This window comes from Microcoleus sp. T3_A4, from assembly GCF_036700465.1.
Classification (GTDB): domain Bacteria; phylum Cyanobacteriota; class Cyanobacteriia; order Cyanobacteriales; family Microcoleaceae; genus Microcoleus.
This window is the reverse complement of record NZ_JAUBOY010000012.1, coordinates 64,672-122,342: the sequence shown is the minus strand read 5'-3', so window position 1 is coordinate 122,342 and position 57,671 is coordinate 64,672. Positions and strand designations below refer to the sequence as shown.

Annotated in this window: 45 protein-coding genes (1 of these 45 running past the window's edge); 18 read left to right on the top strand and 27 right to left on the bottom strand. The window is 46.6% G+C overall.

Annotation, left to right across the window (positions count from 1 at the left end):
* On the bottom strand, positions 1-1,277 hold the 5' portion of the coding sequence (locus tag QUA07_RS09295) for an MFS transporter (RefSeq protein WP_333324346.1). Its footprint begins 22 nt before the window's first position; only the first 1,277 of its 1,299 coding nucleotides appear in the window; the start codon lies at positions 1,275-1,277; its stop codon lies beyond the left edge, outside the window.
* A 354-nt stretch (positions 1,278-1,631) separates the two neighbouring features.
* On the opposite strand from QUA07_RS09295, the gene QUA07_RS09290 reads away from it, so the two are divergent.
* Positions 1,632-1,970, top strand: a complete 339-nt coding sequence (locus tag QUA07_RS09290) for a P-II family nitrogen regulator (protein WP_006633346.1) — start codon at positions 1,632-1,634, stop codon at positions 1,968-1,970.
* Between the two features lie 154 nt (positions 1,971-2,124).
* Here the strand turns inward: QUA07_RS09290 and rdgB are convergent, their stop codons facing one another.
* The 5 genes from rdgB to accA form a co-directional block, all read right to left on the bottom strand.
* On the bottom strand, positions 2,125-2,712 hold the full coding sequence (gene rdgB, locus QUA07_RS09285) for an RdgB/HAM1 family non-canonical purine NTP pyrophosphatase (protein ID WP_333324344.1): 588 nt from the start codon (positions 2,710-2,712) through the stop codon (positions 2,125-2,127).
* A 210-nt stretch (positions 2,713-2,922) separates the two neighbouring features.
* Positions 2,923-4,347, bottom strand: a complete 1,425-nt coding sequence (locus tag QUA07_RS09280) for a phosphoglucomutase/phosphomannomutase family protein (RefSeq protein WP_333324342.1) — start codon at positions 4,345-4,347, stop codon at positions 2,923-2,925.
* A gap of 177 nt (positions 4,348-4,524) precedes the next feature.
* Positions 4,525-5,259: a GTP cyclohydrolase I FolE gene (gene folE, locus QUA07_RS09275; RefSeq protein WP_333324340.1), complete on the bottom strand. Its 735-nt coding sequence runs from the start codon at positions 5,257-5,259 to the stop codon at positions 4,525-4,527.
* A 103-nt stretch (positions 5,260-5,362) separates the two neighbouring features.
* Entirely contained in the window at positions 5,363-6,088 is a 726-nt protein-coding gene (locus QUA07_RS09270) for an SDR family oxidoreductase (RefSeq protein WP_333324338.1), read from the bottom strand.
* Positions 6,089-6,330: 242 nt separating this feature from the next.
* Positions 6,331-7,311, bottom strand: a complete 981-nt coding sequence (gene accA, locus QUA07_RS09265) for an acetyl-CoA carboxylase carboxyl transferase subunit alpha (protein WP_333324336.1) — start codon at positions 7,309-7,311, stop codon at positions 6,331-6,333.
* A gap of 178 nt (positions 7,312-7,489) precedes the next feature.
* Between accA and QUA07_RS09260 the strand changes: the two genes are divergently transcribed.
* On the top strand, positions 7,490-7,705 hold the full coding sequence (locus QUA07_RS09260; RefSeq protein ID WP_333324334.1) for a hypothetical protein: 216 nt from the start codon (positions 7,490-7,492) through the stop codon (positions 7,703-7,705).
* A gap of 158 nt (positions 7,706-7,863) precedes the next feature.
* Here QUA07_RS09260 and QUA07_RS09255 read toward each other — a convergent pair whose 3' ends face one another.
* On the bottom strand, positions 7,864-8,886 hold the full coding sequence (locus QUA07_RS09255) for a long-chain acyl-[acyl-carrier-protein] reductase (RefSeq protein ID WP_333035377.1): 1,023 nt from the start codon (positions 8,884-8,886) through the stop codon (positions 7,864-7,866).
* A gap of 156 nt (positions 8,887-9,042) precedes the next feature.
* Positions 9,043-9,735: an aldehyde oxygenase (deformylating) gene (locus QUA07_RS09250; RefSeq protein ID WP_333073769.1), complete on the bottom strand. Its 693-nt coding sequence runs from the start codon at positions 9,733-9,735 to the stop codon at positions 9,043-9,045.
* Between the two features lie 64 nt (positions 9,736-9,799).
* On the opposite strand from QUA07_RS09250, the gene QUA07_RS09245 reads away from it, so the two are divergent.
* From QUA07_RS09245 to QUA07_RS09235, 3 genes are all read left to right on the top strand, one after another.
* Positions 9,800-9,967, top strand: coding sequence for a hypothetical protein (locus tag QUA07_RS09245; protein ID WP_333214383.1), 168 nt, complete (start codon positions 9,800-9,802; stop codon positions 9,965-9,967).
* Positions 9,968-10,230: 263 nt separating this feature from the next.
* Positions 10,231-11,049: a carbohydrate ABC transporter permease gene (locus QUA07_RS09240; RefSeq protein ID WP_333324331.1), complete on the top strand. Its 819-nt coding sequence runs from the start codon at positions 10,231-10,233 to the stop codon at positions 11,047-11,049.
* 242 nt (positions 11,050-11,291) lie between these two features.
* A complete protein-coding gene (locus tag QUA07_RS09235) occupies positions 11,292-11,540 on the top strand; it encodes a transporter suffix domain-containing protein (RefSeq protein ID WP_333324329.1) in 249 nt (82 codons plus the stop codon).
* 60 nt (positions 11,541-11,600) lie between these two features.
* Here QUA07_RS09235 and QUA07_RS09230 read toward each other — a convergent pair whose 3' ends face one another.
* On the bottom strand, positions 11,601-12,629 hold the full coding sequence (locus QUA07_RS09230; protein ID WP_172191012.1) for a hypothetical protein: 1,029 nt from the start codon (positions 12,627-12,629) through the stop codon (positions 11,601-11,603).
* A 349-nt stretch (positions 12,630-12,978) separates the two neighbouring features.
* Between QUA07_RS09230 and QUA07_RS09225 the strand changes: the two genes are divergently transcribed.
* The 4 genes from QUA07_RS09225 to QUA07_RS09210 all read left to right on the top strand — a co-directional run bounded on the left by QUA07_RS09225 (position 12,979) and on the right by QUA07_RS09210 (position 16,342).
* Positions 12,979-13,176: a DUF433 domain-containing protein gene (locus QUA07_RS09225; protein WP_333324327.1), complete on the top strand. Its 198-nt coding sequence runs from the start codon at positions 12,979-12,981 to the stop codon at positions 13,174-13,176.
* Positions 13,177-13,309: 133 nt separating this feature from the next.
* Complete coding sequence (locus QUA07_RS09220; RefSeq protein WP_333324325.1) at positions 13,310-15,079, top strand: pentapeptide repeat-containing protein; 1,770 nt, start codon at positions 13,310-13,312, stop codon at positions 15,077-15,079.
* Between the two features lie 60 nt (positions 15,080-15,139).
* Positions 15,140-15,679, top strand: a complete 540-nt coding sequence (locus QUA07_RS09215; protein ID WP_333324321.1) for a hypothetical protein — start codon at positions 15,140-15,142, stop codon at positions 15,677-15,679.
* A gap of 21 nt (positions 15,680-15,700) precedes the next feature.
* On the top strand, positions 15,701-16,342 hold the full coding sequence (locus QUA07_RS09210) for a hypothetical protein (RefSeq protein WP_333324319.1): 642 nt from the start codon (positions 15,701-15,703) through the stop codon (positions 16,340-16,342).
* A 98-nt stretch (positions 16,343-16,440) separates the two neighbouring features.
* Here the strand turns inward: QUA07_RS09210 and QUA07_RS09205 are convergent, their stop codons facing one another.
* From QUA07_RS09205 to treZ, 9 genes are all read right to left on the bottom strand, one after another.
* Positions 16,441-16,710: a hypothetical protein gene (locus QUA07_RS09205; protein ID WP_333324318.1), complete on the bottom strand. Its 270-nt coding sequence runs from the start codon at positions 16,708-16,710 to the stop codon at positions 16,441-16,443.
* Between the two features lie 91 nt (positions 16,711-16,801).
* The gene (locus QUA07_RS09200; RefSeq protein ID WP_333324317.1) at positions 16,802-16,930 is read right to left on the bottom strand and encodes a hypothetical protein; all 129 of its coding nucleotides are present in this window, start codon (positions 16,928-16,930) and stop codon (positions 16,802-16,804) included.
* A gap of 201 nt (positions 16,931-17,131) precedes the next feature.
* Positions 17,132-20,335, bottom strand: coding sequence for an efflux RND transporter permease subunit (locus QUA07_RS09195; protein WP_333324314.1), 3,204 nt, complete (start codon positions 20,333-20,335; stop codon positions 17,132-17,134).
* Between the two features lie 184 nt (positions 20,336-20,519).
* Positions 20,520-22,385, bottom strand: coding sequence for an efflux RND transporter periplasmic adaptor subunit (locus QUA07_RS09190; RefSeq protein ID WP_333324312.1), 1,866 nt, complete (start codon positions 22,383-22,385; stop codon positions 20,520-20,522).
* Positions 22,386-22,650: 265 nt separating this feature from the next.
* Positions 22,651-23,259 carry a PadR family transcriptional regulator gene (locus tag QUA07_RS09185; protein ID WP_333324311.1) on the bottom strand — a complete coding sequence of 203 codons (609 nt, stop codon included), beginning with the start codon at positions 23,257-23,259 and terminating at the stop codon, positions 22,651-22,653.
* A 609-nt stretch (positions 23,260-23,868) separates the two neighbouring features.
* Positions 23,869-24,381 (bottom strand): DUF4112 domain-containing protein, encoded by a 513-nt coding sequence (locus QUA07_RS09180; RefSeq protein ID WP_333324309.1) that lies wholly within the window; start codon positions 24,379-24,381, stop codon positions 23,869-23,871.
* A 197-nt stretch (positions 24,382-24,578) separates the two neighbouring features.
* The gene (dnaK, locus tag QUA07_RS09175; protein ID WP_333324307.1) at positions 24,579-26,483 is read right to left on the bottom strand and encodes a molecular chaperone DnaK; all 1,905 of its coding nucleotides are present in this window, start codon (positions 26,481-26,483) and stop codon (positions 24,579-24,581) included.
* A gap of 664 nt (positions 26,484-27,147) precedes the next feature.
* Positions 27,148-29,943 carry a malto-oligosyltrehalose synthase gene (gene treY, locus QUA07_RS09170; protein WP_333324375.1) on the bottom strand — a complete coding sequence of 932 codons (2,796 nt, stop codon included), beginning with the start codon at positions 29,941-29,943 and terminating at the stop codon, positions 27,148-27,150.
* A gap of 243 nt (positions 29,944-30,186) precedes the next feature.
* A complete protein-coding gene (treZ, locus tag QUA07_RS09165; RefSeq protein WP_333324305.1) occupies positions 30,187-32,010 on the bottom strand; it encodes a malto-oligosyltrehalose trehalohydrolase in 1,824 nt (607 codons plus the stop codon).
* Positions 32,011-32,323: 313 nt separating this feature from the next.
* On the opposite strand from treZ, the gene QUA07_RS09160 reads away from it, so the two are divergent.
* Positions 32,324-34,384 carry an amylo-alpha-1,6-glucosidase gene (locus QUA07_RS09160; protein WP_333324303.1) on the top strand — a complete coding sequence of 687 codons (2,061 nt, stop codon included), beginning with the start codon at positions 32,324-32,326 and terminating at the stop codon, positions 34,382-34,384.
* Positions 34,385-34,419: 35 nt separating this feature from the next.
* A complete protein-coding gene (locus QUA07_RS09155; protein WP_333324302.1) occupies positions 34,420-35,460 on the top strand; it encodes a glucokinase in 1,041 nt (346 codons plus the stop codon).
* Between the two features lie 84 nt (positions 35,461-35,544).
* On the opposite strand, the gene QUA07_RS09150 is transcribed toward QUA07_RS09155, so the two are convergent.
* From QUA07_RS09150 to QUA07_RS09125, 6 genes are all read right to left on the bottom strand, one after another.
* The gene (locus QUA07_RS09150) at positions 35,545-35,994 is read right to left on the bottom strand and encodes an EVE domain-containing protein (protein ID WP_333324300.1); all 450 of its coding nucleotides are present in this window, start codon (positions 35,992-35,994) and stop codon (positions 35,545-35,547) included.
* Positions 35,991-36,482 carry an SRPBCC family protein gene (locus QUA07_RS09145; RefSeq protein ID WP_333324298.1) on the bottom strand — a complete coding sequence of 164 codons (492 nt, stop codon included), beginning with the start codon at positions 36,480-36,482 and terminating at the stop codon, positions 35,991-35,993. Before QUA07_RS09145 ends, QUA07_RS09150 begins: the two co-directional genes overlap by 4 nt.
* A 55-nt stretch (positions 36,483-36,537) precedes the next feature.
* The gene (locus tag QUA07_RS09140) at positions 36,538-38,898 is read right to left on the bottom strand and encodes an ATP-binding cassette domain-containing protein (protein ID WP_333324296.1); all 2,361 of its coding nucleotides are present in this window, start codon (positions 38,896-38,898) and stop codon (positions 36,538-36,540) included.
* 82 nt (positions 38,899-38,980) lie between these two features.
* The gene (locus QUA07_RS09135; RefSeq protein WP_333324294.1) at positions 38,981-40,753 is read right to left on the bottom strand and encodes an ABC-ATPase domain-containing protein; all 1,773 of its coding nucleotides are present in this window, start codon (positions 40,751-40,753) and stop codon (positions 38,981-38,983) included.
* 129 nt (positions 40,754-40,882) lie between these two features.
* The gene (locus QUA07_RS09130) at positions 40,883-41,923 is read right to left on the bottom strand and encodes a M28 family peptidase (protein ID WP_333324292.1); all 1,041 of its coding nucleotides are present in this window, start codon (positions 41,921-41,923) and stop codon (positions 40,883-40,885) included.
* Positions 41,924-42,262: 339 nt separating this feature from the next.
* Positions 42,263-42,853: a hypothetical protein gene (locus QUA07_RS09125; protein ID WP_333210803.1), complete on the bottom strand. Its 591-nt coding sequence runs from the start codon at positions 42,851-42,853 to the stop codon at positions 42,263-42,265.
* Positions 42,854-43,647: 794 nt separating this feature from the next.
* On the opposite strand from QUA07_RS09125, the gene QUA07_RS09120 reads away from it, so the two are divergent.
* Complete coding sequence (locus tag QUA07_RS09120) at positions 43,648-46,545, top strand: EAL domain-containing protein (protein WP_333210805.1); 2,898 nt, start codon at positions 43,648-43,650, stop codon at positions 46,543-46,545.
* A gap of 58 nt (positions 46,546-46,603) precedes the next feature.
* Here the strand turns inward: QUA07_RS09120 and QUA07_RS09115 are convergent, their stop codons facing one another.
* Positions 46,604-46,840: a hypothetical protein gene (locus tag QUA07_RS09115; protein WP_333324290.1), complete on the bottom strand. Its 237-nt coding sequence runs from the start codon at positions 46,838-46,840 to the stop codon at positions 46,604-46,606.
* Positions 46,841-46,933: 93 nt separating this feature from the next.
* Here QUA07_RS09115 and glgP point away from each other — a divergent pair, with 93 nt between their 5' ends.
* Positions 46,934-49,492, top strand: coding sequence for an alpha-glucan family phosphorylase (glgP, locus tag QUA07_RS09110; RefSeq protein ID WP_333324373.1), 2,559 nt, complete (start codon positions 46,934-46,936; stop codon positions 49,490-49,492).
* Positions 49,493-50,225: 733 nt separating this feature from the next.
* On the opposite strand, the gene mnmG is transcribed toward glgP, so the two are convergent.
* Together mnmG and QUA07_RS09100 are read right to left on the bottom strand one after the other, a co-directional pair.
* Positions 50,226-52,142, bottom strand: a complete 1,917-nt coding sequence (mnmG, locus tag QUA07_RS09105; protein ID WP_333324288.1) for a tRNA uridine-5-carboxymethylaminomethyl(34) synthesis enzyme MnmG — start codon at positions 52,140-52,142, stop codon at positions 50,226-50,228.
* Positions 52,143-52,232: 90 nt separating this feature from the next.
* Entirely contained in the window at positions 52,233-52,586 is a 354-nt protein-coding gene (locus QUA07_RS09100) for a transcriptional regulator (protein WP_333324286.1), read from the bottom strand.
* 189 nt (positions 52,587-52,775) lie between these two features.
* Between QUA07_RS09100 and QUA07_RS09095 the strand changes: the two genes are divergently transcribed.
* From QUA07_RS09095 to QUA07_RS09075, 5 genes are all read left to right on the top strand, one after another.
* On the top strand, positions 52,776-53,105 hold the full coding sequence (locus tag QUA07_RS09095; RefSeq protein WP_333037185.1) for a hypothetical protein: 330 nt from the start codon (positions 52,776-52,778) through the stop codon (positions 53,103-53,105).
* A 199-nt stretch (positions 53,106-53,304) separates the two neighbouring features.
* Positions 53,305-54,834 (top strand): photosystem II chlorophyll-binding protein CP47, encoded by a 1,530-nt coding sequence (gene psbB, locus QUA07_RS09090; RefSeq protein ID WP_333080405.1) that lies wholly within the window; start codon positions 53,305-53,307, stop codon positions 54,832-54,834.
* 143 nt (positions 54,835-54,977) lie between these two features.
* Entirely contained in the window at positions 54,978-55,073 is a 96-nt protein-coding gene (locus QUA07_RS09085; RefSeq protein ID WP_006635641.1) for a photosystem II reaction center protein T, read from the top strand.
* Between the two features lie 195 nt (positions 55,074-55,268).
* Entirely contained in the window at positions 55,269-55,826 is a 558-nt protein-coding gene (nrdR, locus tag QUA07_RS09080) for a transcriptional regulator NrdR (protein WP_333324284.1), read from the top strand.
* A gap of 639 nt (positions 55,827-56,465) precedes the next feature.
* Positions 56,466-57,614: a 30S ribosomal protein S1 gene (locus QUA07_RS09075; protein WP_333324282.1), complete on the top strand. Its 1,149-nt coding sequence runs from the start codon at positions 56,466-56,468 to the stop codon at positions 57,612-57,614.
* Positions 57,615-57,671 lie beyond the last annotated feature (57 nt).

The following is a 57,671-nucleotide window of genomic DNA, read 5'->3' as shown; positions in this document are numbered from 1 at the left end:
TTGCGAGTATGTTTCCAAGCTGCCATTCCCATCACCGAAACCAAAAAGCCCAAACTCAGCAACACGATCCGCAAGCCGAGGTCATCCGAGCCGACTGCTTTGCTGACAGCATCCGTCAGAGGGCCAGTAATCGCTAAAGGCAGGCTCAGAGCAATATTAATCGCATTGTTCTCAAATCCAAAGACTTTGCCCCGCATAGATTCTGGAGTTTTTTCTTGAATCAGAGCTTGCATCGGGCCGTTAATTAAGGAAGCACCAAAACCGAACAGAGCGCTCAATCCGAATCCCACCCATAACTGTCGAGTAAAGGCAAACATTGCCAATACAAAACCCATCATCAAGAAACCGATTAAAGGCAGAGGTTTGTGGTGCATTCGATGACCCCAGTGTCCTAAAAAGGCTGCACCGAAGACCATTCCAATTCCCGCAGCAGCGAGCAAAAAGCCAAATTGAGTTTCTTTGAGACCTATTTTGCCTGAAAGCGCGATCGCCAGCACCTGAAGCGCCGCAAACACCGAATACAAAATGGTCAACTGCACCATCGCGTTGCTGACAAGGTGATTGTGTTTCACATACCGCAAACCTTCCTTGAGGTCTTGCCAAGGATGAACGTTTTTGCCACTGCTGCCGGCATGACCTTCTTTGATCTGCATAGCATATATCAAACCTGCTGAGATCAGGTACAACCCGCCCAGCAAAAACTCTTGAGAAGCTGATCCGAAGCTGTGTTTGACCCAACTAAACAGCGGTTCGCCGATCGTCATCCCGATAATAATCCCGCCCATGGTGGACGAGGCGAACAGAGCATTTGCCGACATCAGTCCCTCTCGCCCCACGGCTAGGGGGACGGCTGCCGCTTCTGCAGGAGCAAAAAATTGCGTTACGGTAGAGATCAAAAACGTCATCGTCAACAAAACCACAAAAGCTTTGGGCAAAAACGGCAAAGCTACAATCAACGCGGCTCGAATCACGTTGCAGGCGACCAGCATTTGCTTTTTGGAAAAGCGGTCTACCACGATACCGGCTACGGAACCAAAGACGATCGCTGGCACGGTGTAGGCGATCATCACCGCTGACAGCATAGAATTTTCCGAATGTTGCCAAGAAACCGGCCAGGGTCGGTAGTCGCCGGTTTTCAGCAGAATAATCAGCAATACGTAAAAGATTTTATCCGCCACTTGGGCCAATAACTGGCCCGTCCACAAGGCGAGGAAGGGGCGATTTCTCAGTAGGGCATCAAGCCCGCTGCGGTCAGGGGGAGGGCTGGCTGGGTGCATAGGAATAGTTTAACTGACCGCCTCTGGCAATTATAGTTTTCAGCAATATGTGCAAATCTGACATAGCAAAGCGGAAACTCGGAAAACTCCTGTCTCCTGCGTTCTTTTTCTGTTTTAGCAGATCGGCGGGGGACGCCTGTTGCTGTCTTTCTTAACTCTACCGCGATCGGCCGGAGCCGAGAACCCGCGCCGCCGGAAAATCCGAGAAGATTGTTAAAGGTTGGCGTGCATTTCATCGCGAGTACAAGATACGGTAATATACTTGACAAAATACTTGCTGCTGGCAGTGATATTAAAAGATGTCACGCCGATTAAGTAATATAACGAAGGTACTAACTGTTAGGAGTGAGAAACTTGAAAAAGGTTGAAGCTATTATTCGCCCCTTTAAACTAGACGAAGTGAAAATCGCACTCGTCAATGCTGGTATTGTGGGGATGACTGTTTCTGAAGTTAGAGGTTTTGGCCGTCAGAAGGGTATGACAGAACGCTATCGTGGTTCTGAGTACACCGTTGAGTTCTTGCAAAAGCTCAAGGTGGAGATTGTTGTGGAAAACGATCAGGTTGACATGGTGGTTGATAAAATTATCGCGGCTTCCCGCACGGGCGAGATTGGCGACGGCAAGATTTTCATCTCTCCTGTAGAACAAATTATTCGGATTCGGACTGGGGAAAAGAACTTGGAGGCAATCTAAGATACTGGGGCATTGGGCATTGGGCATTGGCCAAACAGGGCATTGGGCATTGGTAACTGTCATTGCCAACGAAAAACCTCTTTCCTGTTTAGTTTTGATACCTAAGTGTCAATATCCAATGCCACAGTAACCCCATTTTTTAGCTTTTTTCTCATTATTGGTTGACAACGTTGGCCAATTGTGGTATGAGAGCATGGAAGGCTCGGCCGCGGTGAGAGTGCGATCGCTTGATATCCGCTGTCATTTCTGCAAAAGTCTGTTGCTGTGCGGGTACGTAGAAAATGGGGTCATATCCGAAACCTCCCTTACCGCGAGGAGTGTGCAGGATTTCGCCGCGGCAAATTCCTTCTAGTTGCAAGGCAATTGTACCGTCGGGACGGGCGATCGCGATCGCGCAAACAAATTGTGCTTCCCGGTTTTGTTCGCTACCCAATTCTTTGAGAAGTCGAGATATCCTGTCAGCATCGGTTTTCCCGTAGCGTGCGGAGTAAATCCCAGGTTGGCCGTCGAGTGCATCTACCATTAAACCAGAATCATCGGCGATCGACCATTTGCCCGTTGCTTTTGCCACTTCAGACGCCTTCAAGCAAGCATTAGCAATAAAAGTTTCGCCTGTTTCCTCAATTTCCAACTCTTCCGGTTTTAGTTCCAATTCCCATCCCAAATCCTGAAGATAAACTTGCATTTCCTTGAGTTTACCCGGATTGCCCGTAGCTGCAACTAGCAATTTGCGATCGATCATTATTTCAATTAAAACTTACGGCTTGATATTAACAAAAAAAACGTCGCACGATCGCAAATAAGTTATATTGTTTCTGGTTGGGAGTCGGTTACTTGTAGGCTGGGAAATAATGGGATTTTTTGACCGCAGATATCGGCGGATGAACACTGATTAACGCTGATAGTATTTGAGCTATTTTTATCTGCGTTTATCTGCGGTTGAAAACTCCGATTAATTATGCGCCCAACTCTTCGCCCAGTTTAAGTTTTGCATAACTTCTTTCAATGTCGCTGCTTCTGAGTACAGCCGCAACACGGGTTCTGTTCCGCTAAACCGAATTAACAGCCAACTTCCGTCGGCTAAACGGAATTTATATCCGTCAACTTTGTTGCAATCTACAACTGCTTTGCCGGCGATTTCTGTTAAGGGTTGATTTTGCAGCAGGGACAGCAAACGCGACCTTTCTTCCATGTTTGCTAGGTGCAAGTCGATTCTGTCATACGCTGAAGTAAAGCTGGTTTCTTGTTGCAGTCGGCTGTAAATTTCGCTTAAGTCTTCCCCGGATTTGACAACTGCTTCTAACAAGTACAGCGCTGACAGTAAAGCATCTCGTTCGGGGATGTGTGTACCGTAGCCAATTCCTCCCGATTCTTCGCCGCCGACTAAGACTTGAGTGGTTAACATTCGATCGGCTATATACTTGTAACCGATCGGCGTTTCAAATAATGGCAAGTTGTACAGCTTGGCAATTTTGGGAATTATGTCTGAACCGCTGACTGTTTTGATGACTTCCCCGGTCAAGCCGCGCCGTTTTGCTAAATGTTCGATTAATATGGGAACTAGGATTTGTGAACTGAGGAAGTTGCCGCTAGAGTCAACTGCTGCAATTCGATCGCTATCTCCGTCAAATACAAATCCGATTGACAAACCAGAACTTTTTCGCTGGTGAGTACGCATCACCCGAAATAACTGCGACAGGTAGCGCGGCAAAGGTTCCGGTGCACCGCCGCCAAACAGCGGATCTCGATCGCTGTTGACTTCATGTACCGTTTCTTCTAAAATTTGACCTAATCCTCCGGCGGCGGCACCGTGCATTACATCTACAAATACTGTAATTTTGCCGCTGGCGATCGCTTCTTTAATCGCATCAATATCTACCATTTCCCGCAAGGTTTTGCAGTAAGCCGGCCAAGGATTGAAATTCTCTAATTTGCCCGGAGTTGCTGAAATGGCCGCCGGATTTTCGAGTTTTGCTTCTATCTGTTGAGTAACTTCGGGCGAAACTGAACCGCCAAATCCGCCCTTGACTTTTAACCCTAAATATGCGCCGGGATTGTGGCTGGCTGTCAGGACGATCGCACCCAAAGCATTTAATTGTTTGGCAGCTAAACTGAAAGCTGGAGTGGGGGCGTAGGATTCGCTAAGTAGCACGTCAAATCCTGCGTTTTGGATGGCAATAGCCGCTGTTTGGGCAAATTCTTCAGCCAGAAATCGACGGTCGTGACCGACAATTACGGTACCGCTGCTGCCATCGCTACCACCAGTTTGTGCGAGAACTTGTGCCGCTAGGGGAGCGACTAACGCTACGCGATCGAATGTAAAATCGTCAGCAATGATACCGCGCCAGCCATCTGTACCGAATTTAATAGGATTCATTTAGTCACAAGTCATGAGTCACCCGTCTATTTTATGGGTTTATCAGTCGATCGTCATCTGATTTTAGATTTTAGATTTTAGATTGCGACTGCGGATGAATCTGGGGGCTAGTGACCAAATTGCTTAATTGCTAGCCACCACCCAAAAAGTGATTGACTAATGACTAATGACTAATGACTAAAAGAAAGCCGGTTGGTGGCGGATCAAATTCAGGAATTCTTCGCGAGTTTTCTGTTCTTCTTGAAACACGCCCAACATGGCACTCGTAACCGTCCAAGCACCGGGTTTTTGCACACCCCGCATCGTCATGCACATATGGCTGGCTTCCATTACTACAGCTACTCCCTGCGGTTCCAATATTGTCTCAACTGCTTCGGCAATTTGGCGCGTCAAACGTTCTTGTACCTGCAATCGGCGGCTGTACATCTCGGCAATTCGGGCTAATTTGCTCAGTCCCACTACTTTTTGGTTGGGAATGTAAGCGATGTGAACTCGGCCCATAAACGGCAGCATATGGTGTTCGCACATACTGAATACGCTGATGTCTCGCACCAGTACCATTTCGTTGTGACCTTCGTCAAAGATAGCGCCGTTAAGAAGTTCTTCGAGGGATTGACTGTAGCCGCTGGTGAGAAACCGCATTGCTTCTGCTACCCGCTTCGGGGTTTTGAGCAATCCTTCCCGTTCAGGATCTTCTCCTACTCCCAGCAGAATTGTCCGAACGGCGGCCATCATTTCTTCTTGGCCTACTTCTGAGGGTACGGGTATGTGAGATTCTTGACCGTGCGAGGAATTGCGATCGGGTCGAGTGGGGATGCGTGGGGAGTTGTTCTCTGCGGTTTGTAACAGTTTCATGCTGTCAGTCGAGAGTGAGTTCGAGCCATTGGAATCGGCGGAAGATGCAATTGTCATAACAAGTTGGTGTGAGGGTGAATCAATTTTCGATTGGGGGATATAGCTAGAGATTCAAAGATTGTTGAATTCGAGAAAAATCCAGCAGTCTAAAATCTCAAGTTCACAAAACTCCTGCGTTGGACATGAGGGTGATTTCTTCAACTACTGCACTTGCTGGCAACTGAACTGCGTGCAGAATTGATTGGGCGACGATTTCTGGGGTTAACATGGCGGTGCGATCGAAGTCGGCGTCTACGGTGTCTGTGTCCCACAGGGGAGTGTTGACAGAACCCGGACAGATTGCTGTTACGCGAATTCCGTGAGCTCGTTCTTCGGCGGCTAAGGTTTTAGACAAAGCCATGAGACCGAATTTGCTAACGCAGTAGGCTCCCCAGTTAGGGAAGGCTTGGGTGCCGGCGATCGAGGAAACGTTGATGATGATTCCCGATCGGCGATCGCGCATGGACGGCAAAACTCCTAGAATGCACTGCCAAACGCTAGTAAGATTGAGGTCTAGAACGTTCTGCCAGTCGGCTAGGGACGTTTCCGTTAAGGAGCCGGTGTAGCCCATACCAGCGCTGTTGACCAGGATATCTACGGAACCCAATTGAGCTGCGATCGCGCTGATGCTGCTTTGCACTTGCTCAATTTTTGCCAAGTCTAAGGGATAAGCTTCTGCTTTCACTCCGACTTCTCGGGCTGCTGCGGCAACGGCTTCTAAGTTTTCCGACTCTCGACTAACTAAGGCTAGATTTATGCCCTCGGCGGCGAACGCTAGAGCCGTCGCTTTGCCAATACCGCTGCTGGCTCCGGTAATCAGAGCCTGCTTTGTTGTTGGATGGTTCATTCAGTGTCCTAATACTTTCGCTCGGCCACTCCCTACAGCGTTGCAGCCTTCTGAGGCAAATTAGACAACTGTCTGCTGCGGGTGATAACAGTTAATTATGAGATGAACATTAAGAACTGTTAAGCCGGTGTCACCTGAGAAATTATAACACTGCTGACAGATCCGCAGAATAATGAGCTGTGAGTTATGAGTTTAAAGTTAAGAATTTTTAACTCATAACTGATAACTCTGAATCGATCGGCTCAAGCAGAAATTTCAGTGAATACACCGATGTGGCGAAACTTTTGATACCGGAGATCGCGTCGCTGTTGACCAGTAAGCTGTGTTAGTTCTGCTAAGTTTTCTAACAAAGCTTGTTTGAGTATGGACGCAGCTTTGAGGGGATTCGAGTGAGCGCCGCCGATCGGCTCTGGTACTATTTGATCGAGAACGCCGAGGTTTTTCAAATCCCAGGAAGTGATTTTCAGGGCTTCTGCGGCCAAGTTCGCTTTGCCAGAGTCTTTCCAGAGAATGGCCGCGCAAGCTTCGGGGGTGGCGACGGTGTAGACGGAATGTTCCAGCATCAACAGCCGCTCGCCGACACCGATACCCAATGCGCCCCCGGAACCGCCTTCGCCGATGACGGTGCAAATAATGGGAACGTCGAGGCGAAACATTTCTCGGAGGTTACAGGCGATCGCCTCTCCCTGTCCGAGCTGTTCTGCTTCTAAGCCCGCCCAAGCTCCCGGAGTGTCGATAAACGTGAAAATGGGCATTCCGAAGCGATCGGCGTGTTCCATCAACCGCAGGGCTTTGCGGTAGCCACCGGGAGCAGCCATGCCGAAGTTGCGGGCGATATTGTCTTTTGTGTCGCGCCCTTTTTGATGGCCGATGATGACGGTGGGAAGCCCGTCTATGCGGGCAATTCCGCCGACGAGGGCCGGGTCGTCTCCGCCGCGCCGATCGCCGTGAAGCTCGATCCACTCGTCGCTAATTGCCTGAATGTAATCGAGGGTGCTGGGGCGGCGCGGGTGACGGGCCAGTTGCAGCCGCTGCATGGGGGACAAGCTGCTGAAGATTTCTTGTCGCAGTTGGGCTGAGCGAGCTTCGAGTTTGCGAATTTCGTCGGTGACATCGACGCTGTTTTCTGCGGCGAGTTCGCGAATCTGGTGAATTCGGGTTTCGAGTTCGGCCAGGGGCTTTTCAAAATCTAAGAGTAAGGGTTTACGGTCTGGGTTTGGCACGCTGATAATTTCTATAAGGTTTTGTCAGGTTTTGTCGATCGACTATTTCCAGATCCTACCCTGTCAGGGGATGCTGAAAAAGAGGGGAAATTTGGAAGTTTTAAATTTTGAATTATGCTTGGCTTACTAAGCTTGTTGAAAACCAGAGGCTGGAGCCTCGTTTTTTGCTACACTATTTTTGCTTGCTGCTGATTTTTACGCCCCTCTTTCCCCGCGCCCCTGGGTTCCCCACCGCCACAAAAGGCCTAACCCTGCTGAACTGTTCCCCAGTCCAAAAAGCGACACCAGCGCGATCGAACTCACCCATTCGGAAGCTGTAACAGCCCTGTCTATATTACCTTTTGTCGCCCAAATTCAAATATCAGAAGAATTCAAGACAAACTATTGCCACTAATCACATCCGCTGGTTCCGAACTACAAACTACTTTTCTTCGGGTTGTGCGATCGGAGATAATGTTAATAGTTAACTATTAACCATTAACTGTACAAAAAAAGTTACTGGTTATTATTAGAAAAATTTTCCTCAATAACCAATAACCACAACAAATCACATCAAAATGACATTAAAGGTCTGAAACCGTGTTTGACAGAAATATGACCGATTTGCTCCATCTTTTCCACTGTAATTTGATTCCGTCCCCAAGAAAAATTGGTATACATTTTTTCAAATTCCAGCAGCATTGATTCAGCAAAACAGGCAAACAACTGTCGGCCCGGTACATCCATATTGACAATCTTCATAATTTTCCACTCAATATCGAGGGAATGTTCCACAATGCCGCCATTGAGTACGTAAATTTCTGGATGCTGAACCTGAGTTGCAAGATTTTTCGGATAGCCACCGTCAATCAATAAACATGGTTGCTTCAATGTCTTAGGGTCAATTTCTACTCCCTTAGGCATACTGGCTACCCACACTACAATATCCGCTTGGGGGAGGGCTTCTTCCAAGTCCATAATTTTGCCTCGCCCCAATTCCGATTGCAAATCTTGTAATCGTTCTTTGTCGCGGGCAATGAGCAACAATTCTGCTACATTTGTTTTAACATTGAGCCAGCGACACACAGCACTGCCAATATCGCCAGTAGCACCACAAACGGCTACCGTGGCTTTTGAAAGTTCAATCCCCAATTTAGGGGCTGCTTCTTCTACTTGGCGGCAGAGGATGTAAGCCGTATGAGTGTTACCGGTGGTGAAGCGTTCAAACTCCAACTTGAGATTGCGAATTTGCTTAATTTGCTGCAAGTTGAAAGTCTCAAAAATTATCGAAGAAAAGCCGCCTAAAGCAGTGATGTTAATCCCGTTTTTTTGAGCGTGTGCCATCGCATTAAGGATTTTGCGAGTGGCTGCTTTAATCCGGCGAGTGGCTAGCATTTCTGGCAGAAAACAGGACTCCACATAGCGGCCTTCTATTTTTTGTCCAGTGATGCTTGTTACCGTGATCTGATCAACTATTTGGGGCGGTGCGCTGCACCAAAAATCGAGACCTTGATCGGCATATTCTGGATAGCCCAGCTCGTTAGCTACTGATTGGGCGTGTTCTAAGCTGGTTAAGTGACCGATTAGACCAAACATTAAGTTGTCAAATGAAGGAAGATTGAAAATGGAGGAGAGAAGATGGAAGGTGGAAGATGGAAGATGGGAAGATTAAAAATTTATATTTTAAAATGAGGTATCCCATTTTTAATTTTTAATTTTTAATTTTTTTCCCATTCCTTATTTCCAAATTAACTAGGCTGCGAGGCCTTGTGCTGACATCCGCATGATATCACGGTTGTTAAAGCCTATGTTACCTAGGGCTTCGCCGTAGGCAATCATAAAGTCTTCGATTAAAGCGTCTTTTTCCATTCCCAAAACGCGGGCATCGTCTGCAACAGAGTTGAGCAGTCTCCAGATGATGGGCAGGTTTTGGCGGTTGGCAGCTTCGAGTTCGGCTTTGGATTCCTCAAAGTGAGCTTGCAGCCAGACTTCCCCAAAGTTGAGGTGGCTGTATTCTTCTTTGACGACGCCTTCGGTGATTTTGCGAGCAAAGTCATCGGCGACGGGGATGTAGATGTTGTAAGCTGCGATCGCAAAACACTCGATAATTAGCGATTGAATCAACAAGCAAGTTACAATCTGACCTTGGGCCGCGGCCGTCTGGAAGTTTTTGTGCAATTCCGAAAAGAACTGCTTGGCAAATGCCATGTCCGGCGTGACTTTAAGATTCCGGCCACAAGCTTGGAAGCCTTTCATGTGGCGGTTCTCCATCTTGGACAAGCCAACTAACTCTGCTTTTTTGTCAGCCAACAGTTCGGCCAGTGTCAGGTAATTGTCGTGAGCTTCTTGTTCGCCTTCAATCACAATGGCGTTGATGCGGCTGTAAGCATCTTTGTAAGTTTCGGTTTGAAAGTCAATTGTTGGGCTGGCCTCAAGCTGGGGCATAGATATGTAGTCTCCTTATATAAGCTTCCGGGATGTTTGGAAACCCCTTTAAAATGGGGGGTCAGTGACAGTACACTTTACCTATTTTGAACGCACCCCATCTAAATCACAGATTATAGCTGAGGATGCTTTCGACAAAGAACTTTTCTTTGACGTTCCGGGAAAAACTGGCGTCAAGCGTGCGTGTTTGGCGGACTTCTGCCGTCGAACACTCCAGAAAGACTATCGCTAGAATGCTATCTATTTACTAATTACTTGAATTAGTCGTTAGTCGATCTTTTGCCCGGAAATAGATGATAGAAATACGGTCTATGTCTCCACCTTTCAGGGTTTTACAGTACCAACTCTATCTATAACATTATATCCTAATCACAACTTCCTCCCTAGGTACTCCTTCTTTCCTTCTACGACTATTATGTTGTTGTATGGGAATCGGGGATGCGATCGGGTTGGAGAACCTCACAGGCTTATTATTTTAGGTTAATTCACAAATTTATGGGTAAATCCTTTGACAGGTCTCAAGCGCTGGAACTGCTGAGTTTTATTTTGTTGCTGGCGGGTGCTGCGCTGGTGCTGCTGCCACTGGCTGCTGTATTCTTGGTTTCAATATCACCATCGGGTGTCGGTGTCAAGGCCACAGGCCTGACTTTTGCGAACTATCAGGAGGCTTGGCGACGGGGCAATTTTTTGTTGGCATTCCTTAATTCTACTCTAGTGGCGATCGCAGTGACGGGTTTTCAGGTTGTGACTTCTGCTTTGGCCGGTTATGCTTTGGCCAGGCTGAAGTTTCGGGGGCGACAGGCCCTAGTTTTGGGGGTTTTGGCGACACTGGTAATTCCATTTCAGCTTTTGGTGATTCCCATTTTCTTGGTTTTGAAGTGGGGCCATCTGCTGAATACTTACGGGGCGCTGATTTTGCCTACGGCGGCTAACGGTTTTGGGATTTTTCTGCTGCGCCAGTATTTTATGACTATTCCGGTGGAGTTGGAGGAGGCGGCAATGCTGGATGGGGCTAACCGCTGGCAGGTTTTGTGGCAGGTGATGTTACCTTTGGCCCGCCCTGCTTTGGTGACGCTGTTTTTGTTTACGTTTATCGGGGAGTGGAACGATTTGTTTAAGCCGCTGGTGTTTACGACGCGGCCGGAGTTGCGGACTGTGCAGTTGGTTTTGGCCGAATTTCAGGAACAGTTTACTAGCAGTTGGCAGTTGTTGATGGCGGCGGTGGTAATTGGCACAGTGCCGGTGGTGTTGCTGTTTTTGGCCGGTCAGCGGCAGTTTATTCGGGGGATTGCGGCGACGGGGATTAAGAATTGAGTTGGAGAGGCTTGGCAATTATGTTTGTAGTCATAGGTTGAACCATTCTCAAGAACAGGCAAGATGCTTGTTCCACAAATACTAAATGTTCTTGTGGAACAGGCCGGAAAGCCTGTTGCTGACATTGGTGCAAGATGGGAGTTTGTAGTCACTCGGCGATTGAAATCGCTACTATACAAACGAAATCCACTTTAAGTGGACTAATAGATAAAGGGCATATCAAAGCTGTATTATGTGAATCTATGCGAAAGCTCGGTTTGTTCTTATTTATCGTATCTTTTCTACCGTGGTTAGCCGTCTTGTTTGTGGTGCCCTTCCTGCCGCTGGACATTACCCAAAAAGCAACTTTATCTGTCGTTCTGGCTGTTGGGGCCGAGGTTTGTTTTTGGATTAGCGTAGTGCTGTTGGGGAAAGAAGTAGTTACCAAATATCGGCGTTATTTGCATCCCCGATATCTTTGGAAAAAAATCAGAAATTTTAACCGCAGATGAACAGGGTTCGACGCCGATAATGAGCCGGGAGATTGGCGTTTATCTGCGGTCAAGGTTGAGCTATTCGCTGAAAATTTGCAAGCGAATAGAGCGTTCTCCGTCTCCAAAATCCACTTCAATCTTTTCTCCCGAAAGACTGTCCAAGCATCCCAAAAGCAACCGCAAATTGGGTGTGCTTGCTCCTGTATCCACATACAATCTATCTGCCAAACTGCCTAAACGCTTCCAAATTGTGTAGAGTTTGACTACTGTTTGTTCTAGCTGTGCCGCTTGTTTTACAACGTCGGCGGTGGTTCCCAAACAGCCGACTCGCAAAGATTCTTCTAAGGCCATTTCCATGTCTAAGTGAGACTGATTGAGAGCTTGCACTTGGGCGGCGGCGTCGAGATATTTTGATAAGTTCTTGGCGTCGGATGTTAGCTGTTTGACCGTATCTACGTCGGGATTTTCTGCTACTTCTTTTTGAATTTCGCTTTGGTGAGATGGGGAGAGTTTCTCCATTTCTTTGACTAAAGGAGCGAGGTAGCGGGAAGGTAGAGAACCGGTAGATGCTTTTTCTTTGACTTCTTCGGGCAATAAATCTGAGTTCATTGCCATCCATTCGTCGGAGAGTTGTTTGACTTCGCGGCGGGTGATGCGATCGCCACTTGCTGCGGCATCTGTTACCATTTGCTGCACTTCGGGAGATGCTTTGGCAGTTTCTACAAAGGCTCTTTTGCTGAAGTTTCTAATGGAATTTGGGTCTAAATCTCCTTGCTGGATCAGAGTATCGGCACTATTAGCTAATTCTATCAAAGAATAGGCTTGACTTTTGCCAATTTCTCTTTCTTTGAGCCAGTTCAAAAAGCCTGTTCCGCGTCCTTCGCCGCCTTTTTTTTCTCTGTCTCGGACTGTTCGGAGAATGCGTCCCCGCCAAATGTCGGTTTGCAAGTCGAAGCGATCGCACACTTTCCAGGCATTGTCAACCTGATTTTCAAAGTCAAAGTCTGGTAGTTGTTCGTCTTCGGGGTCTGGTAATTGGAAGTTAATGTCGGTAAAGCCGTTGAGGGCTTCTGCAAGTTCTGCGGGATTTAGGGGGACTTCAGCCATTAGGAAAAATTTGTGTAGTGCAACAGCCGGTTTAATTGGTAACTTGCACGGGTTGACAGTTGAGACGCTATATGTAGCGGTAAGGTAGGCAAGATTTACCTACTAATAGAGTTTTTGTGCAAGTCATATCATTATTGCACGATGAGGTGCGATCGGCGAAAAGATACCCAAAAAGACTCCGAGCACGCCCCTGATGGGACTTGAGGCGAGTGCTGGCTGTGGGGGGATTGAGTTAAAGTGAATTAGGAAATTAAAGGAAGTAATAAAAGGCTGGAAACTACCAAACGTTACGAGCGCTCTATCCCTTTGTTAGCCTAGAACTGAGAAAATAAGCTAAAGGAAAAGTGCCATGTCAAAACAAGACATCGCTAATATCCTTACGATCGAACCGGGAAAGCGTGGTGGTAAACCCTGTATTCGGGGCATAAAAATTACGGTTGATGACGTGTTGGAATATCTCGCTTCGGGGATGAGTTATGAAGAAATTTTAGATGATTTTCCCTATCTTACCCAAGAGGATATTTGGGCTTGTTTGAGTTGTTATTAAATAGTTATCATATTATATTTCGGTAATCGCTAATAATGATTCTGTAGTAAGAGCGTAAGGCTCGCGAGCTAGAAGCTCGCACTGTAGTCGTCATTAATTGACCGGACATAATATTATATCCCTGCGTGAAATCATGCCCAAAGACTTCTCCGGTAAAAATCTCCGAGGCCGCAATTTCAAAGGTCAAAACCTCACAGGTGCAAAATTCATCGGTGCAGACATCCGAGGCGCAAATTTTACAAATGCGATCCTCAGAGAAGCTGACTTCACCCGTGCCACGGCAGGACTGCAACGCCACTGGACTATTTTTATAGTAACTATCTCGCTATTTCTATCGGCAATATCGGGATTAATGTCAGGCTTGACTACTGGTTGGGTAACATTGTTTTTCACTGCAGATAACATCAAACTGTACACCTTGATTCCAGGTGTCTTATTGCTGATTGTTTTGGCAATCTTCTTTATTGTTACCTGGCGCCAAGGTTTGGTGGCAGGTTTAGTGGCAGGGGCAGTGGCAGGGTCAGTGGCAGCGGTAGTTGCAGTGGCAGTTGCAGGGGCAGGGGCAGGGGCAGGGGCAGGGGCAGTTGCAGGGGCAGGGGCAGGGGCAGGGGTAGTTGCAGTGGCAGGGGCAGTTGCAGGTTTAGTTGCAGGGGCAGGGACATGGGCAGTTGCAGGGGCAGTTGCAGTTGCAGGGGCAGTTGCAGGGGCAGGGGCAGTGGCAGGGGCAGGGGCAGTTGCAGGGGCAGGGGCAGGGGCAGTTGCAGGACTAGGTATTTACAGTGCTTGGCGAGTTCTGGCTGGGGATGAGAAAGAGGCCTTGATTCGCACCATTGTCATTGCCTTTGCCGCTACAGGCGGCACAAGTTTTCGCAATGCCGATTTAACTGATGCCAATTTCACTGAGGCAACTCTCAAAAGTACAGATTTTAGAACAGCCAATCTCACTCGCACTTGCTTCCACAAAACAGAAAAGCTCGATCGCGCGCGAGTTGGTAATTCGATATTAGCTGATACCCGCATCCGAGAATTACTCATCACTCGCAATGGCTACAAAAAATCCTATGTTGGTGCGAATCTCCAAGGAGGAAACCTGACAGGCGTTAATCTAAACGAGGCTAATCTCAAGCAGGCTAATCTCAACGAAGCAACTTTGCATCAAGCTAATTTGGAATCGGCAAACCTCACTGACACTCAAGCCTTGGCAACAGATTTTACAGAAGCTTGTTTTACAGGTGCTTGTTTGGAAGCTTGGAACATTGACGCTAATACAAAGCTCGATCGCGTAGACTGTCGGTTTGTCTATCTTCTAGAATATCCCAAACCGGCAACTGACGATCGTGAACGTCGCCCCAGCAGTGGCGAATTTGCACCGAGAGAATTTACCAAACTGTTTGAGGAGGTTTTGAACACCATCGATCTAATTTTTCGTAACGGTATTGAGTGGAAAGCTTTTGTTGCTGCCTTCAAAAAAGTGCAAGTGGAAAATGAAGGAACGGAACTTACTATTCAGAGTATTGAAAATAAAGGCGATGGAGTCATTGTTGTCAAAGTTAGCGTACCACCTGATGCTAATAAGGAGCATATTCATCAAAATTTCACACAAATTTATGAACTAATGGTGGCACGATTGAAAGATAAAGACAAGCATATAACATTTCTGGAAGGAGTCGTTAATCAACTGGCTGCTAAACCTGTTACCATAGAAGTTAAAGCTACAGCAGAGAATAAAATCGGAAGCGACAACATCGACCAAAGTCGCAAAGTTGAAATTTCAGGAGGAACGATTAGCGCTACCGGTGCCGGCTCATTAAGTTTAGGAGATAATGGCGGTACAACAGCCAACACGATCGAGCAGTTGCCTGATTCTGCCGTTAGCGCAGCCCTCGAAGAGGATCGTCCTTAATCACAAAGTGAGTAATGCTATAATTTTAGTCAAACTCTGGTAACAGCGGAAATCAAAGCTATGAGCGTATCAGTAGGTTCAGAGAAACCGGAATTTAAAGAATTACTGCTGCAATTGCAAGCTGCCATTGCGAATGAAAATACAGAATTGTCAATCCAGAGTATAGAAAATTCCGAAAAGGGAGTAATTGCCATCTTTGTCAATGCTCTGAGAGATGATAAGCAAGCTATAATTTATCACGAGTTAAAGCAAAACTACGAACTACTGTTAAAGGCTATTGAAGATAAATATCAAGCTGAATTGCGAGCCAAAGATTGCGAGATTGCCATGTACCGTCAAGAGATAGCTATTTCCGAAGCAGTTTCTAAAAGTTTAACACAGCTTGAAACCGATGCTCATTCCAGTCAGGAAGATGAGTCGATCGCCGAATCAGAGGATGTGGAGTCACTAAGGGCGATCGCCCAAAAATACAAGGCAGAAGTAAATTATAAAGATGAGGAAATCGCTTTATATCGCCAGCAAATAGCTGAAATGAGAGAACTAACAGAGATGTTAGCTAAACAACCACTCTCGATTAATATTATTCAGGAGGATAAGTAAGCATAAACTCTGAGCCAAATCATGCAAAATGACGAAAGTCTTACTCGAATCATCCAGGCCTATGAGCAAATTATCAAAGATTTAGAAACCAAGCACAAATATGAACTGCAAGCTAAAGAGAGAGAAATAGCATTTTACCGTCAAAAAAGTTTTGAGCTGAATGAACTTCTAAAATTGTTGGCTACGCGACCTGTTAATGTTAAGATTACTAATAAACCTAAATCTACATCAGAGAGTAAAGCTATGAGTGACCAAATCGACCAAAGTCGTAAGATTGAAATTACAGGCGGAACCGTTAACGCTAGCGGCGCAGGAGCCTTAAGTTTAGGTGATATCAGCGGTACTGTTGCCAATACAATTAATCAATTATCTGATTCTGCTAAACCAGATGAACCTGGAATCAAAGAATTACTGACTGAGTTACAAACAGCGATCGAGGCTGAAACTGATTTATCTGATGATGATAAAGCAGAAGCTTTGGAACAGGTAAAAACTTTGGCAGAAGTAGGGAAAAATCCCCAAGAAAGTACAATGCAAAAGGCGGGGAAAACGGCAATGAAGATTTTGAAAGGGACTATTGCTGGTTTACCTAGTGCGGCGACATTGGTGGAAGCTTGCAGTAAATTGTTGCCCGCGATCGCAAGTCTCTTACTTTTACCCTGAAATCCAATATCAACGCCCAGTAAGTAATTGTATTTTTAGGGCGGGCGAGACGCCCACCCCACGAATATTCTTCGCTTCAATCAAAATGACAGCGCAGCTTACCGTCCAGATTTTCTCGGCGGTGTACCGTTAGCCCGCTTCCGGCGGATCAGCACGCTCATCACCTGCTTCGGATTAGCTGCACGTTGTACGGGGCTCCAATCGCCGACTTCGGCAAATCCCAGTCGGTACAAAGTGAGTATGGTTTCCCTGACACCCGATCGCGAACCGACAACCGTTAACAGCACGACTTCCTGTTCCGATACTGCTGCTGAGTCGTCATTTGGGCGATCGGACTTGTTGTCGTCAGGCACGAATTCCTGTGACATATTATGTTCTCCTGGTTTTGGGTTTTCTAGAAAAACCCAAAAACCCAGCCGCCCCGCAGTTCAACACATAGCAGGGCGGCTACAGAGGATGTTAAGATACTCCGTTAGCCTCCAGACTGCTCGTACCAGTTTGGCGGTTAGCTGTCCATTGCTGTTCGTAGCAGCTTTGGGCAGTGCAACTAGATTTTTGGGCGACGCGGGCTGCCTCCTCTACAAGCAAGCAACCTCTCACTTCAAAGCGTAGCCGCAGATGGGGGCCGCCGTCAATCGATTTTGGATTTTCGATTTTGGATTTTGGATTGAAGAATTGAGCCCCGGACTAATCTGGGGGCTTTGGGGGTTTTGATGCGGGATTGGCGGGTTTGGGGCGATCGCACCAATCCTACTCACAAAACGAATGCTGGTATTTTCAACTTACCAACTACAACGGCGATACTTTGTCGCGTTCCATCTCCTCGTGGGGAGTCGTTTTGCCGTTCAAAATTGTGCCATCATCGGGCAAATTTTCTAATCGATCGCGCTTCTTAAAGCGATCGCGAGCCGAGACAACCACCACATACAGAACCGGCACCATAAACAAACTCAAGACAGTAGAAACAACCATCCCCCCCGCGATCGCATTCCCTAGCGATCGGCGGCTCGCTGCACCCGCACCTTCTGGGTTAATCAGAGGAGAAATACCCAAAACGAAAGCCAGAGAAGTCATCAAAATCGGTCGTAAACGCTCTTGAGAAGCCTCAACTGCCGCCTTAGCAATTGAATATCCCTGCTCCCGTAACTGGTTCGCAAACTCCACGATTAAAATCGCATTTTTACTAGCCAATCCAATCAACATCACCAAACCAATCTGGCAATAAACATCATTCGCCAAACCCCGCAACGACTGAGCTAAAAGAGCACCTAAAATCGCCAGAGGCACCGATAGCAAAATAATGAAAGGATCCACATAATTTTCGTACTGAGCCGCCAACACCAAAAACACAAAAATCAGCCCCAAACCGAAAATAATCGGTGCTTGACCGCCCGATTCAATTTCTTCTAAAGAACTCCCCGACCATTCATAGCCAAAACCCGAGGGCAAAACTTGAGCCGACACCTTTTCCATCGATTTTAGCGCCTGTCCAGAACTCGCTCCCGGCGCAGGAGAGCCAGTAATTTCTATTGACCTATACAAATTGTAGTGGTTAACAGTTTGTGCTCCGACCACCGGAGTAATCTTCACCAAATTGCTCAAAGAAATCATTTCATTCTTTCCAGAGCGCACATACAATTTCCCAATATCTTCAGGGTTATCACGAAACTGTTTATCCGCCTGAACATACACCCGATAATTACGCTGCTGGAGGTTAAAATCGTTCACATACTGAGCACCCAGAGCCGTTTGTAACGTACTGAAAACATCATTAATGGGAATATCTAGAGCCTTAGCTCGATTGCGGTCAACCTCCACAATTAACTGAGGTGTATTCGCTGCAAACGTACTAAATACCGCTTGCAATCCCGGTGTCTGATTTGCCTGCTTCAAAATCCCGCCCATAGTCTGGACTAAGCCATCTAAACCGCTGTTACCTTTGCGGTCTTGCAATTGAAATTGGAAACCCCCAAATTGACCTAAACCTTGAATGGCAGGCGGATTGACTGGGAAAATTCTAGCTTCGGGAATCGAGAAAAACTTACCCCGCAACTTACCAATAATCGCTTGTACAGTTTGATCTTCTCCGTGACGTTCTTCCCAGGCTTTCAGCGTAGTAAATATAATCCCTTGATTAGAAGTGCTACCGCTAAAACCAAATCCACCCACTGAAAAAGTCCCGACAACTTCAGGAAGTTTGAGGATTTCTTGTTCTACTTGATCCATTACTTTCTGAGTGTATTGCAGCGAAACACCCTGGGGGCCTTGAATAATTGTCATAAAATAGCCCTGGTCTTCTTCCGGGATAAATGCTGTGGGGACTGATAAATAAAGCCAAGCTGTTACTCCCAGAGAAGCGATGAATACGAGGGTGACAATAGTCTTAATTCCTGTGAGAAATATTAAGGATTTGCGATATTGCCGCTGTACCCAATCGAGAACTGCATTAAACTTGTCAAAAACCCAACCCACCGGACCCCCAAACTTCGGACTTCGACGCAGTAATATTGCTGAAAGTGAGGGCGTAAGAGTAATAGCAATAAAGGTAGACAGCAATACTGAAAAAGCAATTGTCAGCGCAAATTGTTTATAAAGCGCTCCTGTAGTTCCGGGGAAAAATGCCACTGGTACGAACACTGCCATCAACACTAAAGAAGTCGCAATTACAGCGCTAAAAAGCTCCCGCATTGACTCAAAAGCCGCTTGGCGGGCATTCATACCTTGGCGGATCAGGCGGTCAATATTTTCTACTACAATGATAGCGTCATCAACCACTAATCCCGTTGCTAATGTCAGACCAAACAGTGATAAACTGTTAATCGTAAATCCGAAAACTTTGATAAAGGCAAACGTTCCAATCAAAGAAATTGGAATTGTGATGGTAGGAATAATAGTTGTGCGCCAGTCTTGCAAGAAAACAAAAATCACTATCACCACTAGCAAGACTGATTCAAATAAGGTCTTGACTACTTCTGCCATCGACTCTTCTACAAACAAAGTCGTGTCCAGCGCTACTCTATGTATCAACCCCGGCGGGAAAGCAACCGCTAGTTTTTCCATTTCTGTTTTGACGGCATGGGCAACATTCAAAGCATTACTTCCAGGCAGTTGGTAAATCCCTAAACCTACTGCATCATTGCCTCGAAATCGCAGAAATGAGCTGTAATTCTCTGCCCCTAGTTCTGCTCTCCCCACATCTTTTAATTTAACTAACGTTCCATTTGTCTCTGTTTTGAGGACGATATCTTCAAATTCTGCTGGTTCTTTGAGGCGACTTTCAGCACGCAAGTCAATTTGATACATTTGTCCCTGTGGAGCAGGTTCTTGGCCAACTCTCCCAGCACCAACTTGCAAGTTTTGTTCGTTGAGAGCCCTCGTTACATCTTGCATTGTGAGACGGCGAGCTGCTAGTTTATTGGGATCTATCCATAAACGCATTGCATAACGTCTTTCCCCAAAAATTCGCACGTCGCCCACACCTTTTACCCGTTTTAAAGCATCTGCTAAATATAGGTCAGCGTAGTTGCTTAAAAATATGGTGTCGTATTCTTTATTTTCTGTAAATAAGCCGATCGCTAATAGGAGACTGGTAGATTGTTTGGTAACTGTAACTCCTGTGCGTTGTACGGCATCTGGTAGCTGGGGTTGAGCAACTGCAACTCGATTTTGAACATCGACGCCGGCAATGTCTTTGTTGCGCGAGGAGTCAAAGGTAGCTGTAATGGTGCTAGTGCCATCGTTACTACTACTGGAAGTTAGATATTTTAGTCCTTCAACGCCGTTGATTTGCCTTTCTAGGATGTTGGTAACTGCATTTTCGACAATTTCAGCACTCGCCCCGCTATAGTTAGCTGTGACGTTGATTTGGGTAGGGCTGATGTCGGGGAAGCGCTCGATCGGCAATGTGGGAATGCTGATTGCGCCTACCAAAACAATAATTAAGGCGCAGACGCTAGCAAATACTGGTCGTTTAATAAAGAAATCTGCAAACATTATTTGGGTAATGGGTAGTTGTTAGTTGATAATTGCTAATTCCTAATTGCAGGCACTTCAGTCAAAAATTAAAATAGCCCCCTTTTTTATAGCGGAGCAATCAATTAGTTTCACGTAAGGTACATAGTTGCGCTTGAGCGCTCTTAATTACCATCTTAAGAGCGCTCAAGCGCAACAACATACCTTATTTTTTGCTTTCTACTGGTAATTTTTCTCCTGAGCCTTTTCCTTCCTCTTGAGCCATAATCGGAACACCGTCTGTCAGGTTAAGGATGCCTGCGGTAACAATTTTTTCCCCGGCTTTCAAACCTTCGATAACTTGATAATTATTCCCCTCAATGGCTCCCAATTTCACGGATTTTTGCCGCGCTACTAAAGGTGGCATTCCAGGTTTTGCCTGTTCCGGCTTTTGAGCTGTGAAGACAAATGTTTCCCCACCTAAGCGAGTGACTGCTGTGACTGGAACTAAAATTCCGGGGTTCTGTTTCCAGATGACTTTAGCTTTTACAAACTGGAGATTAAGCAGTTCGCCGGTGGGGTTGGGAAAGGTGGCTTTAGCTAAAATTGTTTGGGAATTGGCGCTGACGTTGGGGGAGATAAAACTGATTTGACCTTGGGCGATCGCCTTACCTTGAGCGTCGAGCATTTGTACTGGCAGCCCTAAGCGTAATTGAGGCTGCCGTTCCAAAGGAATTGATAACCGCAAGTCTAGCAATTGGTTCTCAGTCAGGGTGGCAATGGCATCACCTTTTTGCAAGAAATCACCTACTTTCACTGGTATGTCGCCGATGACTCCTGCGAAGGGCGCGATGACCGCAGTTTCTTGTAGTTGTACTTCAAAGCCGCGCACTTGAGCGGCGGCCTCGGCAACTTGCGCTTCAGCTTGATCGAGCTGTTCTTGGCGAGTGCCGTTGGCTAACTGCGCTAATCTGCTCTTGGCTTGTGCGACTTCTGCTTCGGCTTTGGCTATTTCCTCTGGGCGCGAACCGTTTTGCAGTTGCCGCAAAGCTTGCCGCTGTTGTTGCAAGGCGGCTGTCCGGCGCTCGATCTCGGCTTGTCTGTTCTTTTGTCGCTGCTCAAACCGCCTTTGAGCTTCTCTGAGGTTGGCTTTGGCGCTGCCTTCTTTTTGGGTGTATTGCTCAAGGGTGTTGGCGGATTCTGCACCTTCTTTTGCCAATGCCTGATATCTGGCAAGCTGCTGGCTGGCTAACTTTGCTTCGGCTGTGCTTGCTTCTATTTGCGCTCTGGCTTGAGCGATGTCTTCTAAGAGGCTACCTGTTTGGGCGTCGGCGAGGTCGGCTTCAGCTTGGGAAACGCGGGCTTGGGCTTGACCAATTTCTTCTGGCCGAGAGCCCGATCGCAGTTGGGCGAGGTTGGCTTGGGCTTGGGCGACTTGGGCTTGAGCTTGGGCGATTTCTTCGGGCCTGGCTCCTGCTTGCAATTCGGCTAAATGGGATTGAGCGCGGATCAGGTTGGCTTGGGATTGCCTCAAGTCAGCTTGGGCGCTCTCGCTTTTCATGCGGGCGATGGCTTGCCCTTTGTTTATGAAGTCCCCGGATTTGACAAAAATCTCCGTGACTAGCCCTTCTACTTCGGGTTTGATTTCTACCGAACGCTTGGCTTCTAAGCTGCTGACAAATTCCGAGGAATCTTGGACTGAGCTGGTTTGTACGGCTGCCAGCTTGACTGGTATGCCTGGGGGTTGGGCTGCTGCTGCCGGTTGCTGTGCGCGATTCTGACCCGATTGCCACGAGTACCAGCCGAAACCTGCTGCGCCTGTGGCGATCGCGATCACGGCAATTAGGGGCCAGCGCGATCGTGATTTAGCAACAGGTTGGGGGCGATCGAGAACGGTTGCAGAATCCTGCAGTTGATCGCTGTCTGCATCGGTTGGGTGCTGTTCGGGTTTAGCAACAGGTTCGGGGCGATCGGCAACGGCTGCCAAATCCTGCGGTCGATCACTGTCGGCATCGGTTGGGTGCAGTTCCGGTGTGGGAGATTTTTGCTTTTCAGCTTCAACGACGGATTCTGGGGATTTAGAATAACTCATTGGCAGCACCACTTAGATTTTTTTTAACTTCTGACTGAGACTTGGGCGAAATCTTTGATTTTCCGGCGTTCCTCTCAAACATGGGGGAATAAGGACAAGGGATTTTAAACAGGATGGAATCGGGAAAGTCTCTTTTTAATGGGGTTGGGGTTTGTGCAGGGCTTTAGTCCCATCGCAGTTAGCAAAGCCAGGGAGTGATTATTTTTAGGAAAGCTTCTTGTTATCTCTCAAAAGTTACGATGGCAGGCAAGATTACACATCCTTCTTATGACTCACCTGAGTGGGTGAGTTGGAAGGATTTTTCCTTGGAGTCGGCGGATTCAGCGAAGGTTGGGGAGTCACGCACTCCGGCGATCGCCCTTTTTTCCTTGGCTAGTTGCTCGGTTAACCACTCTATCTCTGACGCCAGCACTGACTTGCAGCGATCGCGAGAGGCAAATTGATAGTCGTCGGTTAGTGGATATTCGCTCTTGAGGCTTTCGATGTAGTCTTGCCGGGTGTAACAGGCTCGCAAGCGGTGTTCCAATAGCTTCAGCCGTTCTGCTGGTTCTAAGTCGCCAAAAAAGAAAAACTTGATTTGGAACCGGGAACCACTGTTAACCCAGCTTTCTTGAGGGTGTTCGAGCATTTTTTGCCGCCAGAGTTCGCGCCCTTGGGCGGTAATTCCGTAGATTTTGCGCGGACAACCTGCATCTCCGGCTTCTTCGGCAATTACCGAAATCTCCCCTCGCTCTTCCAAGCGCTTCAACAGCGGGTAAATCGCTCCGTAGTTGACGCTGATGCAACTGCTCATAAACAGCTCCAGTTTTTGCTTTAACCGATAGCCGTGCAGGGGTTGCAACTGTAGCAGCCCAAGGGCTGATAATTCAAGCATTTATATCAATTTGATATTATAGTCTGGATTATATCACTATATCGGACTCAAGGGCGATCGGGTCAATAGCTAGTTTCCAAGAAAATCGAGATTTAAGTACACATTTAATGAGTTTTGTCAATACCCTTAAGATATACTTTTCAGAACCCAGAGTGAATTTTTTTGTGGAACAGGCATCTGGCCTGTTCTTGAGAATGGTGCAAGATCTCAGATTTCTGCCACATATCTCTTCTTGGCAAGAGAATCAGAACTTTTATTGGTAGGAGTTGGTTGAATTTTTCAACCCTGACACACTTTAGTATTTATTGAAGATTGATTGCAGCCACTGTTTTTTTTGTAGCTAATACTCGTATTATTTTTCTCAAGTATTGCAGTAAAAAAAGTGTTGGGTTTGTTTCCACTCGCCCTGTTTGTAATGTACGGATCTGTGAGATTTTAGCTCTTTGTTGAGGCATAAAAAAAAGCAACGCACCATACGGGTCGTTAAAGCCAGATGTTTTTCCATGCCCGTAATCATCCTCAAGGATGATTTTTTAGGAAAACTTTCCCCGATTATCTGCTATTAATATGACACAAAGAGAGTGATTTATCTTGCTCATCAAACCCCAATTAACGCCCTGTAATTACTTGAAAGAGCCATCCAAAAAGCATCACACTCAAGAAAATCACGCCTCCGACAATTAATATCAAACCCAACAGCAACGCCGCCACAAATAGCCAATCGGCTTTTTTGCCTTGTTCAGGGGAACCTAAATGAGCATCCAGCAATTCTATATTTTTGACATTAGCTTTCCAAGCAACATCCACCAAATCTCCGGCTACCGGTACAGTACCAGCCACTGTATCAAATACGATATTAGCTGCCATTTTTACTAAGGTCTCTTGAGGCACTCCCATTTGAGCGGATTTGAAGACAACATATCCTGCAAAAATTGAACTGATTACATCGCCGCCGCCCGGTATCAGTCCCAATATCGGATCGAGTCCGATGCGGTACTTTGTGCCGGGAATCGGAATTGCATTGTCTAGTAAATGGCTGATCCGGCGCAGTCGGCGCAAGGATGCTACATGAGATGGGCTGGGGTTATTTGGGGAGGAATTTTGTATAGGAGAACGTGACATTTAATGGCTCTCGATTGCGATATTACTGCTAGTTTATGATATTTATTGAAGCATATTCAATTTTTTTCACTATGCCTCAAGCAGATTTTTACTGATTTTGGGCGATCGCCTTTTGTTTGTTTTTGAATGCACAGAAACCCGGTTTCTGTTCAAAACCGGGTTTCTTGCTTCTAGCTGGGGGCTTTTAATTTAGCCTGTTATTTGTTGCCTTCAGTGAAGTCGGCGTCAATCACGTCGTCGCCGCCTGTCGGGCCACCGTCTCCGTAGCCGCCGGGGCCACCAGGGCCGTCAGTTGGGCCGCCTGCTTGCTGGTACAGGTTGCTGCTGACAGCGTAGAATGCTTGCTGCAACTCTGTTGTTAGGGTTTTGATGCGATCGTCATCTTCGCTCTCGATCGCGGATCGCAAGTCTTTAAGCAACCCTTCAATCTTAGTTTTGTCATCAGCGGGAACTTTATCGCCCAATTCTGCTAACTGCTTCTCGATTTGATAGGCTTGAGAATCAGCTTGGTTTTTGCGATCGATCCTTTCGCGACGTTCCTTGTCAGCAGCCGCATTCGCCTCGGCTTCCTTGACCATTTTCTCGACTTCATTGCTGGGCAAAGTAGAAGCACCAGTAATGCTAATCGATTGCTCCTTGCCAGTACCTTTATCCTTAGCAGCTACATTCAAAATACCGTTAGCGTCGATATCGAAAGTAACTTCAATTTGAGGTACGCCACGGGGGGCTGGAGGAACTCCATCTAAGCGGAAGGTTCCCAAATCCTTGTTATCATTCGCCATTTCCCGTTCGCCTTGCAAAACGTGAATTTCCACGTTTGTTTGGCCGTCTACAGCAGTCGAGAAAGTTTCCGACTTCTTGGTAGGAATAGTGGTGTTGCGGGGAATGATTTTGGTCATCACGCCACCCAAGGTTTCGACGCCGAGAGACAGCGGAGTAACGTCGAGCAACAGAATGTCTTTGACTTCGCCGGAAAGTACGCCGGCTTGAATTGCTGCACCGACTGCGACCACTTCGTCCGGGTTTACCGTTTGGTTGGGGTCTTTGCCAAGGAGTTTTTTAACCAGTTCTTGCACCGCAGGAATGCGCGTAGAACCACCAACTAAGACGACTTCATTAATTGCAGATTTGTCTAATTTGGCGTCGCGGATCGCATTTTCTACGGGGATGCGGGAGCGATCGATCAAATCCGAGCACAGTTCTTCAAACTTGCCCCGCGTCAAAGTCGTGTCCAAGTGTTTTGGCCCGTCTTGAGTCGCGGTAATAAACGGCAGGTTGATTTCTGCTTGGGTAACGCTTGAAAGCTCAATCTTGGCTTTTTCTGCTGCTTCCGTCAGGCGTTGCAGTGCTTGTTTGTCTTTGCGAAGGTCAATGCCTTCGGCTCTTTGGAATTCATTAGCGATGAAATCAACAATTTTTTTATCGAAATCGTCACCGCCGAGGTGAGTGTCTCCAGAAGTTGCTAACACTTCAAACACGCCGTCGCCTACTTCGAGAATAGATACGTCGAAAGTACCGCCACCTAAGTCAAATACGAGGATGGTTTCGTTGCTCTTTTTATCTAACCCGTAAGCTAAAGCTGCTGCTGTAGGTTCGTTAATAATCCGCAGCACTTCTATACCGGCAATTTTTCCCGCGTCTTTCGTAGCTTGGCGCTGGGAGTCGTTAAAGTAAGCGGGAACAGTAATTACCGCTTGGGTAACAGTTTCGCCGAGGTATTTGCTGGCGTCTTCTACGAGTTTGCGGAGAACTTGTGCAGAAATTTCTTCTGGGGCAAATTGCTTGCCACGGGCGGGACAGTCTAGTTTGAGGCTGTTGCCGACTTTGAGAACTTTGTAGGAAACTTCAGTGGTTTCGTGGGTTACTTCATCAACCCGACGCCCGATAAACCGTTTTACTGAGTAAAAGGTGTTTTCGGCATTCATCACGGCTTGACGCTTGGCGATTTGTCCGACAAGTTGATCCCCATTTTTAGCGTATGCTACTACAGAAGGTGTGGTGCGACCCCCTTCGGCGTTGGCTATGACGGTGGGTTTGCCGCCTTCCATAACTGCGACGCAGGAGTTTGTCGTACCTAAGTCAATTCCAACTACTTTTCCCATAGGGGTGTTCCGGCTCCAATCTCTACAAAATTTTGGTTTTCTATCTGTGTGATAGTCTGGTTATTCAGGACTGCGATTTCACCTGTGGGGGGTGTACGGATAGTGAGTCCTGCTTTAATACAGTCTTAGATAGGTGCTTATCTCTATACTGCGGGTGGTTAGACCAGGCGATGAAGGCGTGTTTACCGAACCTTTTGGGGGACGGTTGCATTCATGAGGTTTGCACCGCTACAGTTGTTGACTGCTTTTCTTTACTCTTCCTAATGTACGGGGTTGGAGCGATTCGGGTATTGTGGCAAACCGTATACGTTGTGTTGTATTTGCCGTCTTTGTTGTATAAATTTTGTTTGGTTGGTAGGGGCGATCCGTTTTTTGGCTTCAAATCAGGTTTAATATCATTTCCGGTTACACTCATACATGATGTTGACGGTTGACGGTTGACAGTGGACAGTGAACAGTCAACAGTGAACAGCGAACTTGAATTTACTATTCCGATGCTAACGGATTTGATATAACATCAATTCTAAAAAGGGATAGGGCAATGCCGTGTCCCTAGCCGTTTACTTCCAGGCTGTGCCGGGGAAGGAATATTTTATTGAGGGAGAGCCTCAAGTCCGCCTCCTGGGAATCTCGGAAAATTAGTGAATTTTCCAGCTTTTCATTGCTATTTTTTACCGATCAGCAGAGCTGCCGGAAAGTAACTGAGAGCGTCACCAATTGCCAACGTACCGTTACTTTCTACCGCCTGATTTGTAATTGCATCTTTCCAAACCGACGGCATTTGCTCGGATAATTTCAAATTAGTATCTTTCCAGACTTGTTTGCCGATCGGCATTTCTTCCGGTTTGACAATTCCCGTCAAAAACCGGGGAGCAATGACAATAACTGTAGTCTCTCCAAAGCTTCTGGCAAAGGCAACAACATTATCTTTAAACGTGCCAACTGCTTCCAGGGGCAGATAATCGCCAGATTGAAAAACTTGCAAGTATTTTTTTCTCGCTTCTAGCGCTCTTGCCGTCAAAAACAACTTAATTCTCGCGTCTTCTCGCGTCGCAATCAAATCTTCAACCAGTTGCAAAATATCCGTCTGAGCTTGCTCTTTAATTTCCCCCAAAACCTCGATTCTGCGCTCAAAATCCACGGGACGGCGGTTATCCGGATCGACGTGGCTTAAATCCCAGAATTCCGTCCCTTGATAAATGTCGGGAACGCCCGGGGACGTGATTTTCAGCAGCGTTTGAGATAAAGAATTGAAAATTCCGTAATTAGCTACTTTTTTACAGAAAGGTGTAAATTTGTTGAGAAACTGATTTTGTTCCGAAGGTTCGAGAACGGTATCGACAAAGGTCATAAAACCAGCTTCGTAATCGTTATCCGGTCTCAGCCAAGCCGTATAAACTTTGGCTTCACGGACAGCTTTAATCACATAATCTTTCAGGCGATGGACATAATCAGTGTTTTCAATTCCCTCAAAGGGAAAACTGCCGAGCAGAGTTTGGTACAGGAAGTATTCGTCATTAGTATCGGGAACCATTCGATTCGCAAAGTTGACTTTCTTAGAAGAGTTTACCTCTCTCCAAGACCTGACTTGCTGTTCCCATTCATCGGGAATTTCTGACAAAACGTTTATTCTGGCTCGCACATCTTCGCCACGTTTGGTATCGTGGGTAGCTGTAGCATTCATTTTGTGCGGCCAAGCGACTTGCTGTTGTTTGTTGAACTCGTGAAAATCTCCCAGCGACACGCCGAACTGACTGGGATTTCCTCCCACTTCGTTGAGGGATAAAAGCCGATAGTAGACGTATAAAAGCGTGTCTTCAACGCCTTTTGCCATTAATGGGCCCGTCAACTGCTGGAGTTTCATTACAAAGTGCCGACGCTGCTCTTTTTGTTCTGGTGTTAGAGTTTCTTCTTCTTCCAGTAACAGCACCGTTTCGATAAATTTAAGTTCCTTGAGGAGTCTGGGTGCTTGTTGTTTGGCATGGGCGATCGCATATTGTACGTAAGTGCGATCGGACTCTCTCAAACCGTCTTGATTGATGTAAGTTCGGTAGACTGGAAAAATCGTCAAAACCGCCGCCAATGCTTTTTCCAAACCGGGACGAGTAAAGTCGTTTCCCTGTCTGGATTGACCCGAGATATTCTTCAAAAGTTGAGCTAGATTGTCTACATCTCCCGCCAAGTTTTTCTCAACAATCAGCCCTTTTTTATCTAAAAACAACTGTTCATAGGGAACATTCAAGCGAGTAAATCTCTGATATATTTCGCTAAATTGCTGTTCGCGATCGCAACGACAAAAAACGCCGTTTACGTAATTCAAAAAGTCGTAGCCGCTCGTTCCCTCAATCGGCCAATATGACGGCAAATCTTCTTCGTGTTCCAGAATTTTTTCAACAGTAATGTAAGTATCTCCGACTTTCTCCCGGAGTCGTTTCAAATATTCTGTGGGGTCGTAAAGTCCGTCGATGTGGTCGATTCTCAATCCGGTAAACTTTCCCTCATCAACCATGTCGAATATCAGAGCATGGTTTTTGTGAAAAACTTTAATCTCTTCAACTTTTACCGAAATAAGTTCGTTGACCGTAAAAAACCTTCGGTAGTTAATTTCTTCTGCCCCCACTTTCCAGAAAGACAGACGGTAAAACTGCTCGGAAAGCAAATCGTCTAGCAGATTAAAGCTTTCGGCATTTCCCTTTTCTCCGTTAAAAACTTTGATATTTTCATCAATGAATTCCTGTACAAGGGGATTTTGGTTGTAGAGTTCCCACAGCAGTCCTTTAACAAAAGCTATCTGATCGTATCGGGTTTTACCTTTAGTTTCTGAAGGTGTATTTTTAATCAAATAAAGAATTCCTAAAAACTTGATAAAATCTGGATGGCGTCTGCCTAATTCTCTGGCTAAATGCCCCAAATTATGACTAATAAATTTAGCATAAGATTCAATTCTTACGGGCAATTGTAAGCTATAATAATTGATGCTCAGCCCATTTTCGCTGTATTTGAGTTGAATCTCGCCATTTTCCAAACACTCTCCATAAAAATTGCCCAGCAGCGGAGCCAGCACTCGACCTCTGAGATGTTCGTAAGCATGATTCCATTCAATATCAAAGTAATCGAAATAGTCGGAATCGGGCCCGTGTTCCAATACGTCTAACAGCAGCAAATTTTGAGTGTCGTAAGCCATGTGATTCGGGACAATATCTTGCAGCCATCCCATGTTCCGTTTCTTGATTTCGTATGTGAGGGCTTCAAAATTTTCTGAGGTTCCCAATTCGGGATTGAGCTGATTTGAGTCAACGACATCGTATCCGTGAGAGCTGCCTTTTCTGGCTTTAAATATCGGTGAAGCGTAAAGGTCAGTAATTCCTAAATCTTCTAGATAGCTAAGGATTTGTTTGGCGGCTTCAAAGTTAAAACCTCCATGAAATTGAATCCGATAAGTTGTTGTGGGAATTCTCATCATGTTAATTTTACTCCTGCTTGTTTAGGGTTTTCTTTTTTAATATTATGAGGCAGAGCCTCCTCTACTGCATTCCCCGGCAGAGGCTGGGAACGAGAGAGGATCTGCCTCCCGTTTATTGTGGGACTCGATTCTGCGGCATAGCCTGAGAACAAACGAGAGAGGTTCTGTCTCCTGTTTCTTCTTCCTGGGTTCTGCCTGGGAACGCCTGTATTGGAGGCTTTGCTTCCCGTTTTAATTACTTTACTTTAATTCATAGAGTGCGAAACTCTGCGGTTTAACGGTCAATTTTTGCTCTGAATTTATCTTTTCAGGCAAGCTAGAACCTGAACCCATCCATTTTTCATCAGCAGAGTCTAAAATTTTGTGACCTTTGCCCTGGGGAAGTGCAGCCGTAAAAGCTACCTCTTGCCTGTTGAAGTTTAGAATGCAGAATATCTGGCTGTCATCTGTCCATCGACGTAGAAATAAGATTTTTTCCGCTTCAATGCTGGACACTTCTAAACTGTTTTTGTCTAGTTTTTTAAGGGCTGGTATTGTCCGCCGCAGTTGAATCAAATGTTGGTGCCATTCCCAAAGGATTTTGTGTTTGCCTTGGGTTTGTTTTTCCCAGTTTAACTTACACTTATCGAAAGTCTCAGGACTCTGGGGATCGTGAAACTCGCCTCGGCTTTCAAAGATTTTAAATTCTTGTTGTTTGTCTTTGCGGATAGCTTCAATTAAGTTTTCATCCGAGTGGGAAACGAAGTAAAAAAACGGTGCTTCTTCTCCGTATTCTTCTCCCATAAAAAAGAAGGGAATGTAGGGAGAAATTAAGACTGTGCCGGCTGCAAGTTTTAATCCTTCCAAGTCAACTATTTTGGATAGTCTGTCTCCCAAAATGCGGTTGCCGATTTGGTCGTGGGTTTGGGCAAACACCAAAAATTTATGACCCGGTTCATCCTTAACAGAATTGCCGTGTTTCCGCTTTCTGTGGGGGGCGTACTGGCCGGAGTAAACAAAGCTTTCTTTGAATGCTTTTTCTAAGTGTTCGCACTTGCCGAAATCTTGGTAGTATCGGTCGTTTTCTCCGGTGAGCAAGGCGTGCAGTGCGTGGTGGAAATCATCGCACCATTGGGCGTCTAATCCGAAGCCACCAAGTTCTTTAGGACGTATAGTGCGGACATCATTTAAGTCACTTTCGGCTATTAAGTAAAGTTGCCGTCCTAGTTCTTGGGAAATATCGGCTGTGGCATCGGATAGTTCTTGTAAAAAAGGTCTGGCACCTACTTCAAATATTGCTTGAATTGCATCTAATCTCAGGGCATCGATGTGATAGTCTCGAAACCAGTAGAGGGCGTTTTCAATAAAGTAGTTGCGTACGCCGTCGCTGTAGGCATCGTCGAAGTTGAGGGGGTCTCCCCAAATTGAGCCGTATTTTGAGGTAAAGTAGGGGCCGAAGTCCCTGAGATAATTTCCTTCGGGGCCGAGGTGGTTGTAAACTACATCGAGAATTACTGAAATGCCGTGTTTGTGGCAGGCGTTGACGAGTGTTTTGAAGCCTTCGGGGCCGCCGTAGGAGTTTTGAACGGCGTAGGGATATACGCCGTCATATCCCCAGTTGCGCTCGCCAGGAAATTGGGCTACTGGCATTATTTCGATGGCGTTGATTCCCAATTCTTTAAGTTGTTTTAGCTGGGGAATTATTGCTTCAAATGTTCCGGCTTGGGTGAATGTGCCGACGTGCAGTTCGTAAATAATCATTTCGGCTAGCGGCACGCCTTGCCAATTTGTGTCTGTCCAAGTAAAAATATTTTCATCTATTACTTGCGACGGAGCGTGTACGCCTTGGGGTTGATATTTTGAGGCTGGGTCTGGTCGCTCAGTTTTTCCTTCGATTTGGTAAGTGTAAAGGGTTCCTGGTTCGATGTCTGTAGCTGTGGTTTGCCAATAACCTTCTGCCGATTGTTGCAGGGGTATCAGGCGTTGTTTTGGGGAAACAATTTGGACTGCCATTTGTTTGAGGGTGGGCGCCCAAACGGTAAATTCACATTGGTTATTGCCGAGGTAATTTGCTCCTATCTTCACTTTGAGCTGTTCTCCTTATAAAATAGGTTTGTAGTTCGATCGCCCGACGCGCTATCAAATGCTTGCCCTTAACGTTCAGCGCCTGTTTAGACGGTAATATTACTTAATATAACAAACAACTAACTTTAGACAGAGGCATCAAAAGCTAAAATCGTGTAAGGGGCAGTAGCAGTTAGTTATGTCTAAATTAGAGCATGAATCCGCACGGGGGCGATCGCCAAATTAACGGTCTGGAAGCGTTAATATTTCTGGTTGATATCATGTCGAAAATCTACCTAAAGATAGGTCAAAAATCAGCGCGAGTGTGGATTTTATGGTTATGGCTTTTGGACGGGAAATCTGCTGCAATCTCGACTCGGCGGAGTCTCGCGAGTGGTTGGTCACAAACGGGATCGGCGGTTACGCTAGCGGGACGATCGCAAATCTCCTCACCCGCCGCTATCACGGCTTGCTGGTAGCCGCCCTCAAACCCCCGCTGGGACGCACTTTGATGCTCGCCAAGCTGGACGAGACGGCTGTGTATCACGATCGCGCATATCCGCTTTATACAAACCGCTGGGCCGACGCGACGATGGAACCCCACGGCTACAAATACATCGAAAGCTTTCACCTCGAAGGCACGACGCCTGTTTGGAGGTTTGCTCTCGCCGACGCTATCCTGGAAAAGCGGATTTGGATGCAGCAAGGTGCTAACACAACATATATTCAATACCGCTTGCACCGCGCCTCACAACCGATCGCCCTCGCTGTCAAAGCCCTAGTCAACTATCGCGACTACCACCACACAACGAGCGCCGGCGACTGGCAGATGAGCCTAGAAACCTTGGAAAGCGGTGTTTGCGTGACGGCATTTCCCAAGGCGGCACCCCTGTACCTGCTGACAGATGCCGCACCAGAGGCCAACTTTCGAGTCTCTGCGCCCTTATACAATTGGCATTACGGATTGGATCTAGCAGCGGAAAAGCGGCGCGGATTGGATTACTGCGAGGATCACTTGCACGGGGCGACTTTTCACATGACGATCGCACCGGGAAGTTCTCTCACATTGATAGCCAGCACCGAGAAAAATACCGAACTCAACGGCGGTACAGCTTTAGAAGTGCGTCGCACTTATGACCAACAACTGCTGCAAAACTGGTCAAAAGTGAGCGAATCTCCCGACTGGATCAATCACTTAGTGCTAGCCGCCGACCAATTTATCGTCAGCCGCTCGCTACCGGAGGAACCCGAAGGCAAAACGATTATCGCCGGATATCCCTGGTTCAGCGACTGGGGGCGCGATACGACGATCGCCCTGCCAGGCCTCACAATCTGTACCGGGCGATGGGAAATTGCGCGATCGATTTTGCGGACATTTGCGCGGTATGTCGATCGAGGAATGCTGCCGAACCGCTTCCCGGATGCGGGCGGCGAACCGGAATACAACACCGCAGACGCCACCCTGTGGTACTTTGAGGCAATTCGCGCTTATATTGATGCCACGGGAGACGACGAACTTTTGACCGAACTCTGGCCGGTGTTATGTGAGATTGTTGACTGGCACTTGCAGGGTACTCGGTATAACATCCGCGTCGATCCCGATGACGGTTTAATCTACGCGGGCGAGAAGGGTGTGCAACTGACTTGGATGGACGCGAAAATCGGGGATTGGGTGGTGACACCCCGGATTGGTAAGCCGATCGAACTCAGCGCGCTTTGGTACAATGCTATACAAGCTATGGCAAGTTTTGCTCGAAAACTGGGCAAGCCTCACAATGAATACCAGCAATTGGGCGATCGAACAGCCGCCGGATTTCCTCGCTTCTGGAACGCCTCAACCGGTTACTGTTACGACGTTCTCGACGGTTTAGACGGACACGATGCCTCGCTGCGGCCCAACCAAATATTCGCCGTATCCTTGCCCCTAGACTCGATTCCTCCTCACTCCGCCAACTCCTTGTCAGCGGGGATGCGCCAGGAAACCCGCTATACACCGTTACTGACGCCCATCCAGCAGCGTGGCGTGGTGGACGCCTGCGCTCAACAGCTTCTAACTTCTGTCGGCCTCCGCAGCCTCTCGCCGCAGCACCCGCAATATCGCGGCACATACGGAGGCGACCAATTGCAGCGCGACAGCGCCTACCACCAGGGCACAGTTTGGGGCTGGCTGATTGGCCCCTTTGTCTTAGCGCACTTACACGTATACAAAGATCCAGCACAAGCGAGCGAATTCCTCGAACCGATGGCACATCATATAAGGGGCGGCGGAGTTGGCAGTCTGGGCGAAATTTTTGAGGGCGATGCCCCTCACTCGCCGCGAGGCTGCACGGCTCAAGCTTGGACTGTGGCTGAGGTGCTGCGGGCTTGGTTGGCAATTAATACTGTGGGTGTTTAAATGGGGAATGTTATCTTTGGTGGAAAAAGAGATTTATGGCATTATTATTAGCGGGCGATATTGGCGGAACTAAGACAATTTTGCGGTTAGTGGAAAGGACTGTTAACGGTGAAATGAACGCTCTTTACGAGTTTCGATATCCGAGCGGGGAGTTTCCCGATTTAGTGCCGATGGTGCAGCAGTTTTTGACGGAAGCTGCTACGAAATTGGATTTTGCGCCATTGCCTGAAAAAGCTTGTTTTGCGATCGCAGGCCCGGTGGTTAACAACACTGCAAAACTGACTAATTTGCCTTGGAGGCTAGATGCGAAGCGTCTGGAACAAGAATTAGGAATATCCCGCGTCACTTTAATTAATGATTTTGTTGCGGTTGGCTACGGGGTGTGGGGTTTGGATGCTAAAGATTTGCACATTTTGCAAGTCGGAAAACCCCGCCAACACGATCCAATTGCTGTTATTGGTGCGGGGACTGGTTTGGGAAATTGTTTTGCCGTTCCCGATGCAAATGGCATCAAGGTTTTTTCTTCGGAAGGGGGACACGGTGACTTTGCTCCTCGTTCGGAGTTGGAGTTTGAATTGCTGAAATATTTGTTAGCAAAACACGACATTCAAAGAATATCGATCGAGCGTGTAGTTTCGGGACAAGGGATTGTTTCAATTTACCAGTTTTTGCGGGACAGAAAGTTTGCTCCTGAATCGCCGGAGGTAGGGGAAGTTATCAAAAAATGGGAGTCAGAAATAGGGAAAACTGAAAAAACTGTCGATCCGGGGGCGACAATTGCACAGGCGGCACTCAAAAAGTGCGATCGGCTTTCGGAACAAACTATGCAAATGTTTGTAGAAGCTTACGGTGCAGTGGCGGGAAATCTGGCTGTGACACTGTTACCTTACGGCGGTTTGTACGTAGCTGGCGGCATCGCTGCTAAGATTTTGCCGCTGATTCTAGAAGGGGGTTTTATGCGAGCGTTTACGCACAAAGGCCGGATGGATTCGCTGTTAGAAATGATGCCAGTTCGATTGGTTTTGAATCCCAATGTAGGGTTAATTGGTGCGGCTGTTTGTGCGGCCGGTCTTTAGTTAATAATTGTAGGGTGCGTCAGCTTTAAGCTTATAAATCTTTGAAAAAATAATGCTCTGCTGACGCACCCTACTTAGCTATAGTTATGTCATCTTCAAAATCTTCTCAGCAGCACCTTCAGACACCGGCATCACCGATAACCGATTGCCTTTCCTCACCAGCAAAATCTCATCAGCGCTAAACTTTTGTTTCAGTTCCTCCAAGGATATTAACTTAGCAAATTCCTCAACAAACTCAACTCTCACAGTTTGCCAGCGAGGTGCATCAAACTGCGATTTAGCATCATAATATTCGCTATTTATATCGAACTGAGTCGGGTCAGCAATTCCAGTTTCAACGACGCGCACTAAGCCAACAATTCCCGGTATTTTAGTATTAGAATGGTAAAAAAATACTAAATCTCCCCGACTCATTTCTCGCATAAAATTGCGGGCTTGATAGTTGCGAACGCCATCCCAAATGGAAGTGCGATCGTGCTTCAAATTCGCAATACTATAAACATCCGGTTCCGACTTCATTAGCCAATAATTCATACAATCTCTTCGCTGGGGTTAGCCAAATATTCTTGAATTTTATCTAAACACTGCTGCATAGCTTTTTGCATAAAAACCTGAACTATCAACAACCCAACGGGATAGAATACCGGAGAAGTCAGCATAAAATAAAACTCCCAATCAATCCGAGTTCCCTTTGCTGTAGCAGTGAAATTCCAATCTCCGCCACCAGACTCAATGAGTAGAGAAATCGGAAACTTAAACCCTCTAACCAGTCGGTAGGTTTGTCTTTCTGGCTTTTTGAAAGTAATGATTTCTTCATCAATCACCGAAGTGTCGGAATTTTCTATCCACCGCACGCCGCCTTCACGCATTTCTCCACCATCTGCCATCTCAGCTTTAATAATTGCTGGAATTGGGCCGTATCCGCGAAAGACTTTGGGCAGATTTGACAGGGATGTAACAAAATCAAAGACTACTTCAGGCGATGCAGCAATTTCTACTAATGCGTTGGTTTTAACTAACATTTATTCCCCCATCTGATTTCATAATGAACTGTGAGTTAAAAGTGCGTAATTTAAATTATAAAATATCCTTCCGCTTCTGTAACCACAGAGTCAACATCAAATAAACGAAAATATGCACGCACAAAATACCCCAATTTAAACTCAAATTCTCCCAGGTTGGAGCGTAAACAGGAGTAGGCTCAAACGGCTGAGGAAGCGTACTCCCGTCCGGTAATGTAGTAGGCGCGGGAACCATCCCATTCACATTAACTAAAGAGCCGTAAGCACCCACAGACCAGCGGCTTAACATCAGCCAAGAAAACTTGCTCGCCGCACCTTCCATCTTAAACAAAACGCCAGAAAAAATAATCTGAGGCAGCAATAATAGAGGTAAAGCGCTATTAGCTTGAGAGCTATTTTTAACAATCGCGGAAACCACTAATCCGAGACTTATGCAGCTCATCAAAGTTAGGAATGTGGTAATACTTGCCCCCATCGCCCAGGAAATCAAACTCGGTTCGGGGGATTTAAAAGCAATCAGAATAACTCCTACCATTAACAGTGTTTGCAATACTGCCAAACCAGAAAGTATAAAAAGTTTTGAACCTAAATAAGCAAACAATCCTAAATTTACCAAACGTTCTCGCAAATAAATAGCAGATTCTTTGACAATTTCTTGCAGAGAAGTTGCCAGTCCTACCCAAATAGCCGCGCAGGTAAATACAAATAAAACTCTGAGCGCTAAAGGTGCTAAAGTTGCCTCCGGTGCGCCAATTAATGGGTCTTTATCTCTGACGGCTAGCCGCAGCAAACTAATGCCGATCGGAGCCGTTAAAAGAGCTAAACTCAAGTTAACTAAGTCGCGGGAAACGAGTTGAAAATAGCGCTGCGCGAGCAAAACGAGTTGTTTTACAAAAGATTGAGATTTTGGTGCAGAAGGTGCAGAAGGTATTTTTGCATTAGCCTTACCTGTGCTGAAGTGGTTGACAATATAGCGCTGATAGTAGGGAGATTTATTAAACTTTTCTGCCCAGCTTTGAACGTTATTTTCTCCTGTTTCTAATTCGTTGTAAATGTCAGCAAAGTCGCCCGTTTTGACATCGAAAAAATCGAGCGCTTCCCTAGGTGGGCCGAAGTAACAAAGGCGTCCGCCGCGACCCATAAACACAATACGATCGCACATCGTGATATTTGCCGTCGCGTGAGTCACCAGAATCACCGTCCGGCCTTGATTTGCCAACTTTCGCAGCAGTTGCATCATCTTCTTATCCAAACCCGGATCGAGTCCTGAAGTCGGTTCGTCTAAAAAGAAAAGTTTCGGGTCTGCTAACAGTTCAACTCCGATGCTGACCCGCTTCCGCTGTCCGCCGCTAAGCTGTTTTACCAAAGCCTTGCGGCGGTGAGTCATTTCAATATCTTCTAAAGTTTTTGCGACTACCTGCTTGACATCTGTATCGGGAGGTAAGCGCAATTTAGCTGCATAACTCAAGACTTCTTCTACAGTCAAATCTGCGTGCACAATATCATCTTGAGGCACGTAACCGATTTGATTGCGGTAAATATTGAAGTTTTGGCGCAGGTTGTCACCGTTGAGAAACACAGCGCCGTTAGTAGTTTTTTCAATGCCTAAAAGCGTCCGCATTAAAGTAGATTTACCCGCACCGCTACCGCCGACTAAAGCCACAAACTGGCCCGGTTCGATCGCCAAAGTGATGTTATCCAAACGCTTCGGAATCACCAGACTGTCAGCATCCAAACGAATTTGATGGCCGGAGTCTTGCATCTGCAACTCACCGCTGCGGTAAGTTAGAGTAAACGGACCGATCCGAATGGCATCTCCCTCGGACAATTGTATAGAATTTGTGACTCGCTGACCGTTAACAAAAACCCCATTAACGCTGTAGTCTCGCAAAATATAATTGCCGCGACTGTCTTGGTCGATTGTGGCGTGGCGTCTAGAAACAAGCGGCGCATCTAATTGCAGCGAAGCGTTTGGATCGCGGCCCAACAAAACCGACCGATTTTTAAGAAGAATTGACTGCTGGCTAGGGACAGCAACCTGATTCGCCAGCGGATTAAAATAACTCAGCAAAACTTGATTTTGAGGATCGAGACCGATTTTAATTTCTGTGCCGTTTTTCAGACAATAACCGTCATGGGGAGTGATGCGAGTGCGATCGACAAATAAGCCATTAGTGCTAGGCCGCTGCCCGTCACCGTCGTAAATCCAGTAATTATCCCCAATTTGGCGCAAAACACCGTGAACGCCAGAAACTGCGCGCCAGGGTTCGGGAATGACTAAATCAGCACGAGTGCGATCGCGCCCCAATACGTGCTGCTGCTGTTTTAACTCTAACTGTAAAACCTCGCCTTGATTGCTTAATACTATATAAGGTCGATCGCTTAAAGCAGTCAGTTGTCCTATATTGCCTGTCATACTTCAATCGCGGTTTTTGCACTCACTTTTGTCAGCATATCAAAAAGTCATTAGTCATTAGTCAACAGTCATTAGTCATTAGTCAACAGTCAATAGTCATTTTGGCAACAACGGACAAACTGCGAAGCCGATTAATTGCTGCCGCTAATTCAAACCGCCGAAACATGGCAAAATCCCCTTCCGGAAAAGGCGATAAAATATCCATCCCCTGCGCCTCAATATCCGCCATCACCAAATCTATGATTTCTGACAAAGTGCGTTTCCCGTCCATGTATTGCTGCTTAGCATAAACCATTGCCGCAGCGATCGCCCTTAACTGTCCGCTGTCCACAATTTGCTCAACAGCACCCAAATCAATATCCTCAGTTCCGAAAGCCAATTCATCAACATCCCGCACCTTCACCCGCACATCTCGCCGTCCCCGACTCGGATCTAAACTAGCAGGAATCGGCACTCTTTGAGTCATCTTACCAAAATTTTCTCCCCCTTCAGCAGCGCGGCTAATCGAGTAATTTTTAGCAATCTCTTTAGCTTTTTCCGTCACATTATATGCTTGAAAATTCTCCATTGCAATCACAGTATCGGCCACATCAAAATAATCGCCGCTTCCGCCCATTACTAAAATAGTCGATACGCCGCAATCTGCGTATAACTGTTTAACTTTATCAATAAACGGCGTAATCGGTTCTTTATCCTTAGCGATGAGTTCCTGCATTCTGCGATCGCGAATCATAAAATTCGTCGCCGCCGTATCCTCATCAAGCAATAAAACAGGCACTAAATCCTTTTCTGAAGAAGCGACTAATTCCAAAGCCTCAATAATATTAGCAGCTTGCGACGTGCTCCCGCTCGCATTTTCAGTATAAAATTGTGCAGTATCTCTACCTTGTGGCAAGTGGTTAATAAAAGCCGAAATATCAACTCCTGCCACACTTCTGCCATCTTCCGCTCTAATTTTCACCGCCGCCGGATTAGTCACCACAAATTCCCGACCATCTCCCGAAATTCGGTTGTAAACTCCCAACTCAATCGCCCTGAGTAAAGTTGATTTGCCGTGATAGCCGCCGCCAACAATCAAAGTAATGCCAGCGGGAATACCCATACCGGAAATCAAACCGCGATTCGGACAATTAAACTCAACTTTTAACGACGGGGGCGACTGAAAAGCCACAGCATTATTTAACAAAGGACTGTTGTCAACACCGCTGCGGCGGGGTAAAATAGAACCGTCAGCAACAAACGCAACTAATCCTTTTTCAGCTAACTGCTGCCGCAGCCAGTCAGCATCTTCTACAGTGTCAATGTGACGGCGACATTCAGCAGCATTTAAGTTAGCATACTTCAGAGATTTGCTGACCATTTCCGGGATATCTTCGCACAGCATTTCAGCAGCTTGTCGCCCTAAAATACTACGTCCGCCCGCTGGAAGTCCGACGGCAAATCGCAGTTCAACTCCTCCTAAATCTTCAATATCGGATGTATGTGAGGAAATGATAAATGCGGAAGTTCGCTCTAAAACTTCTTGTCCGAAGCCAGTCACTGCAATCATACCACTTTTCCCAGTGCCGCGTTTGCTGCTGATGCTGTGTGCTGCTCGGTCAAACTGGCGAGTTAGGTAATCTCGCAAGGCTATTTCTCGACTGCGAGAATTGAAAACTTCGCGGGGAATTCGAGCAATGTTTGGCGGAACTATGACTCTAAATTTACTGGGAGAAGCAAACGGATCTCCCTGCACGTAATCAATAATTAATGTGAATTCAGAAAAGTCGTAGTTACCTTGAATTTCTTTGTAGGCTTTGTAGCCTCGATTGTCGAGTTGCAGTAAATGCCGTTGCAGGCTTTCTTTGTTAGTCATTAGTCATTAGTTATTAGTTGGCAGTTGGCAGTTGGCAGTTGGCAGTATCAACAACTGTCATCATGCCCAATGCCCGATGCCCGATGTCCCATCCCCAATTCCCAATTCCCCATGCTCAATTCCCAATTACTAATTACCTAATTCCAATAATTTAGCCACGGCATTGACAACAATTTGAGCAGAACCGGCGAAAAAAGGTCGATCAATAGTTGCTAATGTATCGCTAGATTGGTGATAGTGGGGCGATCGCAAATTTGCAGTATCCGTCACCAACACAGCACCAATTCCTTTATACCAGAAAGGCGCGTGGTCGCTCCGCAAAACATCGGGAGTCAGCAACCCTTTCAGGGGAACCGGCAGCGCCACCACCGGCGGCAAATCGGCTTTTCCAGACTCCGCAAAACTTTTCAATAGCAGCGGATGTTCCGCATCCCCAATCACAGCGATAAACTCGCCTTTGTCGGGAGAATTTACCCCCGATGCTTCTAGAAAAGGTTGCGCTGTCAATCCTTCGGGATATTGCTGGCATCCGGGCGTGCGGCAGGCATAACCTACCATATCTAGGACGATCGCTCCCTGCAAATTTTTTAACCGCGCGTCGCTACCTGTAAATGCTAAACTGCCTAAAAGTCCCATTTCTTCCCTATCGAAAAATGCTACTTGCAATGTCCGAGGCGTGGGACGAGAACCCAGCAATCTTGCTACTTCTAAAACTACAGCAACTCCCGTCGCATTGTCGTCAGCCCCAGGCGAGTTTGGTACAGTATCGTAGTGTGCTGCCACTAAAATTGCACCCGCGTTTGAGTCAGTGCCTTTTCTCTCAGCGAAGACGTTGATTCCGCGATCGAACGGCTGCAAATCTGGGGAAAATCCTAAAGTTTGCAGTTGTTTAGAAATGTAATCTCTAGTAAAAGAGCGAGATCGTTCTCCATCCCGTTCTCCTGCTAAACTATCGACGTGTTTCCACAAACGAGACGGGTCAATTTGGGGCTGAAAAAAAGTATTTTTTTCAGCAGGAAGCGGTAAAGGAGACGGGTTTTGGGAAGTGTGGATATTGCGATCGATCCCTAATTCGGGTACACCCGAAAACCGCTGCAACGAGTCAGAACGCCAACCCACAGCCGTCACCGCAACCAGAATAAATAGCGCTATCCAAATCAATTGTTTCATTAGTAAGTCTATTTGAGATTTTAGACCGAGCTTACGCACTCCTCGCTTTCATCAACCGGGTGTTTTAGCGGAAGCGAGGGCTGCAACAAAGTCTTTTCGTAAAACCCGGTTGATGCGTCCAGAACAGTTATATTTTAGATTTTAGATTGACACCAGAGTTAAAAATAAACCTGTTTCAAAAAAAGAAACTAAAAAATCTTAAACTTAGCTGCGCCAGAGGCAGTTTTGTATTTTTTATCTAGAAAAGCAGGAAAAAGCCTTGCAATGTTGCCGTCGAATCCGTCTTGCTTATTAGATGGTTCGGCGGCGACATTCCAATCACTAATTTACCTTTAAAATTTACAAATTAAAACTATTTTTTTCCCATTCAATCTCCTTATTTTCTAATATCAAACCGCTGCTGCTTGGAACAGCATAAGGAATAGTTGTTGCCGAAAATTTGACTATTTGAGTTGGTTGTTGAAACCACTCGGAATAACTCGGATTTAGTTGATCGTACAGTGCTTTCAAAGCTTGAATTTCTACCTCTAGCTGCGCTGCGACTTGATTGATTCTGCGAGCTTGTGCTTGCAAGCGCTTTTCCCCGGTTTGAACAGTGTTTTCTACTTCTTGCCAGTGTTCTCCTGCCAGCAATTTTTCTAGTTCACCTTGCTTGTAATTGAGTAAAGCCTGTTTTTGTTGCAGTTGCTTTTCAATATTTTTAGTCTCTCGGTCAATTTCCTGGATTTGCTGCAACCACTGCTCCCCAAAAGCAGCAGTTTGCTGGTGGAACTCGGCAATGGCTTCAGGAGTATTATTTTTGGGAAAACTGACTGCCACTCGGCACTCAGAGCGCTGTACGCCAAGTTTTTCCCGCCACTCTTGCAGGGCGGTAACTTCTGCTTGCAGCGTGCGGACTTCTTTTTGGAGTTCTGGGATGGTCTGACTCATGGGTTCAATTAGTGGACCTCTGCATCGATTTTAAGCTAATTGTTTATTTTTATAACAAATCCCGGTCGCCTCCTTGCGGGAATTATCTAATCTTAGCGCGCTTCCACCCGGTGTCTAGGCAGAATGGCGGATAATTTGTGGCACAATGGCTGATGACACATTTTAAATTAAGATTAAAATTGTAATTAGTTATAAAGCTAAGTTATTAGCTTGGTAAAATTTAATTTACAAATCCACATAAATTCAGGGTGGCTGCGTTTTCCTATTGTACAGAAAGTTCTGCTAAACTTTTTGAGATTTATGATTGCTAAAAAGATATTTAAAATTAGGAAATAGAGCCAATGAGAAGAATTTTTCAATTAATGTTGGGATATTTCGCGGTTGCTGTTTTTGGTGTGGAATGTGACATAAATCCAAAAATATTACCGACAAGTCTAGGAGATGAACCTGGCAGTCGCCCTGTAGCAGGGATTTTGGTTCGGTCTCAGAAACATAGCTATTTGCGATCGGCAGCTCGCCCCCTTACTTCTGCAAGCGCCCCATTATTTTTGGATAAGTTATCCCAAATTGAGTCAGTAAAATTACCGAATTACAATTATATAGAATCTCAGGAAACTCCTAGAAAAGAAGCTACTTTTAGATTAAAAACAATCGCTTATTACCTGATTTTTATTTGTGTAGTAATCTCATCATTATTAATCAGGTGTAAAACAGTAAATAGCTTATCCAAGACGATCAGGTTAATCAAGCCGAAGTCTGAAACAGAGAATGACAAGCTACCAAAAGGAGAAAAAGTGTTGTATCCAAAAAAAGAACAGGATATCTGGCATACTATTGCCCAAATGACCCAAGATTTGCAGCAAACTGCCGAATATGCCCTGGATATTTGCGAGGAAATGAACGTCTCGATAATTGCGACTACCCCCGGCGGTCATATCCTGTCGTTAAACCAAGCTACCTGTCAACTTTTGGGATACTCTAAAAAAGAGTTGTTAGGCAAACCAATAGCCGGACTTTTTAAGAAAAGTGAATCACCAGCCCCGGAGTTAGATTTAGGAAGTTTAACAGCCGAAGGTTCTGTCCACAACGTGGAAAAAGTCTACCTTTCTAAACAGCAAAAAAAAATAATTATACTGCTTTCTATTTCAATTATTCGCGACAGTCAAGGCAAGGTCAGCGGCAAGTTATACATAGCACAAGATATTACTGATAGCAAGCGGGCTGAAAGAAATTTGCGGCGCAGTGAAAAAAAGTTTCGCCAACTGATAGAAACTGTGAATGCTGTTGCATTTATCTATCACCGCAGACAGTTCCGCTATGTCAATGCTCAGACAGAAGCTCTGACAGGATATACTCGCGAAGAATTACTAGCATTGGATTTATACGACTTAATTCATCTAGATTTTATAGAAATAGTTAAAAAATGGGGTAAATCCAGCCATGCGCGCTCAACTGCAGGCTCTAAATATGAATTAGTAATAGTCACGAAAACTGGAGAAATGCGCTGGATTGAAGCAACTGTAGATATTATAAAATTTGAAAAAAAAGCCTCAATATTAATCACAGCATTTGACATCAGCGATCGCAAATTAGCAGAGTTAGAACTAGAAACATCTCTTTCGTTGCTTCAAGCAACCATTGAATCTACGGCTGACGGTATTCTGGCGGTTGACAGTGAAGGAAAAGTTGTTAGCTTTAACCGTAAATTTGCCGAAATGTGGCATTTGCCAGATTTGCTGGTGGATTCGAGAGATAATAACCAAATTTTGGGTTTTGAAATCAACCAGTTAAAATACCCGGAAATATTTCTCAACCGTGCTAAAGAATTGTCCGATCGCCCTGCAGCAGAAAGTTACGATCTCATCGAGTTGACAGATGGCAGAATCTTCGAGCGCTACTCGTTGCCCCAGCGCACGGGAGGCAAAATTACTGGTCGAGTATTTAGCTTTCGGGATGTAACGGAACGGGTGCAATCCGAAGAAAAACTCCGCAAAAGTGAAGAACGTTTTCACCTGCTGACGCGGGCGACAAATGACGCCGTATGGGATTTTGATTTGTTAAAAAATGAGTATTGGTTGAGCGCAGAATTTGAAAAAGTTTTTGGATACAAACTCAACGAAACTCAGACTATAGAGTTAGAATCATGGTGGCTAAATATTCATCCCGAAGAACGGGAAAGAGTGATGTTAAGCTTCAACCAAACAATGAACTCAGACGCTCAATGTTGGTCGGAAGAATACAGCTTTCACCGTGCAGATGGGGGATATGTTTTTGTGCTAGATCGCGGCTATATCATCCGCAATGAAAGTGGCCAAGCAGTCAGGGCGATCGGCACGATGATGGATATCACTCAGCGCAAGCAAGCTGAAGAAATTATTCGCTATCAAGCTGTTTATGACCAACTCACCGGTTTACCGAACCGGATACTTTTTAACGAGCGGCTGGTGGCGTCCTTAAAACAAGCTAAACAAACAAAAAAAATGCTTGCTGTGATGTTTTTAGACTTGGACAGGTTCAAAAAGATTAATGATACATTAGGTCACGCTGCGGGCGATCGCCTGTTAGAAGGTTTTGCCGGACGCATTAGTGACACTTTGCGATCGAGTGACACGGTTGCCCGCTGGGGAGGCGACGAATTTACCATACTGCTTCCCGACATCAATTGCTTAGAAGATGCAGTTAAAACAGCTCAAAGAATACTCAACAATTTAAAGCCAGCATTTAAACTAGAAGGACAACCGTTTCATGTCAGCAGCAGCATCGGCATTGCCCTTTATCCCGATGATGGTGAAGATGCCGAAACATTAGTCAAAAATGCCGATGCTGCCTTGTACTACGCTAAAGAAATGGGAAGAAATAACTATCAGTTATATACTTCAACACTTAATCCCCATGGCAGCCATTTACTAACTATAGAACACAGACTGCACGAAGCTTTAGAACAGGGAGAATTTGAGGTTTTTTACCAGCCCAAAGTCAACATCACTACTTGGCAAATTCAGGGCATGGAAGCTCTGCTACGCTGGCAACATCCACAATTAGGTTTAGTTACTCCCGCTACATTTATTCCGATCGCCGAAGAGAACGGACTCATTGTACCTATTGGGGAATGGGTGCTGCAAACAGCCTGCACTCAAAATAAAGCTTGGCAGGATGCTTTGCAGCCAGATTTGCGGGTAGCAGTCAACGTTTCGGCTCGGCAGTTCCAGCAATTTAATTTATTAGAAATGGTAGCGAAATGCTTGGAAAAAAGCGGTTTAGCACCCAAGTATTTAGAGTTAGAAATTACCGAGACGACAGCTATGCAAGATGTGGATTATACCACAAAAGTTCTCAGGGAGTTGCAGAATATGGGAGTGCAAATTGCGCTGGACGATTTCGGCACGGGTTATTGTTCTCTAAATTATCTCAAAAAGTTTCCCTTGAATATCCTAAAAATAGATAAATCCTTTGTCAGCGGATTGACTACTGATCCCTGCGAACGGGCGATCGCCAAGGCTGTAGCGACCCTGGGGCGAGATTTGAACTTGAGCGTGGTAGCCGAAGGAGTAGAAACTAAAGAGCAGTTGGAGTGTTTGCGGGAACTCCACTGTCAAGAAATTCAGGGCCACTATTTCAGCCCTGCCCTCTCGGCTGGTGAGGCTAGCAAACTTTTGGTAAATTCTCATTTGCGACAAGTGCAAATTGCTTAATTGGGTCGCGACTTACGACTGCGTGAGGTTGTAACGCTGCGTGCAAGTCCTGCGAACGTTACACGTAAAAAGTCGTGCGACCACCGCCGAAACCCGCATAGGTCCCGCCGCAACAGCCGTCGCACGAGCAGCCACTGTAGGAAAACTCGTTGCCGCACTCAAGACAGATCGCCGTCCAGTCGTGATGGTCTGGTGGCGAGGCCTTCTTGCGACAGTTATCGCAGCCGAAAACGGCTAATTCGCTCACATCGAACGACCTGCGCTTCCGTTTCGTCTGCTTGATGGCATCGTGCATGAACTGGTTAAAACTTAAAATAGTGTGCAGAATAACGGACTTGTACCTAAAGACAGAGGAAAATATCGCTACCCCAACATAAAGGCTTTGTCTATGCAGCCAATTCGCACATTTAACGTTTCCCCGTCGCTACCGACAATTCTCGAACCCCTACGCAGGCTTGCCTACAACTTGCACTGGGACTGGAACGTCGATACCAAAGACCTCTTCCGCCGCCTCGATCGAGACCTGTGGGACTCCAGCAACCAAAACCCGGTGCTGATGCTCGGAACCATATCTCAAGAGCGGCTGCAAGAAATGGCAGAAGACGAAGGCTTCATTGCCCAAATGAACCGAGCAGCCCAGCAGTTAGACGATTATCTCAAAAATCGCGCCTGGTACCGCAAACAGCGCGGCACCGAGCAGCAGGAATGCTACGCTTACTTTTCGATGGAATTCGGCTTAGTTAAAGCCCTACCCATCTATTCAGGCGGTTTGGGCGTGCTCGCAGGCGACCACCTCAAATCAGCTAGTGATTTGGGCTTGCCCTTAGTCGGTGTCGGCCTACTCTACCAAGAAGGTTATTTTTCGCAGTATCTCAACGCCGACGGCTGGCAACAAGAACGCTATCCGCTCAACGATTTCTACAATATGCCGCTGCACCCAGAACGCAATCCCGACGGTTCGGAATTGCGGATTGAGGTAGACTATCCCGGCCGCAAGGTGTATGCCCGGATTTGGCGGGTACAAGTGGGAACGGTTCCTTTGTACCTAATGGATACAAATATTGAACCTAATAGTCGCTACGACCAAGATATTACCGACCAACTGTATGGCGGTGATAAAACTCTGCGGATGCACCAAGAAATCATGCTGGGCATCGGCGGCGTGAAAATGCTCAAGGCATTGGGGCTGACAGTTACGGCTTATCACATGAATGAAGGCCACGCGGCTTTCATGGCTTTGGAACGCATTCGGATGCTGATGGAGGAATATCACCTGAGTTTCGTGGAAGCGGAACAGGTGGTGGTTTCGAGCAGTATGTTTACGACTCACACGCCGGTACCTGCTGGATTTGACTTGTTCGAGCCGGATATGGTGATGCACTATCTGAGTCACTATCCCAAGATATTTGGCTTGTCGCAAGATGAGTTTTTGGGATTGGGCCGGGAGAATACTGGCGATTTGTCCGCACCTCTGAATATGGCAATTTTGGCTATTAAAATGTCGAGTTTTGTCAACGGGGTGGCGGCTTTGCACGGGGTGGTGTCGCGCCCGATGTTTCAGGGTTTGTGGCCGGGTTTGCCCCAGGAAGAAGTACCGATTACTTCGATTACCAACGGGGTGCACGCTCGCAGTTGTGTGGCGAAGTCTACTCAGGAGTTGTACGATCGATACCTTGGCCCGGACTGGGAAATGACCGGTAAGGACGATCGTCTCTGGGACAGGCTTTCGTCGATTCCTGATGAGGAACTATGGCGCAATCACGAACGCTGTCGATCGGAGTTGGTGGTGTTCGCGCGGGAGTGGCTGCAAAAGACTTTGCGTGAACGCGGTGCGGCCCAAACGGAAATCGAACACGCGCGGGAAGCTCTCAATCCCAAGGTGCTGACGATCGGGTTTGCCCGCCGCTTTGCTACTTACAAGCGGGCGACGCTGTTTTTGCGCGATGTCGATCGAATCATGCGGATCATGCGGGATCAAAATCGCCCGGTGCAGTTTGTGATTGCTGGGAAGGCTCACCCGATGGATATTCCGGGTAAGGAATTGATTCGGGATATCGTTCACTTCATCCGCGAGCACGAGACGATGAGCTCGATGGTGTTTTTACCGAACTACGACATTAACGTTGCTCGGATGATGGTGTCTGGCTGCGATGTGTGGCTGAATACGCCACGCCGCCCGCGTGAGGCTTCGGGTACTTCCGGGATGAAAGCTTCGATGAATGGTTTGCCGAATCTGAGCATTCTTGACGGATGGTGGGATGAGGCTGATTATGTTCGTACCGGTTGGCCGATCGGACATGGGGAGTTTTACGAAGATACTAAGTATCAGGATGAGGTCGAGGCTAATGCTTTGTACGACTTAATGGAAAAAGAAGTTGTACCGCTGTTTTACAACCGGGATGCTGATGGCATTCCCCGCGGTTGGACGGAGAAAATGAAGGATTCTATTCGCTTGAATTGTCCTTTGTTCAATACTGCTCGGATGGTGAAAGATTACGCGCGACGGGCATATTTCCCGGTGAGCGATCGCTACCACACTATGACTTCGGATAATTGCGCTCCGGCCAAGGAGTTGTCTCACTGGAAGAAGCACGTTCTCGCGAAATGGCACGATATTAAGATTGAGGCTGTTGATATTTCGCAGGATAAAGAAGTTAAGGTCAATCAGTCGATATCTGTTAAATCTCGGATTAATCTGATGGGATTGACGCCTGCAGACGTGCAAGTTGAACTTTATCAAGGCTCGGTTGATGCTAACGGCGATATCATTGGTGGCGTGCCGGTGGTGATGGAGTATTTGGGAGAAGATTCTCACAATGCTAGCCTTTATACGGCTGACATTACTTATACTTCTAGCGGTTTGCAAGGTTTGTCGTTGCGTGTTTTGCCCAAGCACGATAATCTCAGCAGTCCTTATGAAGCTGGTGTGATTCTCTGGGCACATTAGTCAGCAGTCAGCAGTCAGTAGTCAGTAGTCAGGAGAATAAAGGAAGATTTTCCTAATTCTCCCTCTCTCCGACTCTCCCACTGTTGTTATCGAAGTTGGGGAATGACTATTTAGCCGATTGTGCAATGATCGCCCAATACCACATTCCGCTCTATTCCCCACTACCACCGGTGACCGCATATATAAGCGTATAGCAAGGCATCTGGCTGTTCTTCTAAGGCTTTGAGGGGGGCAAAGCTGGTGGGGATTTCGGGGATGTTTGAACCACCGATGAACGCTAATTCTTATGCAGGATGTTTGCGAAATTCAGAGTTGGTTCGAGGATTGATCAATATCTACAATATACTGGCAGAAGTTCATCAGTTAGAGTTGACATTCTGCCAGTTTTCCATTTTTGTGGCGTTGCTGAATACAGGTATCAATTCCCGATTTCGGAGTTTTTATAAGCCAAGTCGGGTGAGTTTTGTAAATTCCGATAAAAGTTGATTCATACCGTGACTCAGCAAAACCCAGAATATCTATCCATCAATATGAAAGCCGCTAAACCAAATAGTGGTGCCACAATAGCCACACTTTTTCATACTGTTATAGGAATACTCGCATCATTTGTGAATTTCTTACTCCCTCCCCTTGATAAGGGGAGGGTTGGGGTGGGGTAAAAAGTTTACGACTCCTGCAAGGATTGCTATATTTCATAAAATTGAAGGAAGCCTTGAGACACCTCTAGTGTAAATTATTTACCTACACCCGCTGGCTGCTGACGGTTTCGCACTTCCAGAAAAATCAACAAAGCATTAACATCAGCCGGATTCACCCCGCCAATTCTCGCCGCTTGGCCAATCGTCAGCGGTTTCACCTTAGCCAACTTTTCCCGCGACTCTTTCGAGAGAGTTGTAATTGCCATGTAATCCAAATCCGCAGGCAATTGTCGGCGTTCATGTCTGACAATTTCATCAATTTGATTTTGCTGTTTTTGCAGATAGCCAGAATATTTAATGTCAATTTCCGCACCCTCTTTCTCAGCCAACTTCAGACTAGAATTTCCTAAATTGTAGCGTTCCAAATCCACATAATGAAAACCAGGACGACGCAACAAATCAGCAAGAATAATCGAACCTTTAATCGCTTGTTGAGTGCCCGCAAAAATTGCCTTGCCAACTTCCTCGTGCTCTTTCACCCGCGTCGAGTACAAGCGTTCCTTCTCTGCCACAATATTAGCTTTTTTCCGCTCAAATAACTCCCACCGGCGATCGTCAATCAAACCAATTTCCCGTCCCAGCGGCGTCAAGCGTTGGTCAGCATTGTCCGATCGCAATAATAGCCGATATTCCGATCGCGAAGTCAACATCCGGTAAGGTTCCCGCAAATCCTTCGTACACAAATCATCTATCAGAGTCCCGAGATAACTTTGCTCGCGAGGAAACACAATCATCTCCTGATTTTTCGCAAACCTGGCCGCATTAATTCCCGCCACGACCCCCTGTGCAGCAGCCTCCTCATATCCAGTTGTACCGTTCACCTGACCCGCGCAAAATAGCCCTTCAATCTTCTTAGTCATCAGCGTCGGAAAGCACTGAGTTGCAGGCAAATAATCATACTCCACAGCATAAGCAGGGCGCATCATCTCGCACTTTTCCAAACCCGGAAGAGTCCGCAGCATTTGCAATTGCAAATTTTCCGGTAAACCAGTCGAAAAACCTTGGATATAAAGTTCAGGAATATCTCTACCTTCCGGTTCAATAAAAATCTGGTGACTTTCCTTATCCGCAAACCGCACAATCTTATCTTCAATACTCGGACAATAGCGCGGCCCCTTCGCATCAACCCAGCCGCCGTAGACTGGAGAAAGGTGCAAATTGTCTCTAATTAACTGATGAGTAGCTGGTGTAGTTCGAGTTAAATAACAAGGCATTTGTTCCCGTTCGATCCAAACTTCTGGATCGAAACTAAACCAGCGAACCTCTGCATCTCCCGGCTGCGGTTCCAGGTTGGTGTAATCGAGAGTACGTTTGTCAACTCTTGCGGGAGTTCCAGTTTTCAACCTGCCTGTTTCAAAGCCCAAACGGTTGAGAGTTTCCGTCAAGCCAACGGCGGCAAATTCTCCCGCACGTCCGGCGGGCATCGACTTATTGCCTACCCAAATCGTGCCACCTAAAAAAGTGCCTGTGGTCAGAATTACTGCTTTGCATTCAAAAGCGACGCCGAAGTATGTTTCAACTCCGATAACTTCTTCGTTTTTTCCCAAAACTAAGTCTGTCACCATCGCTTCCCGGATGGTCAAATTCTCTTGGTTTTCGACAATATTATTCATTACAGCGGCGTATTCCCGCTTGTCAGTTTGTGCCCTCAGCGCCCACACTGCGGGGCCTCGCGAAGAGTTGAGGATGCGTTTTTGTAGGTAGGTGCGATCGGCCATTTTGCCAATTTCCCCGCCTAACGCATCAACTTCGTTAGTGAGTTGGGTTTTAGCCGGGCCACCGACAGCAGGATTGCAAGGTTGCCACGCAATTTTGTCGAGGTTGAGGGTGAGGAGAAGGGTGCGACAGCCGAGGCGAGAAGTGGCGAGGGCTGCTTCGCAGCCGGAGTGTCCGCCACCTACTACGATGATGTCGAAACTGTCTTGGAATTCTACTGGTGTTTGTGCGGTCATTCGATTTTAGATTTTAGATTTTAGATTTTAGATTTTAGATTTTAGATTGAAGAATAGACATCTGGCAAAATTAGGTTTTAGTTTCCTCAATTAAAACTCTTCCTCTCCATTAGTGTAGCTGCTTTCTTCAAACATCGATGTTAATCCAGTAATTTTTACGGGGGGTCGATCTTTGAATTCTACGACAAATGACAACTCCCCACCCATTGCCGCGATATAACTTTGCAAAGTAGATACCAACAAATCCGCACGGCGTTCGAGTCGCGACACATTTTTTTGACGCATTTTTAATAATTCTGCCATGCGAATCTGAGTAAATTTCCTTGCTTTTCGTAAGTTTTGCAAGGTCATTTCTTCAGCCATCAACTCAATCGATCGCTTTTCGACTATTGCTCGTTGTTCGGGAGGCAAATTCTCCATAATAGTCTTCAGGCTAATTGTCATCTGTTTCTTGCTCGATTAACTTATTCTAATGATCTGTAAATCTACTATCTGCACATAGCATATTATAGGCAATAGTCGATCGAATAACCATATTTAATATGCACGCTTCGCGCCTTCGCGGTTCAATAATTCCGTAATCAGGCAGTTTTGCGCTATGTTAGACAAAAAAATCTCAACAAGCGTACACAAGTGAAATACTTCTTCTTATCCGACGGCTGGAAAGTTGGGCGCGTCTGGGGCGTAGGCGGCGAGTGGAGTCACGCCGCCTGGAGGCGGCCGCCGGACATCCAACAGCTCAACCTCTGTCTTTCCGATCGCAACGAAAAAATGTGGCTCTACCGCGTAGAAGACGCCGTACTCATGGTAGAAGTCCAACCAGCAGTCCGTCCCGATCCCGCCGATCCCGCCAAAAATATCGGCAACGTCACCCTCACCAGACTGATCGATGCCGAGCAAGTCCTCGAACGCCTCGGGACGATCGCCGCCCGCTGCGAAATGGGCAATCCGCAACTAATGTAATGCTCAACATATTGCAATCGGTTCTAACACTCGATACACTTCTTTAAATAACTTTCATTTTTATGCCTCCACCTTTGAAGGTAGATGGCAGTCGGCAAAAGGCAGAGTTTTAAACCCTACAGGTAACTGCTGGGGATTCAGAATCTGATTTTTCCGTAAAAATAGACATCATCACTTACACCTTGGAGAACCGCAGTCAATGGGACTACCCTGGTATCGCGTACACACAGTCGTCTTAAATGACCCAGGCCGATTGATTTCTGTACACTTAATGCACACTGCCCTCGTGGCAGGTTGGGCCGGCTCAATGGCCCTTTATGAACTAGCAGTTTTTGATCCCACAGACCCAGTTCTCAACCCAATGTGGCGTCAAGGGATGTTCGTGTTGCCCTTCATGACTCGCTTGGGAGTTACGGGTTCTTGGGGCGGTTGGAGCATCACTGGCGAAGGTAACGTCGATCCGGGCTTCTGGTCCTTTGAAGGCGTCGCCGTCGCTCACATCGTTCTATCGGGCCTGCTGTTCTTAGCAGCAGTTTGGCACTGGGTATTTTGGGACTTAGAACTTTTCAGAGACCCTCGCACCGGTGAACCAGCCCTTGACTTGCCAAAAATGTTTGGCATTCACCTGTTCCTCTCCGGCTTGCTTTGCTTCGGCTTCGGCGCATTTCACCTTTCGGGACTTTTTGGCCCGGGAATGTGGGTTTCCGACCCCTACGGCCTGACCGGTCACGTCCAGCCAGTGGCACCTGCTTGGGGCCCTGAAGGCTTTGACCCGTATAATCCGGGAGGCATCGTGGCTCACCACATTGCAGCGGGCGTAGTCGGCGTAATTGCCGGTTTGTTCCACTTGACAGTGCGGCCGCCGGAACGTCTTTACAAAGCCCTGCGGATGGGGAATATCGAAACTGTACTTTCTAGCAGTATCGCTGCCGTGTTCTTCGCAGCCTTTGTGGTTGCGGGTACGATGTGGTACGGTTCTGCTGCGACTCCGATCGAACTTTTTGGCCCGACTCGCTATCAGTGGGACAGTGGCTATTTCCAACAAGAAATCGATCGCAGAGCTCAAGCTAGCTTGGCCGGTGGTCAAGGCTTCCAAGAAGCTTACGAACAAATTCCTGAAAAATTGGCTTTCTACGACTACGTGGGCAACTCTCCTGCTAAAGGCGGTTTGTTCCGGGCCGGCGCGATGGTCAATGGCGACGGTATTGCGAAAAGCTGGCTGGGCCATCCAGTATTTACTGACAGCGAAGGTCGGGTATTGTCGGTTCGCCGCCTCCCCAACTTCTTTGAAACTTTCCCAGTAATTTTGACGGACAAAGATGGGGTCGTTCGCGCTGACATCCCCTTCCGCCGTGCTGAATCAAAATACAGCTTTGAACAAAGCGGAGTTACCGTCAGCTTCTACGGCGGCGAACTTAACGGTCAAACCTTTAATAATCCTCTAGATGTTAAGAAGTTTGCTCGCGCTGCTCAAAAGGGTGAAGTATTTGAGTTCGATCGCGAAACCTTGAACTCTGACGGCGTTTTCCGCACTTCGACTCGCGGTTGGTTCACTTTCGGACACGTTTGCTTTGCTTTGCTGTTCTTCTTCGGCCATATCTGGCACGGTTCTCGGACTATTTTCCGCGACGTGTTTGCTGGAGTTGAGGCTGACTTGGAAGAACAAGTCGAGTGGGGCCTGTTCCAAAAACTGGGCGACGTGACCACCAGAAGAGAAGAACCTCTCTAAATTTCGCCAGCCTCTGGCTAGCCGGGAAACATCCCCGGTGTAAAAAAACCCGGTTTCTTGAAGAAACCGGGTTTTTTTAGTTAATAATAAAACCAACAATTAAGATAAGATAATACGGCAAGGGAAGATAGGGAAAATTTAACATGGAAAGCGTTGCTTACATTTTGATTCTGGCTTTAGCCATAGGCGTACTATTTTTTGCGATCGCCTTTCGGGAACCTCCCCGGATTGGCAAATAATTAGCTATACGCCTCCAGCAAGTCCAAAATATCTTGAACCGGACTGCGGTTAGCCCGCATCATAGTGATCTAATTTGGTGCGGGACTATTTCACCGCTGTGTGCTAAGTGATTTTTTCTAGTCCAGCCATTCATCAGACCCCAGGCGGTTAGATGAATGGCCATTTGCTGGCCATGCCTTTTAAAATCAGCAATCATGCGCTGTTCCTCCTGCCAACACACAAATAGTCGCGTTTTAGAATCGCGTTCAGCCGAATCAGGTCAAAGCATCCGTCGGCGGCGTGAGTGTTTGAACTGCCAGCACCGCTTCACAACTTACGAACGCATAGAATTTGTGCCGATTACGGTGATCAAGCGGGACGGCAAGCGCGAATCTTTTGACAGGTCAAAATTAGTTAGGGGATTGATTCGGGCCTGCGAAAAAACCGGTTTGTCTTCGGGGCATCTCGAAACTCTGGCAGAAGAAATTGAGGCCCAACTCCAAGGTCGATCGCTCCGAGAGATCGCCAGTTCAGAAATAGGGGAACTGGTGCTGTTGCACCTGCGGCCGCTCAGCGAAGTCGCTTATGTCCGTTTTGCCTCCGTATATCGTCAATTTCGAGGCATCCGAGATTTTGTAGATACCCTAAATCACCTTCAGAATCCCCTCAACGAAGCTGAAGATACAGAAACAAAGACAAATTTTGACGCAGATTTGCCGGATTCCGAAGCAGTCGATCGAGAAAGCCCAGCATCCTGCGCTACTCCCAGCTAAGCTCGCTTAAATTAATTTATCGATATATTCTGGGAGATTGAAAACCGTGTCGCGAGGAAGGCCGGGAGGAATAGCGACTCAAGGGACTCTCATTCGATCGAGTGTTCTTTTTTCTCAGTAAGAGTCCTGGGTGTGATATGATCGTCATCGGTCTAAAATAGAGTATAACTAGACAACGTAAAAACTTAACTGGATTAGTTGAGTGCGTAGTCACACCTAACGGTGTTGCAGTTTAGGAAAGCTCGCATTTGAACAAAACCTAACTAAAGATCGGTGACTAATTAAATACGGTAGGGCATACCGAAATTTACGCTTCTGGAGAAACCGACCTCTACTTAGACTGGAGTAATCCTGTCGCCAGCAAGTCGGCTCGTTGAATGAAGAATCTCAGTTTATTTATACCTGAGAGTGTCAAAATAGTCTACTTGACTCGGAATGTTAAGATGCAACGTTTTAACACAGAGTATGGAGTAACAGTAATGGCAAGCGCTGGTGTGCAGTTGCACCCGGCAAAAGTTAGCGAAAACTGACTTTAGTAAAAGATTTTGAAAAAAGTTAATCGCTTTTTCACCAAAATCTCTAATATCTGCCGGCACAAACGAAAAACATGAAGGAGAGAAATCCTAGGAAACTATTCGCATGGTCAATCTCAAAACCACAGTCAAAGACATCGGCTTTACTCACGAAGATTTTGCAGCCCTACTTGATAAATATGACTATCACTTTAGCCCGGGCGATGTAGTAGCGGGTACAGTTTTTAGTATAGAACCCAGGGGCGCTCTGATTGATATCGGTGCTAAAACAGCAGCGTACATTCCCATTCAGGAAATGTCCATCAATCGAGTGGAAAGCCCTGAAGAGGTATTGCAATCGAACGAAACCAGAGAATTTTTCATTCTAACCGATGAAAATGAAGACGGACAATTAACCCTGTCCATCCGGCGCATCGAGTATATGCGGGCGTGGGAAAGAGTGCGACAACTGCAAGCAGAAGATGCCACAGTACGATCGCAAGTATTTGCCACCAACCGCGGCGGCGCACTCGTGAGAATAGAAGGCTTGCGAGGCTTTATTCCCGGTTCTCACATCAGTACCCGCAAACCGAAGGAAGAATTAGTCGCCGAAGAATTACCATTAAAATTCTTAGAGGTAGACGAAGACCGCAACCGCCTAGTGTTGAGTCATCGTCGCGCCTTAGTTGAGCGCAAGATGAACCGCCTCGAAGTTGGGGAAGTCGTCATCGGTACAGTACGCGGTATCAAGCCTTACGGTGCCTTTATCGACATCGGCGGCGTCAGCGGCTTGCTGCACATCTCGGAAATTTCACACGATCACATCGATACGCCTCATAGCGTCTTCAATGTCAACGACGAAGTGAAAGTGATGATCATTGACTTGGATGCCGAGAGGGGCCGGATTTCTCTCTCCACCAAGCAGTTGGAACCGGAACCGGGCGCGATGGTCAAAAATCGCGAATTGGTATACGAAAAAGCTGAGGAAATGGCAGCTAAGTTCCGCGAGAAAATGCTGGCTCAAAAGCAAGCTAAAGCAGGCATAGACATTCCTGTAGACTCAACTGATGCTGATGACTTCTCCGACGAACTCGAAGATGTACCCTCAGCAATGGAAGAGGATCTGCCGGAAGTAGCACCCGAAGCAGCACCCGAAGCAGCACCCGAAGCAGCACCCGAAGCAGCACCCGAAGCAGCACCCGAAGCAGCACCCGAAGCAGCACCCGAAGCAGTATTAGATGTAGAGGAAGAAATCCCTCCTGCGACAGAAGAATAACATCACAGTTAGTGTGATTAAAAGAGGGAATTTTCCCTCTTTTTTTTTGAGTTAGTC

Coding starts and splice junctions, on each gene's coding strand:
- rdgB (WP_333324344.1), bottom strand. CDS start 2,712: ATGATCGATCGCAAATTGCTAGTTGCAGCTACGGGCAATCCGGGTAAA.
- QUA07_RS09280 (WP_333324342.1), bottom strand. CDS start 4,347: ATGAATCCTATTAAATTCGGTACAGATGGCTGGCGCGGTATCATTGCT.
- folE (WP_333324340.1), bottom strand. CDS start 5,259: ATGACAATTGCATCTTCCGCCGATTCCAATGGCTCGAACTCACTCTCG.
- QUA07_RS09270 (WP_333324338.1), bottom strand. CDS start 6,088: ATGAACCATCCAACAACAAAGCAGGCTCTGATTACCGGAGCCAGCAGC.
- QUA07_RS09255 (WP_333035377.1), bottom strand. CDS start 8,886: ATGTTTGGTCTAATCGGTCACTTAACCAGCTTAGAACACGCCCAATCA.
- QUA07_RS09250 (WP_333073769.1), bottom strand. CDS start 9,735: ATGCCCCAGCTTGAGGCCAGCCCAACAATTGACTTTCAAACCGAAACT.
- QUA07_RS09240 (WP_333324331.1), top strand. CDS start 10,231: ATGGGTAAATCCTTTGACAGGTCTCAAGCGCTGGAACTGCTGAGTTTT.
- QUA07_RS09235 (WP_333324329.1), top strand. CDS start 11,292: ATGCGAAAGCTCGGTTTGTTCTTATTTATCGTATCTTTTCTACCGTGG.
- QUA07_RS09230 (WP_172191012.1), bottom strand. CDS start 12,629: ATGGCTGAAGTCCCCCTAAATCCCGCAGAACTTGCAGAAGCCCTCAAC.
- QUA07_RS09225 (WP_333324327.1), top strand. CDS start 12,979: ATGTCAAAACAAGACATCGCTAATATCCTTACGATCGAACCGGGAAAG.
- QUA07_RS09220 (WP_333324325.1), top strand. CDS start 13,310: ATGCCCAAAGACTTCTCCGGTAAAAATCTCCGAGGCCGCAATTTCAAA.
- QUA07_RS09215 (WP_333324321.1), top strand. CDS start 15,140: ATGAGCGTATCAGTAGGTTCAGAGAAACCGGAATTTAAAGAATTACTG.
- QUA07_RS09210 (WP_333324319.1), top strand. CDS start 15,701: ATGCAAAATGACGAAAGTCTTACTCGAATCATCCAGGCCTATGAGCAA.
- QUA07_RS09205 (WP_333324318.1), bottom strand. CDS start 16,710: ATGTCACAGGAATTCGTGCCTGACGACAACAAGTCCGATCGCCCAAAT.
- QUA07_RS09195 (WP_333324314.1), bottom strand. CDS start 20,335: ATGTTTGCAGATTTCTTTATTAAACGACCAGTATTTGCTAGCGTCTGC.
- QUA07_RS09190 (WP_333324312.1), bottom strand. CDS start 22,385: ATGAGTTATTCTAAATCCCCAGAATCCGTCGTTGAAGCTGAAAAGCAA.
- QUA07_RS09185 (WP_333324311.1), bottom strand. CDS start 23,259: ATGCTTGAATTATCAGCCCTTGGGCTGCTACAGTTGCAACCCCTGCAC.
- QUA07_RS09180 (WP_333324309.1), bottom strand. CDS start 24,381: ATGTCACGTTCTCCTATACAAAATTCCTCCCCAAATAACCCCAGCCCA.
- dnaK (WP_333324307.1), bottom strand. CDS start 26,483: ATGGGAAAAGTAGTTGGAATTGACTTAGGTACGACAAACTCCTGCGTC.
- treY (WP_333324375.1), bottom strand. CDS start 29,943: ATGAGAATTCCCACAACAACTTATCGGATTCAATTTCATGGAGGTTTT.
- QUA07_RS09160 (WP_333324303.1), top strand. CDS start 32,324: ATGGTTATGGCTTTTGGACGGGAAATCTGCTGCAATCTCGACTCGGCG.
- QUA07_RS09155 (WP_333324302.1), top strand. CDS start 34,420: ATGGCATTATTATTAGCGGGCGATATTGGCGGAACTAAGACAATTTTG.
- QUA07_RS09150 (WP_333324300.1), bottom strand. CDS start 35,994: ATGAATTATTGGCTAATGAAGTCGGAACCGGATGTTTATAGTATTGCG.
- QUA07_RS09145 (WP_333324298.1), bottom strand. CDS start 36,482: ATGTTAGTTAAAACCAACGCATTAGTAGAAATTGCTGCATCGCCTGAA.
- QUA07_RS09140 (WP_333324296.1), bottom strand. CDS start 38,898: ATGACAGGCAATATAGGACAACTGACTGCTTTAAGCGATCGACCTTAT.
- QUA07_RS09135 (WP_333324294.1), bottom strand. CDS start 40,753: ATGACTAACAAAGAAAGCCTGCAACGGCATTTACTGCAACTCGACAAT.
- QUA07_RS09130 (WP_333324292.1), bottom strand. CDS start 41,923: ATGAAACAATTGATTTGGATAGCGCTATTTATTCTGGTTGCGGTGACG.
- QUA07_RS09125 (WP_333210803.1), bottom strand. CDS start 42,853: ATGAGTCAGACCATCCCAGAACTCCAAAAAGAAGTCCGCACGCTGCAA.
- QUA07_RS09115 (WP_333324290.1), bottom strand. CDS start 46,840: ATGCACGATGCCATCAAGCAGACGAAACGGAAGCGCAGGTCGTTCGAT.
- glgP (WP_333324373.1), top strand. CDS start 46,934: ATGCAGCCAATTCGCACATTTAACGTTTCCCCGTCGCTACCGACAATT.
- mnmG (WP_333324288.1), bottom strand. CDS start 52,142: ATGACCGCACAAACACCAGTAGAATTCCAAGACAGTTTCGACATCATC.
- QUA07_RS09100 (WP_333324286.1), bottom strand. CDS start 52,586: ATGACAATTAGCCTGAAGACTATTATGGAGAATTTGCCTCCCGAACAA.
- psbB (WP_333080405.1), top strand. CDS start 53,305: ATGGGACTACCCTGGTATCGCGTACACACAGTCGTCTTAAATGACCCA.
- QUA07_RS09085 (WP_006635641.1), top strand. CDS start 54,978: ATGGAAAGCGTTGCTTACATTTTGATTCTGGCTTTAGCCATAGGCGTA.
- nrdR (WP_333324284.1), top strand. CDS start 55,269: ATGCGCTGTTCCTCCTGCCAACACACAAATAGTCGCGTTTTAGAATCG.
- QUA07_RS09075 (WP_333324282.1), top strand. CDS start 56,466: ATGGTCAATCTCAAAACCACAGTCAAAGACATCGGCTTTACTCACGAA.